Origin of the sequence: Prochlorococcus sp. MIT 0603 (assembly GCF_000760215.1) — a bacterium.
GTDB lineage: Bacteria > Cyanobacteriota > Cyanobacteriia > PCC-6307 > Cyanobiaceae > Prochlorococcus_E.
Map to the genome: position 1 here is coordinate 335,909 of NZ_JNAW01000002.1, position 57,671 is coordinate 393,579.

General features: G+C 35.7%; 58 protein-coding genes and 1 tRNA gene (1 of these 59 cut by a window edge). 37 read left to right on the forward strand and 22 right to left on the reverse strand.

Annotation, left to right across the window (positions count from 1 at the left end):
- Both EV07_RS03615 and EV07_RS03620 read left to right on the forward strand, forming a co-directional pair.
- Positions 1-235 carry the final stretch of a sodium/glutamate symporter gene (locus EV07_RS03615; protein ID WP_036917439.1) on the forward strand. Its footprint begins 1,151 nt before the window's first position, so 235 of the gene's 1,386 nt are visible here — the last part of the coding sequence; the start codon falls outside the window, past its left edge; its stop codon occupies positions 233-235.
- 55 nt (positions 236-290) lie between these two features.
- Positions 291-548 (forward strand): hypothetical protein, encoded by a 258-nt coding sequence (locus EV07_RS03620; RefSeq protein WP_036917440.1) that lies wholly within the window; start codon positions 291-293, stop codon positions 546-548.
- A 9-nt stretch (positions 549-557) separates the two neighbouring features.
- On the opposite strand, the gene EV07_RS03625 is transcribed toward EV07_RS03620, so the two are convergent.
- Positions 558-1,259 carry a glutathione S-transferase gene (locus tag EV07_RS03625; protein ID WP_036918179.1) on the reverse strand — a complete coding sequence of 234 codons (702 nt, stop codon included), beginning with the start codon at positions 1,257-1,259 and terminating at the stop codon, positions 558-560.
- Between the two features lie 155 nt (positions 1,260-1,414).
- Between EV07_RS03625 and EV07_RS03630 the strand changes: the two genes are divergently transcribed.
- Together EV07_RS03630 and EV07_RS09375 are read left to right on the forward strand one after the other, a co-directional pair.
- Positions 1,415-1,963 carry a GIY-YIG nuclease family protein gene (locus EV07_RS03630; RefSeq protein WP_036917441.1) on the forward strand — a complete coding sequence of 183 codons (549 nt, stop codon included), beginning with the start codon at positions 1,415-1,417 and terminating at the stop codon, positions 1,961-1,963.
- Positions 1,964-2,061: 98 nt separating this feature from the next.
- A complete protein-coding gene (locus tag EV07_RS09375) occupies positions 2,062-2,313 on the forward strand; it encodes a hypothetical protein (RefSeq protein ID WP_072013316.1) in 252 nt (83 codons plus the stop codon).
- 19 nt (positions 2,314-2,332) lie between these two features.
- Here the strand turns inward: EV07_RS09375 and EV07_RS03635 are convergent, their stop codons facing one another.
- Positions 2,333-3,052 (reverse strand): SDR family NAD(P)-dependent oxidoreductase, encoded by a 720-nt coding sequence (locus EV07_RS03635; protein ID WP_036917442.1) that lies wholly within the window; start codon positions 3,050-3,052, stop codon positions 2,333-2,335.
- Positions 3,045-4,328, reverse strand: coding sequence for a lycopene beta cyclase (gene crtL, locus EV07_RS03640; protein WP_081936936.1), 1,284 nt, complete (start codon positions 4,326-4,328; stop codon positions 3,045-3,047). Before crtL ends, EV07_RS03635 begins: the two co-directional genes overlap by 8 nt.
- Positions 4,329-4,623: 295 nt before the next feature.
- Here crtL and EV07_RS03645 point away from each other — a divergent pair, with 295 nt between their 5' ends.
- A complete protein-coding gene (locus tag EV07_RS03645) occupies positions 4,624-5,640 on the forward strand; it encodes an SDR family NAD(P)-dependent oxidoreductase (protein WP_036917443.1) in 1,017 nt (338 codons plus the stop codon).
- 25 nt (positions 5,641-5,665) lie between these two features.
- Here the strand turns inward: EV07_RS03645 and EV07_RS03650 are convergent, their stop codons facing one another.
- Together EV07_RS03650 and EV07_RS03655 are read right to left on the reverse strand one after the other, a co-directional pair.
- Positions 5,666-6,682: a mechanosensitive ion channel family protein gene (locus EV07_RS03650; RefSeq protein ID WP_036917444.1), complete on the reverse strand. Its 1,017-nt coding sequence runs from the start codon at positions 6,680-6,682 to the stop codon at positions 5,666-5,668.
- 116 nt (positions 6,683-6,798) lie between these two features.
- Positions 6,799-7,356 carry an isochorismatase family protein gene (locus tag EV07_RS03655; RefSeq protein WP_052043912.1) on the reverse strand — a complete coding sequence of 186 codons (558 nt, stop codon included), beginning with the start codon at positions 7,354-7,356 and terminating at the stop codon, positions 6,799-6,801.
- Positions 7,357-7,552: 196 nt separating this feature from the next.
- On the opposite strand from EV07_RS03655, the gene EV07_RS03660 reads away from it, so the two are divergent.
- The gene (locus EV07_RS03660) at positions 7,553-8,005 is read left to right on the forward strand and encodes a Fur family transcriptional regulator (RefSeq protein WP_036917446.1); all 453 of its coding nucleotides are present in this window, start codon (positions 7,553-7,555) and stop codon (positions 8,003-8,005) included.
- A gap of 17 nt (positions 8,006-8,022) precedes the next feature.
- On the opposite strand, the gene arsS is transcribed toward EV07_RS03660, so the two are convergent.
- Positions 8,023-8,952 (reverse strand): arsenosugar biosynthesis radical SAM (seleno)protein ArsS, encoded by a 930-nt coding sequence (arsS, locus tag EV07_RS03665; protein ID WP_036917447.1) that lies wholly within the window; start codon positions 8,950-8,952, stop codon positions 8,023-8,025.
- Between the two features lie 37 nt (positions 8,953-8,989).
- Positions 8,990-10,219: a glucosylglycerol 3-phosphatase gene (stpA, locus tag EV07_RS03670; RefSeq protein WP_036917448.1), complete on the reverse strand. Its 1,230-nt coding sequence runs from the start codon at positions 10,217-10,219 to the stop codon at positions 8,990-8,992.
- A gap of 177 nt (positions 10,220-10,396) precedes the next feature.
- On the opposite strand from stpA, the gene EV07_RS03675 reads away from it, so the two are divergent.
- The 6 genes from EV07_RS03675 to EV07_RS03700 all read left to right on the forward strand — a co-directional run bounded on the left by EV07_RS03675 (position 10,397) and on the right by EV07_RS03700 (position 16,809).
- A complete protein-coding gene (locus EV07_RS03675) occupies positions 10,397-11,917 on the forward strand; it encodes a hypothetical protein (RefSeq protein ID WP_036918181.1) in 1,521 nt (506 codons plus the stop codon).
- Between the two features lie 73 nt (positions 11,918-11,990).
- Positions 11,991-13,130 (forward strand): phosphotransferase enzyme family protein, encoded by a 1,140-nt coding sequence (locus tag EV07_RS03680; RefSeq protein ID WP_036917449.1) that lies wholly within the window; start codon positions 11,991-11,993, stop codon positions 13,128-13,130.
- A 100-nt stretch (positions 13,131-13,230) separates the two neighbouring features.
- Positions 13,231-13,935 carry a hypothetical protein gene (locus EV07_RS03685; RefSeq protein ID WP_036917451.1) on the forward strand — a complete coding sequence of 235 codons (705 nt, stop codon included), beginning with the start codon at positions 13,231-13,233 and terminating at the stop codon, positions 13,933-13,935.
- Between the two features lie 33 nt (positions 13,936-13,968).
- Entirely contained in the window at positions 13,969-15,294 is a 1,326-nt protein-coding gene (locus tag EV07_RS03690) for an O-acetylhomoserine aminocarboxypropyltransferase/cysteine synthase family protein (RefSeq protein WP_036917452.1), read from the forward strand.
- Positions 15,295-15,313: 19 nt separating this feature from the next.
- Positions 15,314-16,207 (forward strand): homoserine O-succinyltransferase, encoded by an 894-nt coding sequence (locus tag EV07_RS03695; RefSeq protein ID WP_036917453.1) that lies wholly within the window; start codon positions 15,314-15,316, stop codon positions 16,205-16,207.
- 32 nt (positions 16,208-16,239) lie between these two features.
- Entirely contained in the window at positions 16,240-16,809 is a 570-nt protein-coding gene (locus EV07_RS03700; protein ID WP_052043858.1) for an alpha-ketoglutarate-dependent dioxygenase AlkB family protein, read from the forward strand.
- 39 nt (positions 16,810-16,848) lie between these two features.
- Here EV07_RS03700 and EV07_RS03705 read toward each other — a convergent pair whose 3' ends face one another.
- From EV07_RS03705 to EV07_RS03715, 3 genes are all read right to left on the reverse strand, one after another.
- Positions 16,849-17,106, reverse strand: a complete 258-nt coding sequence (locus EV07_RS03705) for a hypothetical protein (protein WP_052043859.1) — start codon at positions 17,104-17,106, stop codon at positions 16,849-16,851.
- A gap of 147 nt (positions 17,107-17,253) precedes the next feature.
- Positions 17,254-18,831, reverse strand: coding sequence for a SulP family inorganic anion transporter (locus EV07_RS03710; RefSeq protein ID WP_036917455.1), 1,578 nt, complete (start codon positions 18,829-18,831; stop codon positions 17,254-17,256).
- Positions 18,832-18,860: 29 nt separating this feature from the next.
- Positions 18,861-20,138, reverse strand: a complete 1,278-nt coding sequence (locus tag EV07_RS03715) for an FAD-binding protein (protein WP_036917456.1) — start codon at positions 20,136-20,138, stop codon at positions 18,861-18,863.
- 91 nt (positions 20,139-20,229) lie between these two features.
- Between EV07_RS03715 and EV07_RS03720 the strand changes: the two genes are divergently transcribed.
- Positions 20,230-21,285, forward strand: coding sequence for a sirohydrochlorin chelatase (locus EV07_RS03720; protein WP_052043860.1), 1,056 nt, complete (start codon positions 20,230-20,232; stop codon positions 21,283-21,285).
- Positions 21,286-21,670: 385 nt separating this feature from the next.
- Positions 21,671-21,988: a DUF2811 domain-containing protein gene (locus EV07_RS03725; RefSeq protein WP_081936937.1), complete on the forward strand. Its 318-nt coding sequence runs from the start codon at positions 21,671-21,673 to the stop codon at positions 21,986-21,988.
- On the opposite strand, the gene EV07_RS03730 is transcribed toward EV07_RS03725, so the two are convergent.
- Complete coding sequence (locus tag EV07_RS03730; RefSeq protein WP_036917457.1) at positions 21,969-23,609, reverse strand: GMC oxidoreductase; 1,641 nt, start codon at positions 23,607-23,609, stop codon at positions 21,969-21,971. The two genes, EV07_RS03725 and EV07_RS03730, sit on opposite strands and share 20 nt — an antisense overlap.
- Before the next feature lie 152 nt (positions 23,610-23,761).
- Positions 23,762-24,064 (reverse strand): hypothetical protein, encoded by a 303-nt coding sequence (locus EV07_RS03735; protein ID WP_036917458.1) that lies wholly within the window; start codon positions 24,062-24,064, stop codon positions 23,762-23,764.
- A 175-nt stretch (positions 24,065-24,239) separates the two neighbouring features.
- On the opposite strand from EV07_RS03735, the gene EV07_RS03740 reads away from it, so the two are divergent.
- Positions 24,240-24,716 (forward strand): pentapeptide repeat-containing protein, encoded by a 477-nt coding sequence (locus EV07_RS03740; RefSeq protein ID WP_052043861.1) that lies wholly within the window; start codon positions 24,240-24,242, stop codon positions 24,714-24,716.
- Positions 24,717-24,750: 34 nt separating this feature from the next.
- Here the strand turns inward: EV07_RS03740 and EV07_RS03745 are convergent, their stop codons facing one another.
- Both EV07_RS03745 and EV07_RS03750 read right to left on the reverse strand, forming a co-directional pair.
- A complete protein-coding gene (locus EV07_RS03745) occupies positions 24,751-25,131 on the reverse strand; it encodes a hypothetical protein (protein WP_036917459.1) in 381 nt (126 codons plus the stop codon).
- A 3-nt stretch (positions 25,132-25,134) separates the two neighbouring features.
- Positions 25,135-25,644, reverse strand: a complete 510-nt coding sequence (locus tag EV07_RS03750; RefSeq protein WP_036917460.1) for a VHS domain-containing protein — start codon at positions 25,642-25,644, stop codon at positions 25,135-25,137.
- A 267-nt stretch (positions 25,645-25,911) separates the two neighbouring features.
- On the opposite strand from EV07_RS03750, the gene EV07_RS03755 reads away from it, so the two are divergent.
- Positions 25,912-26,118 carry a hypothetical protein gene (locus EV07_RS03755; protein ID WP_036917461.1) on the forward strand — a complete coding sequence of 69 codons (207 nt, stop codon included), beginning with the start codon at positions 25,912-25,914 and terminating at the stop codon, positions 26,116-26,118.
- Between the two features lie 308 nt (positions 26,119-26,426).
- Here EV07_RS03755 and EV07_RS03760 read toward each other — a convergent pair.
- Positions 26,427-26,511: transfer RNA gene (locus tag EV07_RS03760), tRNA-Ser, on the reverse strand.
- 261 nt (positions 26,512-26,772) lie between these two features.
- Between EV07_RS03760 and EV07_RS03765 the strand changes: the two genes are divergently transcribed.
- The gene (locus EV07_RS03765) at positions 26,773-26,967 is read left to right on the forward strand and encodes a hypothetical protein (RefSeq protein ID WP_036917463.1); all 195 of its coding nucleotides are present in this window, start codon (positions 26,773-26,775) and stop codon (positions 26,965-26,967) included.
- Between the two features lie 57 nt (positions 26,968-27,024).
- On the opposite strand, the gene EV07_RS03770 is transcribed toward EV07_RS03765, so the two are convergent.
- Together EV07_RS03770 and nrdJ are read right to left on the reverse strand one after the other, a co-directional pair.
- Complete coding sequence (locus tag EV07_RS03770) at positions 27,025-27,279, reverse strand: RNA recognition motif-containing protein (RefSeq protein WP_036917464.1); 255 nt, start codon at positions 27,277-27,279, stop codon at positions 27,025-27,027.
- A gap of 142 nt (positions 27,280-27,421) precedes the next feature.
- Complete coding sequence (gene nrdJ, locus EV07_RS03775; protein ID WP_413293888.1) at positions 27,422-29,800, reverse strand: ribonucleoside-triphosphate reductase, adenosylcobalamin-dependent; 2,379 nt, start codon at positions 29,798-29,800, stop codon at positions 27,422-27,424.
- Between the two features lie 74 nt (positions 29,801-29,874).
- On the opposite strand from nrdJ, the gene EV07_RS03780 reads away from it, so the two are divergent.
- The gene (locus EV07_RS03780; RefSeq protein ID WP_036917465.1) at positions 29,875-30,582 is read left to right on the forward strand and encodes a class I SAM-dependent methyltransferase; all 708 of its coding nucleotides are present in this window, start codon (positions 29,875-29,877) and stop codon (positions 30,580-30,582) included.
- A 41-nt stretch (positions 30,583-30,623) separates the two neighbouring features.
- Here the strand turns inward: EV07_RS03780 and EV07_RS03785 are convergent, their stop codons facing one another.
- Together EV07_RS03785 and EV07_RS03790 are read right to left on the reverse strand one after the other, a co-directional pair.
- On the reverse strand, positions 30,624-31,874 hold the full coding sequence (locus EV07_RS03785) for a M16 family metallopeptidase (protein ID WP_036917466.1): 1,251 nt from the start codon (positions 31,872-31,874) through the stop codon (positions 30,624-30,626).
- A gap of 3 nt (positions 31,875-31,877) precedes the next feature.
- A complete protein-coding gene (locus tag EV07_RS03790) occupies positions 31,878-33,152 on the reverse strand; it encodes a M16 family metallopeptidase (RefSeq protein WP_036917467.1) in 1,275 nt (424 codons plus the stop codon).
- Positions 33,153-33,278: 126 nt separating this feature from the next.
- On the opposite strand from EV07_RS03790, the gene EV07_RS03795 reads away from it, so the two are divergent.
- The 11 genes from EV07_RS03795 (at position 33,279) to EV07_RS03840 (ending at position 44,042) form a co-directional block, all read left to right on the forward strand.
- The gene (locus EV07_RS03795; protein ID WP_241434007.1) at positions 33,279-33,938 is read left to right on the forward strand and encodes a phycocyanobilin:ferredoxin oxidoreductase; all 660 of its coding nucleotides are present in this window, start codon (positions 33,279-33,281) and stop codon (positions 33,936-33,938) included.
- 59 nt (positions 33,939-33,997) lie between these two features.
- The gene (locus tag EV07_RS03800; protein WP_413293962.1) at positions 33,998-34,837 is read left to right on the forward strand and encodes an efflux RND transporter periplasmic adaptor subunit; all 840 of its coding nucleotides are present in this window, start codon (positions 33,998-34,000) and stop codon (positions 34,835-34,837) included.
- On the forward strand, positions 34,834-36,006 hold the full coding sequence (gene devC, locus EV07_RS03805; RefSeq protein WP_036917471.1) for an ABC transporter permease DevC: 1,173 nt from the start codon (positions 34,834-34,836) through the stop codon (positions 36,004-36,006). The genes EV07_RS03800 and devC overlap by 4 nt, the downstream gene beginning before the upstream one ends.
- Positions 36,007-36,036: 30 nt before the next feature.
- Positions 36,037-36,729 (forward strand): DevA family ABC transporter ATP-binding protein, encoded by a 693-nt coding sequence (locus tag EV07_RS03810; RefSeq protein ID WP_036917474.1) that lies wholly within the window; start codon positions 36,037-36,039, stop codon positions 36,727-36,729.
- 28 nt (positions 36,730-36,757) lie between these two features.
- Positions 36,758-36,907, forward strand: coding sequence for a hypothetical protein (locus EV07_RS09615; protein WP_152557534.1), 150 nt, complete (start codon positions 36,758-36,760; stop codon positions 36,905-36,907).
- Between the two features lie 95 nt (positions 36,908-37,002).
- Positions 37,003-37,929 (forward strand): glycosyltransferase family 2 protein, encoded by a 927-nt coding sequence (locus tag EV07_RS03815; protein WP_036917475.1) that lies wholly within the window; start codon positions 37,003-37,005, stop codon positions 37,927-37,929.
- A gap of 129 nt (positions 37,930-38,058) precedes the next feature.
- Complete coding sequence (gene rpsB, locus EV07_RS03820; RefSeq protein WP_036917477.1) at positions 38,059-38,772, forward strand: 30S ribosomal protein S2; 714 nt, start codon at positions 38,059-38,061, stop codon at positions 38,770-38,772.
- A 23-nt stretch (positions 38,773-38,795) separates the two neighbouring features.
- Positions 38,796-39,509 carry a translation elongation factor Ts gene (gene tsf / locus EV07_RS03825; RefSeq protein ID WP_275040931.1) on the forward strand — a complete coding sequence of 238 codons (714 nt, stop codon included), beginning with the start codon at positions 38,796-38,798 and terminating at the stop codon, positions 39,507-39,509.
- Between the two features lie 137 nt (positions 39,510-39,646).
- The gene (locus EV07_RS03830) at positions 39,647-40,732 is read left to right on the forward strand and encodes a hypothetical protein (RefSeq protein ID WP_193742707.1); all 1,086 of its coding nucleotides are present in this window, start codon (positions 39,647-39,649) and stop codon (positions 40,730-40,732) included.
- A complete protein-coding gene (gene recG, locus EV07_RS03835) occupies positions 40,687-43,218 on the forward strand; it encodes an ATP-dependent DNA helicase RecG (RefSeq protein ID WP_036917482.1) in 2,532 nt (843 codons plus the stop codon). The genes EV07_RS03830 and recG overlap by 46 nt, the downstream gene beginning before the upstream one ends.
- A gap of 170 nt (positions 43,219-43,388) precedes the next feature.
- The gene (locus EV07_RS03840; protein WP_081936957.1) at positions 43,389-44,042 is read left to right on the forward strand and encodes a M15 family metallopeptidase; all 654 of its coding nucleotides are present in this window, start codon (positions 43,389-43,391) and stop codon (positions 44,040-44,042) included.
- Here EV07_RS03840 and EV07_RS03845 read toward each other — a convergent pair.
- Positions 44,021-45,817, reverse strand: coding sequence for an NADPH-dependent assimilatory sulfite reductase hemoprotein subunit (locus EV07_RS03845; RefSeq protein WP_036917486.1), 1,797 nt, complete (start codon positions 45,815-45,817; stop codon positions 44,021-44,023). The two genes, EV07_RS03840 and EV07_RS03845, sit on opposite strands and share 22 nt — an antisense overlap.
- 88 nt (positions 45,818-45,905) lie before the next feature.
- Between EV07_RS03845 and glyS the strand changes: the two genes are divergently transcribed.
- Complete coding sequence (gene glyS / locus EV07_RS03850) at positions 45,906-48,077, forward strand: glycine--tRNA ligase subunit beta (protein ID WP_036917487.1); 2,172 nt, start codon at positions 45,906-45,908, stop codon at positions 48,075-48,077.
- 29 nt (positions 48,078-48,106) lie between these two features.
- Here glyS and chlP read toward each other — a convergent pair whose 3' ends face one another.
- Complete coding sequence (gene chlP, locus EV07_RS03855) at positions 48,107-49,450, reverse strand: geranylgeranyl reductase (protein ID WP_036917489.1); 1,344 nt, start codon at positions 49,448-49,450, stop codon at positions 48,107-48,109.
- Positions 49,451-49,684: 234 nt separating this feature from the next.
- On the opposite strand from chlP, the gene EV07_RS03860 reads away from it, so the two are divergent.
- The 6 genes from EV07_RS03860 to ccsB all read left to right on the forward strand — a co-directional run bounded on the left by EV07_RS03860 (position 49,685) and on the right by ccsB (position 55,675).
- Entirely contained in the window at positions 49,685-50,320 is a 636-nt protein-coding gene (locus EV07_RS03860; protein WP_446727369.1) for a M15 family metallopeptidase, read from the forward strand.
- Positions 50,321-50,404: 84 nt separating this feature from the next.
- Positions 50,405-52,207 (forward strand): translational GTPase TypA, encoded by a 1,803-nt coding sequence (gene typA, locus EV07_RS03865; protein WP_036917492.1) that lies wholly within the window; start codon positions 50,405-50,407, stop codon positions 52,205-52,207.
- Between the two features lie 7 nt (positions 52,208-52,214).
- Positions 52,215-52,583: a DUF309 domain-containing protein gene (locus EV07_RS03870; RefSeq protein ID WP_036917494.1), complete on the forward strand. Its 369-nt coding sequence runs from the start codon at positions 52,215-52,217 to the stop codon at positions 52,581-52,583.
- A gap of 183 nt (positions 52,584-52,766) precedes the next feature.
- Entirely contained in the window at positions 52,767-53,495 is a 729-nt protein-coding gene (lptB, locus tag EV07_RS03875) for an LPS export ABC transporter ATP-binding protein (RefSeq protein WP_036917497.1), read from the forward strand.
- Positions 53,496-53,560: 65 nt separating this feature from the next.
- Positions 53,561-54,703, forward strand: a complete 1,143-nt coding sequence (locus EV07_RS03880; RefSeq protein WP_241433991.1) for an LptF/LptG family permease — start codon at positions 53,561-53,563, stop codon at positions 54,701-54,703.
- A 36-nt stretch (positions 54,704-54,739) separates the two neighbouring features.
- A complete protein-coding gene (ccsB, locus tag EV07_RS03885; RefSeq protein ID WP_036917500.1) occupies positions 54,740-55,675 on the forward strand; it encodes a c-type cytochrome biogenesis protein CcsB in 936 nt (311 codons plus the stop codon).
- A gap of 14 nt (positions 55,676-55,689) precedes the next feature.
- On the opposite strand, the gene rpe is transcribed toward ccsB, so the two are convergent.
- On the reverse strand, positions 55,690-56,433 hold the full coding sequence (gene rpe / locus EV07_RS03890) for a ribulose-phosphate 3-epimerase (RefSeq protein ID WP_036918189.1): 744 nt from the start codon (positions 56,431-56,433) through the stop codon (positions 55,690-55,692).
- Positions 56,434-56,636: 203 nt separating this feature from the next.
- Here rpe and glpX point away from each other — a divergent pair, with 203 nt between their 5' ends.
- The gene (gene glpX, locus EV07_RS03895) at positions 56,637-57,641 is read left to right on the forward strand and encodes a class II fructose-bisphosphatase (protein WP_036917502.1); all 1,005 of its coding nucleotides are present in this window, start codon (positions 56,637-56,639) and stop codon (positions 57,639-57,641) included.
- Positions 57,642-57,671: the final 30 nt, after the last annotated feature.

Below are 57,671 nucleotides of genomic sequence, written 5' to 3' on the forward strand. Positions count from 1 at the left end.
TCTTCGTCTTGCTGACCCTAGAGATAAGACTAATACGCTTCCAATATTCTCTATCAAACAGCTATTTCTTCAGCCTTTACTGTCAGGAGGATTGATAACGGTTTTAGCACCTTTGGCAATCATCAAATTTGGCTTAATAGGATGGACAGAAGTTTGTGGGATCCTTACGATATCACTGATTGTCTTGGCATTATCACTACAAAATGGAATAGATAAAAGAGAATTTAAAAACTAAAGTCTAATAGGATTAAATTTATAGTAAGTTTTTAGTATTAATCCAATGGAGAATAATGAGAGGTGAAAATTATAAGGAGGTTCCTCATCAGGAATCTAGAGAAAAATGGTTTAAAAGCCACCTTTTATCAAGGGAGATTGAACTTAAAGAGCTTTATGAAATGCCTCAAGAAGATTTAGATCTAATAATGGCTGAAACCGCAGAGTTGAGAAGTGATTTAGGTAATAGGGAAAGGAACATCGGTAAATTTTGTACAGCAGGATATTTCCTAGAACTGGCTAGAATTATAGATAAGAGAAGACTTGAAAGTTAGCTCCATAATTTAATTGTTGATAGGATTTTGTCTGGTTAGAACATCTGGGAAGAAGATTGGCTGATCATGCTTCGTCCAGAAAATATTTTTTTTCATTAAAATTGAGAATAGATCATGATTTAAATAATAATTCAACCAATCTTTTAGAAATGATAAATCGTTATTACAGTCAAAACTTCTTGGGTCTATTGATCGGTATTGCCTAACAAAAGGCCATATGGCCCAATCCGCAACACTTTCTTTATTCCCTATTAGCCAAGGCCTCTTGGATCTGTTGGGAAAACAACTTAGCTTATCATTCCACTTCTTAAGAATAATGTTTAGCTTAAGATGATGTTCATTTACATTTATATTGTTGTATCTACTAGGATATTTATATCTATCTAAATGATATTTAAAAGAATTATCATTCTCATTAATTATCTTCTCAATAGAGCTATCTTTAAGATTAAAATTGAAATCTGGGTTTAGCATTTGATTGCAATTTTTAATTGCCCATTGAATAATATTTAAACTTTCATCAATCACCTTACCTTCTTTTGTTATTAGCACTGGCACAGTGGATTTTTTTGAGACCATAGTTAGTTCCTGAGGTTTATCTTTAAGACTTACTTCCCTTAGAATTACTTGCTTGCCACAATTTAATATTGCCCATCTTGCTCTAATTGCATATGGACATCTTCTGAATGAATATAAAGTATCGATACTCATTCTTCTTTAACAGTAAATGAATGCTTCTCTTTTAGGTTCTATTCTAATTAATATTCGTTTGACTTTGAGGAAGTTCCAATTATAGTTAAATAAATATATGGACTATTGACTGAACTTAGAAGCTTTCTTTAGGGCCTTTCTTATTTGCAATATTCATGTCGGGACATGTTTTCTTAATCAGGAAAGGGAGCTTCTTTATGATTGGCAAGTGTGGAGATGTTACAAGACAAATGAAGAAATTACGACCAGATGAAGTTTTATCCACTCTTGAAATCGAAGAACCAGAGGCTTTTGAGGCTAGGCTTTTGAGAAGGTACCAAAATGTCAGGCTGCCAGAATCCGGATATTTTCAGTTATCCGAAAAACAGCTTAAGGATTGCAAAAGACAGTTTGGAGTTAAAAGCAAAATACCAAAAAGGTTGAGTGAGGAATTTTCTATAGCTTTTACTTGCTCAGTTCTCTTTTTTATCCTTGCTGGAGCTTTATTTTTAAAGACAACTCTTTCTCCTAGCCTAGAGCTTGCTTTCGCGTTTGCGTTTTCTGCACTCCCAATGTGGCTTTTATTCTTCCTTGGTAACTTTGGGGGTTACTATGTCGGCGATCTGAAACTGTTTTCTTCTTGGCTAAATAGATTAAGAGCTCTAAGCTTGGCTTTGATTTTGTCAGCATTATCTTATTTGTTATTTATCAAGACAATTATCTGATTCATACTATTAATAACAACTATTAACATAGGCTTGCATATATACTTAAGAATATGAGTATTGATATAACCACTAATAAGAGAGAATTTTTAATCTAAATGAATTACACTTCTTATCTTAGGTTGTTTGAACCTATACAAGATCAACTTTCCGGAGTCTATTCAACAGCAACTCTCATAATTAGCATCCTTCTGATTTTATGGGTGTTAAACTTTGTAGTTGGCTTGATAATGAAAATATTCTCATTGGGCAAGACAATTGGAGGCTTTTACCGTGGCTTCCTTCATAGATATGTTCGTATATTTATATATAGTTTTTTAAACCTTTTCCCAAAAAAGAAAGTGAGTTAAAAATCCTTATTTATAGATTTTAAATCTCAAGATTGCAGTTGACCGAAATCTCGAAAGGAATACAGGTATTGGGAAGTTCCAAAATTCGAGAAACAATTAAACCTATATCATCTGGTTGAGTCATTTGTTTCTTCTCTATGCTTTTTACATTTCTCGCCATTTTAGTATTCACCCATCCTGGACATATTGTAGTGACTCTAATCCCATCACCCCATCCTTCATTCCTTATTGTTTGAGATAGCCCCATCAATGCAAACTTTGAGGCTGTATAACCAGCAAGCTTTCCTTTTGATCTTTTTCCACTCATTGATATAAGGATTATTATTCTTGAATTATTGTTTTGTTTTAAATATTTCCATGATTCTCTTGTGAGGATCCATGGACCCATTAAGTTAACCCTCCATAGATCCTCAATTTCTTTCTCTCTATTGTCTTCATAATTTAATCCAACATTACTAAATATTCCTGCACAGTGGATTAAGGTATCTATTTTATTAAAGATAGTTTTTGTGTTATTTACAAATGAAATAGCACTTTTTTGGTCTTTGGCATCATACTTATTTACTATAATCTTTTTATCTTTGTTAAAATTAGGATCTAGAATTGAACCTTTGATATCTTCAGGATTCCTTATACCAATACTTATATTATGCCCATCTTCTAATGCTTTTTCGGCAATACTTCTTCCAATGCCTCTAGAAGCTCCAGTAATTATTATATTTCTTAAATTTTCAGACACTTGGTTTTAGGAATTTCCATAATAGTTTTATTTCCCGCCCTTTCATTTCAATTAGTCCCCATTTAACATTTATAGGTGCTTTTTTGAACATTATCCACATAGCTCTGACAAGTTCTTTTAGTGTTAATGTATTAGTCAAGAACCTATACCATTGATTATTAGATAAACCAAAGAAACTTTTAAAGAAATATCTTAATTGGCTTTCTTTAAATCTCATTAACTTTTCCAACCCAAATTGATATAATGCTTGTTTTCTTCTTAGTTCTCTAGGCCAAAGTGATTGCCAACCTTTACGTGCTATTTCATGCGGAGTATTTGTATCGTTTTTGATTTCTTTAGCTAATACTTTGGCTAAGGAAGGTGCTCTTCTAAGTAGTCCACCAACTAGATATCCAGAAGCCGGATGAACCATCCCTGCAGAACCTCCAAAACCTAATATTGCTTGATTTAAATTTGGTATTGGTATATTCATTGGTAGAAATACACCATGCTCTTCATGATCTATTTTTGTGATCTCTATATTCCTCTTCTTAAGTCTTAATTTCAGCCTTGCTTTAAGGGTTTCTAATTCTACTGGAGGAGCAAGCCCTAGAGATGTTTCTTCAAGAAAATATTTTCCATTCCCCATATCCATTGCATATAAGAATGTTGGAGGTTCTTTTTTTTCAATCTGACTTAGATGATTGCTTCTATAATCCATTAAGACGAATTGATCTTTCTCTACTGGCGGTTCACTGAATTCACCTACTATTCCATAACATGTTTGTACTGCTATGTCACCATTGTTTGGAATATCAATAAATACAGGGTTGTAGCCTGTTGCGTCTATAATTAGCCTTGCTACCAATTCCTCTTCCTGTGTTGTTATAACAGTACTATTTATAGAATTAATCTTGAAATCATAAGCTTTACCTCTATACCATTCGACAGAAGCTTCCTTGCACTGATTTAACCAGTGTTCTTGCAGCTTTTTTTTATCAAACAGTCCGTAATCACGATTATGATTAGTTGCAAGATTGAGAGGGGAGTTTTCATCTGTTGAGCCTTCGCCTAAATAGCTGACTGTATTAGACCATCGATGCTTTAGTAATTTTTCAAAACCTAGTTCGTCAACCTCTTCTCCCCAGATGCCATAAGTATAGGGCCATGGTTCTGATGGCTCATTTAAAGAGAGCACTCCTACGTGAAGCTTTTCTTGCCCAAGTGCTGCGGCAATTGATAGGGCACCAGGCCCAGCTCCAATTACCAATACATCTAAAGGTTCTTTGCTAATCATGCTTATGCCAGCAGCATGCTCTGAAATTGCATGTTGTCTAAATTAAAAAAGTTATTTTTCACCCTAGACACTTTAGAGACCTCCAAGTCTTTTGTAAGTCGACAATAGCTTGATTAAGTCTGAACAATGAAGGGAATAAGAAATTTATTTACTAGATGTAGCTATTATCTTGTTAAGAATTTAGAAAACAACTTTTGAGTAGAAACTTTTCTTTTAGGATATGATTTTATTATTAACTATAAGCTATTAGTATATTACTTTAAATAAAATCTCATTCCTAAACTTACATTTTTTAATGAATTCTCATATTAGCAAAAGAATACTTATCACAGGAGGTACTTCCGGTATAGGATATCAAGCTGTACTTAAATTTATTGAAGCTAAACATAATCTCATTATTCCATGTAGGAATAATTCTAGTCTTAACTTTCTCTTGAACTCTTTGAAAAAGGATAACATTTCAATTGATTTAATTGAGAGTAAAGTGGAATTCCCAATAGTTGATTTGGCTGACTTATCAAGTATAGAGACATTTTCGTCCAAATATATCGCAGGAAATAAAGCAATTGATACCTTAATACTTAATGCTGGAATCCAGTATACTGGAGCTAAATCGATAAGAAGATCTAACCAAGGATTAGAGTTGACTATTGCTATTAATCATATTGCTCATCAATATTTATCACAAAGGATGATTCCATTACTCATAAAATCTAAAACCCCTCGAGTAGTTGTAACCTCTTCAGAAGTTCATGACCCTGATTCTCCTGGAGGGAAGGTTGGAGCAAAAGCTGGTCTGGGTAATCTGGATGGAATGGAAAGGTCCAATGAATTTGAGATGATAGATGGATCATCATCTTTTAATCCAGATAAAGCCTATAAAGATAGTAAGCTATGTAATATTCTTTTTGCTAAAGAATTATATTATAGATTGTCAATTAAGCATACAAAAATACCTGTTTTATGCTGGGCCCCAGGTTTAGTTATTCCACGGAGTAAAGAAGGCTTTTTTAGGTATAGTAGAAAATATAATGAAATAGGGCAAATTATATTTGCTTTTATTGCTAGAGACTTATTACGAATTACAGAGACTCCGATGAAAGCTGGACAAATACTCAATGAATTAGCAACATCAGAAAAATATCAAAAAAATATATTTCTCTATCTATCTAATAATATCCAAAGACCAGGTAAAATGGAATTAAATGAAAAAGCTTTTAGTGAAGAGGCCACAGATACTTTTAAATCAAAAAAACTATGGGATTTAACAAATAGTGTTATTGGAAGTTTTGTGGCTTTAGATCCTTTATAGAATTCTATAAAATATATTCTTAATTTTATTTTGACATATGTATAGTTTGAGTAGGGAAAGCAAATTCAATCCCTTCATTTTCAAATAATCTCATGATTTCTAGGTTTATTTGTTGTTGAGCATTCATTGCTGATAGATAGTCATTAGTCGGTATGAAGTAAACTAATTCAAAGTCAAGACTACTTTCGCCAAAACCTGTAAAATGGCATCTATCAAATATAGCATTAGTTGTATTATCAATAATATTACGAATTAGCTCTGGTATTGATTTCATTTTTGAGTACTTAGTATCATATACAACTCCAATTTTGTGGACTAACCTTCTTCTTTCCATTTCTGCATAGTTAGAGATAACACCATTGGTTAAACTACTATTGCTCATGACAATTATCTCTCCATTAATACTTCTCATTCTTGTAGATCTAACCCCTACTCTTTCTACTTTCGCTAAAACACCATCTATATGAATGAATTGACCACTTTGAAATGGCTTATCAAGAAGAATTGTTATATATTCGAAAAATTCTTGAACAGGTTCTTTAAGTGCTAGACCTGCACCAATACCACCAGCACTTAGAAGAGCCCATATTGCAGCCATTTGAACCCCCATGTTATTCAGATAAAAGACAACGCCAATACACCAAATAATTGCTCTGACCATTGGGGTTAGAGATTTAAGCATTGTACTTACAGCAGAATCGTTTATTTTTAGAGCCCAACTGTTTAGCAATTTAAGTAATACTCTGTTGAATAATCTAACTATTAGGATGAGTAATATTAGCTTGAAAGCACCTGTTATTCCTTCATTAAGTCCATAAACAGTTCTTTGAATAGCTAACACCTTCCATGCAGCAAAAGCACTTATAGATAAACCCAAGGGTTTAATTGTTTCTAGCAAAACTTGAAGTATATAATCATCTGTCTTGCTTTTTGTTCGCAAAGTTATTCTCTTGAAAATGCTCTTTAAAAATCTCGAACCTATAAGTGTAAAGATGTAACCGATTATAAAAACACATACTGAGCTAATTAGTCTCGTGTACATTTTTAACAAATAAAGTTTCTATTTTGATTATGACATCAGTAAGCTGCTTTTGCTAATGATTTTTTAAAACAATTATCTAGCTTAGATTTATTAGTTTCAAAAAATATCTCATTTAGCTATATTTCCCTCTTTATCACCGCACTTATCCTCTTGAACTCTTTATGATTAGCTGTCTTGCACATTTCAAATATTGCCATCTCAGTAGAAGTAATTGTTATGCCTAAACTTCTTAATCTTTCTATTGCAATATTATGATCAAACTCTTTTCTGCTTCCAGATGCATCAGCTACAACATGAACATTAATGCCCTTTGAATTTAGCATTATAGCACTTTGAAAAATGCATACATGTGTTTCAACTCCACATAGTAATAGATTTATGATTTTATTTTCTTTTAATTCTCTTATAAGTTCATCAGATTGGGTGCAGGAAAATCCCATTTTGGAATACTTTCTAAACTTATCTACACCTAGAACTTCTGAAACTGTCTTTCCTAACTTATCGGGATTTTGCTCTGTAATAAATATCTCTAAATCAATAATTTTAAATATATCAATTAGTCTATTTATGTTAAAGAGTACCTTATCTTTATTATTTACGCCTTGTATTAGCTTCTCCTGGAAATCAATTAAGACTAAAGCTGTTTTATTGGAGTCTAGTAATTTGGAACTCATTTGATTTAGCTCTTTTGCAGAAAGCCTTTTTAAGCTAGCCATTTTTTACATATAATGTGTGATCAAATTTTGTAAGTTATATATAAATGCAGGGCATTTATATATTCAAATTGCCAAGACTAGATCATATTTAGATAATAAGGGATTTACTGCGCTCGCATTAGCTGTTATTATTGAGAATATCTAAAGTGTAGATGTGAAAACTGATCTTGGTTATTCATCTTTATCTTCACCCTTAGAACTAGGGCTGCATAAAACTGGCCGCCGATTGACTCCTCAAAGGAAAAAGGTACTTGATTTGTTTCAAAGAATAGGTAGTGGCAATCATTTAAGCGCCGAAGAAGTACATGGGCATTTGCTTCAAATTAAGTCACGAGTTTCACTGGCCACTATTTATAGAACGCTTAGATTATTAGTAAGGATGGGTTTTTTACATGAACTTGAATTGAGTGAAGGTGGACATAGGTTTGAACTCTTAAGCAAAGACCATCCTGATCACCACCACTTGGTTTGCATAAATTGTGGGAGAACAGAAGAATTTGAAAGTGAAGAAGTCGTTTTTGCGGGTCGCAAAGCTTCTGAGTCCAAAGGATTCAAGTTGATCGAATCAACCTTAAATGTAAGAGGCCTTTGCCCCCAATGCATATGAGCCAGCCTGAACATCAATTATGTTAGTGCCCCGCCACAGCTTGACCCATTGCCTGCGGTGCAACCAAAGCAGTGATCCCCAACTTTAATTTCTTGTTCTTTTGAATTAATAGTGCCTTTAGAGAGACCCTTAAGAGTATTAGGGCTAAACTGACTCTTTATACCTAGCTGTTGGTTGAAATCACAATCATATAAATTACCTTTCCAATCAACACTTATTGTACTCTTACACATAACAGATTTTAAATTTGCTTCATTGTGATTTTCTTTTAAAAGCGATTTATAACTTTCAAGTTTACCCTCTTTCTCTAAAGCCAAGGAGAATCTATTAATAGGCATATTTGCCAAAACAAGTAGTTTACTAAACTCTATACTGTACCTTCTTTTTAGCTCATCTCTATATCTTTTTTCAAGATCAACTTGTGAAGGAGGAAGTATTGGACCTATGGGATTGTATACAAGATCTAAAGTTAATCTATCTTTCTGTTTGCCATAGCCCAATCTGTTTAACATTTGCAAGGCATATATGCTTTTCTGAAATACATTTTTACCTCTTTGAGCATCTACATTTGATTCTTCATAACATGGTAATGAAGCTATTATAGAGACATTATTTTCAGCAAGGGTTTGGGCAGTATTTTCATGTCCAGACTCTAAAAGAATTGTAAGGTTACATCTATCAATTATCTTTATATCTAAACCAGATACTTTTTGTATTAAATCTATAAAAAGTGGGTGCATTTCAGGAGCACCACCTGTTATATCTAAGACCTTAATATTGTAAAGCCTAATAACTTCCGGTATTAACGAAATATTGTATTCATCCATCATCTCTGTTCTCAAAGGGCTTGCATTAACATGACAGTGAAGACATGCTTGATTACATTTATAACCTAGATTTACCTGTAGTGTTTCAAGTGTATCTCTTTGAATTTTAGGAAAATTCATCTTTAAACTTATACCTATTATAGTTTAACCTATCCATTTATAAAAGACTATCTTTAGGAGTGTGTTTTCCCGTTCTTGCTTGGCTAAATTTTATAAACCACTCTTTGTATTCATCAGGGCCATTACTCATGACTAAGTTGAATTTTAAATCATCAGCAGAATCTGTAATTCCTTCGAAACCACTTTTATTTACAGATGGTCTGTCTACTTCACCAGAACTACTATCAACAAATATGATTTGGTTGTTCTTCTGATACTCTTCTCCTAATCTTTGAATAAGAGTTAAAAACCCTCTATCACTTCCTCCTCTTAACCATGATTTTGTATTAATATCTTTTGTTGATGTAATAGTGTCACCTACTCCTATTAATGTTGGCATTTCATCATTCCCGATATTTTTCTTGCAAAGCTCTATCAGACCTTCAATACTTTTAGGTGCTTCCCTTACATTGAAATTCATTCCTAAGGGGCTTTTACCTGTTTTTGAAAATATATATTTATTGATAAGTACTAACAATCCAGCTTCTTTTAAAGCTCCATTTATAATTAACTGTATGTCAGTTGAACCTATGTCTTGCTTTGTTGCGAACTTTATAATTTCCCTTCCATTCTTTGAACCTAAATTGGGAGAGATGTGTAAATAGAATGACCTTTTTAACCCTGCATTCTTTGAAATAATTATTATCTTATCCATAACAGTTTGCATTATTTCTTGTAATCTAATCTTTTTGGTTATATCTTGTTCAAAAAACTTAAAAAGATTATTTAAATTAATTGCAGGTGAAAATCTTGTATCACAAATTGCTATTTCAACTTGTCTTTCAATTTCCTTTTCTTCTATGTCTGGCATAAAAGTAAGCAATTCTTCTTTTAATAAACTTCTCATCTTAACTGGAACACCCTTAAGGAATAATTCCTCTCTTTCGTCTAACCCAAGTAATTCTATATTTCCAAATCTATCTTGATATTCTATTCCACATGCGGCAAGACCAGGCAAATATAGACCATTTTCCCTTGGGATCCTTTTGGATTGTAATGATCTTTCTACTATTCTATTCACTCCTCTTCTTCCCTCGTGTTCACCGCATGTTAGAACAGAAAAAGAATTACCGAGTTTTGAGGCTGCTTTTACATAATCTCCATTAATCTCTCTTTTAAGGGGATTCTCTACTAGTGGTATACAAACTCCATCTATATCTTGAACAATTAAGAGCCTTTCACAATTTAAAATTTTATTTATTAAATTAATATTATTAGCACCTACCATCGATTTTCGATTAAAAATATACTTGCCTTACCATTTTAACACTCATCGCATTCTATCACTGATAATTATAATTTTTCCTGTATAAATTATAATCACTATAGACCAAATCAAACAGCACCCTATAATCAAATAGATAATAATTTATTTTAACCCTGAATTCTATTGTCTCCACTTCCGATGAAAAATAATTTTTTTGAAAAATCATATGATAAGCAATCTATTGAATTAAGGCTTAAGCAACTTAATTCTGGGAAAGTAGGTTTTTATAGTGTTGGGTTATACCCAGCATCCTTGGCCTATAACTGTGCAATGCAAACAAATCAGAATAACCTTCTTCTGGCACCTAGGCCTGGAAGGGATTTGCTTGGAGCATTTTCTTCTGAATTAAAGGAAACACTTGATAGTCATTTTGTTCAAAAGATGGAAAAAATGGCTTGTCATTTTGAAGGCTCAAGAAAAATAACGTATACATTAAAAGATCTATTGTTAAATTGCGAATTGGTTGTTTTAAGTTCTAATAGTAAACATATTGAGAATGATTTAAAAGAAGCATGTTCTCTTAGGGAAGAGCTAAATAGAGAGTCAGTTTTGATAGCCTGCCTGGTTGGTTCTTTTACTTACGATAAGAATAGCAAGTCACCTACTCTTTTATGTCAACAATATATTAATCTAGCTTTTTTCTCTGGTTTTCATAGACATGGAGCATTGCGGAATCCTTTGGATAGTTTTACCGCAAACTTTTGCCATCCAGACCCTTTAAATGCTCTATTGGGCGCCAGATTATTAGATACTTTATCACCTAATATTCAAGTTTCTGCGGGAGTGCATAATGTTGAAGGTCAATATATAAAAGCTTCAAAGAATATTTCATCTATATTTGCTGGATTTGGCCATACATTCCATAGTAATAACCCAGGATTATTGCCAACGCTACTGACTTTGCTATTACATCAATGCTTAGATCAAGCCGCTATTGTCTCTATGAGTAGGTCGGATCGAGACGAAATATATTCTAAAAACAGACTTCCACTTACAGAGATTGGATATGGAGTTCAGATGATAGAAGCTGCCCTTTCTAGAGAAGGAACTATGCATAAGGTAAGAGATCATACCTTTAGTCAATTGACAGCAATGATTGCAGATGTAAAAGGCAGTATGATGTTGCCAATATCAGGCAAGCCAACAAGAAATTTTCAAGTTGGTCAAATACTTGCGCGTAAAATGAAAGAGTATGAGCGTTGCCCAATTAGCCTTGATGAACTTATCAATTGGTGTGAATTAGAGAATTTGTCACTTGGAGCATTGGAAGGGATAAATTCACTTAAATACTGGCCAGAGATTATTAAGAAGTATTCAATATCTTATCAAGATTCATCAATGATAAATCTGCTTTATATGGCAATATTTTCAACTGAGATTATAAAGGATAAGATATATAATATAATGACAAATAGCAGAGAGCTCACAAAATTCTGCCAAGAATCTGTGAGGCCTATTACTTCTTTAAGATTAAACAATGTTTTGTCAAGGTTTAATGATAGGGAAGTGGTTGATTTTATTTCTGAAATTGTGCTTCATAAAAGATTTGATTCTATGAGCCTTGATGGCTTAATTAAAAACACTAAAGATAAAGAAGCCTCTTCTGAAGATTATTCATATAATGAATTTAGGAATATTTTCTATAATCTTGTAAAATGACTTTTATTAGAAATTATTCAGTATACGAATATACTCCTGTTGTTGTATCTAGTTTTTCTTAGACACTAATCTTTTGACTATAGATATTGATCATCTACGAAGAATAGCATTTACTTTTGTAAATGTTGATTGTAATCTTGATATTAAAGAAATAACTAATGGTTTGATTAACAAGACTTATTTAGTGTCTCAATCAGGGGAATCGGAGTTTAGCTCTTTTATACTTCAACGGGTTAACCAAAGAATATTTTCAAGACCATTAGATGTTATTTCTAATTATTTAATTATAGAGGAATCTATACTATTAAACACTATTGAGAAAAAAGCGGAAGTCAAATGTCCTTTGGTTCTACCTAAGTTGCTTTTAAATTATCAAACAAATAATAAATACCTGAAGAAAGATAATTGTTTTTGGAGAGCATTTGAATATGTCCCATCTTCAATTAGCTTCAATAATGTTAACAACTCTACTCAAGTCTCCCAGTGTTTAGAATCCTTATGGCAATTTCATTGTCTTACATCTAGTGTTAAGCTAGAAAACCTAAAAGTAGCTATACCTAATTTCCATGATACGCCCTATTATTTAAATCAATTTAATATTATATTAAAAAATTTCTTACTAGATAAAAAACTTACTTTTAAAACCAATAGGTCTTTATTAGATGTAATTAATTATGCAAAAGAAAATCACAATGAGGCTAATCTTATACAGAAATACTTCCCAAATGCTAAGCTTAAATTTGGTGTTACTCATGGCGACCCAAAATTTAATAATTTTCTTTTTAACACCAACACTTGTAATATAGTCTCATTGATAGATCTAGATACATGCCAGCCTGGTTATATTATATATGACCTCGCGGATTGCATTAGATCATTATGTAACCCAGCAGGAGAAGAATCTCATTCGATTGGTAAAGTTGAATTTAATTTAGACTTTTATTATCATGCTATTAATGCATATTTTATTCAAGATTCTCTATCTTCTTCTAGGCAAGATCTTATATGTCTTCCTTATGCAATTAGGACTATTACGTTTGAACTTGCAATTCGATTTTTAACTGATTACTTACAAGGAAATCCTTATTTTGATATTACTTATCCAAATCAGAACTTAAATAGGTCTGAAATTCAGTTTAATTTATTAGAGAGTATCAAGTCTAAATGGGCTAATATCATCATGATTACCAATGATTTAGCCAAGAAGCTATAAGCAATAAGACTACTTTAAATGTTCTAAAATCACTATTACATAAAATATTAGTTGCTTTCTTGCTTATTATTCTTTATATGTAAAAATCCTGTTTTTCAAAGTGGCAAAGGAATTAACTCATCGTGGAGATGATCTTAAGCAGCTTGGTTGGTCTCAGCAGGATGTTCTGCGATATATCGACCTTTGGGATTACCGTCAACGCTGGGGTGCTATTAACTTAGAGAGAGAGGACCGCAGGTTCTTAAGAAAAGCGGAGGCTGCTCTTCCTGAAATCAAAACTTATAAAACTAGTGTTAAAAAGCCAATAAGACAAAAATCATATTACTGCAGGTTGCTTTTTTTCCTTGATCAAATGAGGAGAGCAGAGGAATCTTTTCAAACTTCTTCTTCCTCTACTGGTTTATGGCCAATCGTTTTGGAGGAGGAATTAAGAGCTCTTGATTATTTTCAGCCTGTTTTGGGTTTACCAGACACTCTTAAGGCAAAACTCCTTATCCCTTTTAGAGAGGAACTCCTCTCTTCTCTCCAAACTAAATTTAAGGTTAATATTCAAAATTTCGAGTTTGACTTCAATGTTTCACTTGATGCCTACAATGCTTCAGAAAAGAAAAATTGGAAGCCTTTACGAGACGGTGTGGAAAAAGACTTAAATCTATATCCTGTAATATCTTCTGAAGTTATTTCAGAATGTCGATCTTTTATCAGAAAAGAGTTAGTGCAGATGATTAGAAAGACTTTTCCTTCTTTGGCGGAATTTGACAAACCAGATCCATCTGACGAATGGATTCCAGAATCGAATTCTTGAGCTAAAAGTAAATGTATATAAAATAAAAGTTCATTGACTTCACATCACTTCGAAACTCTTCAGTTACACGCTGGTCAGGAAGCTGATCCAGCAACCAATTCAAGAGCAGTTCCTATTTATCAGACAAGCTCATATGTTTTTAATGATGCAGAACATGGAGCTAATTTATTTGGCCTAAAAGAATTTGGAAATATTTATACCAGATTGATGAATCCTACAACTGACGTTTTTGAAAAAAGGATTGCAGCTCTTGAAGGAGGTGTGGCAGCACTAGCTACGGCCTCTGGCCAATCAGCTCAGTTTTTAGCTATAGCTAATTGTATGCAAGCTGGAGATAATTTTGTTTCTACTTCATTCCTCTATGGAGGCACATATAATCAATTTAAAGTGCAATTTCCTCGTTTAGGAATTAATGTTAAATTTGCAAGTGGTGATGAGATTGATAGCTTTGCTTCTCAAATAGATTCAAAAACCAAAGCCATTTATGTTGAATCTATGGGTAATCCTAGATTTAATATCCCGGATTTTGTTGCTCTTTCTGATTTAGCTAAGTCCAAAAACATACCTTTAATTGTTGATAATACCCTTGGTGGTGCAGGTGCCTTGATTAGACCATTTGATCATGGTGCAGATGTAATAGTTGAAAGCGCTACTAAGTGGATAGGGGGGCATGGAACAAGCCTAGGAGGCGTCATTGTTGATGGTGGGACATTTGATTGGGGCAATGGGAAATTCCCATTGATGTCTCAGCCAAGTGCTGCTTACCATGGTTTAATCCATTGGGAAGCATTTGGCTTTGGTAGTGATATTTGTAAAATGCTAGGGGTACCAGAAGAAAGAAATATAGCTTTTGCTTTAAGAGCCAGGCTCGAATGTTTAAGGGATTGGGGCCCTGCTTTAAGTCCTTTTAACTCTTTCTTATTGCTTCAAGGCTTAGAAACTCTGAGCTTACGAATAGAAAGACATTCTTCTAATGCAATGAATTTAGCTAAATGGCTAAATGACCACCCCAAGGTTTCAAGCGTTAATTTCCCTGGCTTGCCCTCTGATCCTTATCACCAAAGAGCAAAGCAATATCTTACTGGCAGAGGTATGGGATGCATGTTGATGTTCTCTTTAAAAGGAGGATATGATGATGCGGTTTTATTCATAAATTCATTAGAACTTGCAAGTCACCTTGCAAATGTTGGTGACGCAAAGACATTAGTAATTCATCCAGCATCTACAACTCATCAGCAACTTTCTCCAGAAGAACAAGAGTCTGCAGGGGTGACTCCTACAATGGTGAGGGTATCAGTCGGGTTAGAGCATATTGATGATATTAAGGAAGACTTTTCTAAAGCTCTAGATAAAATTTGATGATCATAGGAGATTTTTAATGGCTCTGATTTTGCCGCGTGGTTATCACAAAATCTCTGCTGTTGAGCGTAATCACATTTCTTGGATTGAGCCAGAGCTAGCGAAGAGACAAGATATAAGACCACTAAGGATTGGAATACTTAATATCATGCCTTTAGGAAAGCAATATGAATTTAATCTTCTTCACCCATTAGGCTTATCACCCTTACAAATTGAACCAATTTGGATTCGTTTAACTACACATAGTTATAAAACATGGGACTTACATCATTTATCAGAACATTATGTTGGATGGGATGAGGCAATGTCACCTTCGCCTTTAGATGGACTAATAATTACTGGTGCTCCAGTTGAACACCTCCCTTTTGAAGATGTTAAATATTGGCCGGAATTAGTTGAACTAATTAAAGAGGCTCGAATGAGATGTGCAAGTACATTAGGTCTATGTTGGGCAGGCTTTGCACTGGCCTATCTTGCTGGTGTTGATAAGAAAGTCTTTGACAGGAAGCTTTTTGGGGTGTATCCCATGAAGAGCCTTATACCTGCTCACCCAATAATGGGTACTCAAGACGATACTTTCTTTTGTCCACAAAGTAGACATGCAGGCTTGCCAGATGATGAAATGGAAAAAGCCCAAGAGAAAGGCTTATTGAGGTTGCTTTCCTATGGTGAAAAAGTTGGATATACAATTTTTGAAACCACTGATCAACGTCAGCTTATGCATTTAGGTCATCCTGAATATAATGTTGGGAGGTTAATTTCTGAGATGGAAAGAGATAAATTGAGAGGTGATGTTCCTCCTCCAGATAACTTCAATGCAAATAAACCCCAAACTCCATGGCGCTCACATCGTAATTTAATGTTTCAACAATGGCTTTGGTTCTGTTATCAAAGAGTAAGTCTAAATAATTAGACTGATTTACATCAATAATCTCGATTTTAAACTTGTCTAATATACCTTTAATATTAATCCATAGTTGGATTAGTACTAAAAACTCAAAAAAGCTAATTAATCAGTTATTAGATGAAATCCAATGGGAGCAAACTAAATTAAGAGTTTTTGGCAAGGAATATTTATCACCTCGTTTAACTTCCTTTTTAGGAACTAAAGGAATTACTTATAGTTATAGTGGAACAAAGCATATTGGTAAAGGATTTCCAGATTGGTTTACCCCATTGTTAAAGGATGTCCAAAATTATTGCAAGACAGAGTTTAATGGATGTTTACTTAATTTATATCGTGATGGTCAAGATTATATGGGCTGGCATGCTGATAATGAATATGAACTAGACAAATCAAAACCTATTGCATCTTTATCATTAGGAGCAAAAAGAGATTTTTTTTTGAAACATAAACATAGTCTAGAAAAACATTGTATAGAAATTAAAAATGGCGATCTTCTAATAATGAAAGTACCTTGCCAAGAAGAATGGATTCACTCAATTCCTAAAAGGATGAGAGTAAATCAGATAAGGATAAATTTAACGTTTAGAAAATATAGATTTACTAATTAAGTAATTAATTAGGTTTGATATTACATTGAAAAGTAAACCCTACTCTGATTCTGGCTCGGCTGCTAATTGGGCAGCGGCTGCTGCTGCTGCTGCTTTTTTCTTAGCGTCTGCTTCTGCTTGTATAGCGGCATCAGCAGCAGCTTTTTCAGCAGCTTTTTGCTCTTTCTCAAGTTGTATAGCTGCCGCTTTTGTTTTATTTAGCTTAAGAGTTTTACTATCTGCAAATTTTAAGGCTGTAATAAGAATAGGAACATGAGCAATTCCACCAGCTAAAACCAATGCTTGACTGTAAGCCATTTGCTTCATACATATAGCTAGTTAAAAGTATTACATTGATAAGTGCTGGATTTCGTGACCTAGTTGTAAATTGTTTTATTAATTTGTATCAAATGCAATAAAGGTCATATTTGCTTTATGTTTTAGGCTTTTATCTATGATCAATTATTATCCATGAGAAGGCTCCTGACCTCCTAATCTATCAAATAAATCAAGACTTTCTTTATTGAGTCCAATTACATCAACGTTTGATCCTCCAATACTAAGCTTTCTTATGATTTGATCTAAGGCTGCTACACCACTTTGATCCCAGATATGTGCTTTGCTCATATCTATAGTTATTTTTTGAGGATGGTTATGTGTGTCAAATCCTTGTAGGAAATATATTTTACTTACAAAAAACAACTGCCCAGTAACTTCATATACTATTTCATTTTCATTAATTATTTTAGAGGAAACTTTAATTACTTTGGCTACTTTCCTGCTAAATAGTATTCCTGCTAATGCAACTCCTGCTATCACTCCTAAAGCAAGATTATGAGGTGTAGTTAGCATTGTCACGGAAAAAGTCATCAGCATCACAGCAGAGTCACTTCTAGGTATTTTGGAAATATTTTTTAAACCTTTAGTGTCAGCAGTGCTTACTGCAATAGTTATCATTACTGCAACTAATGCAGCCATTGGGATTTGTTCAAGCCAAGGTTTGCATAATAAAATCATCGCCAGTAGACTTATTCCAGAAGAGAATGTTGATAGTCTAGATTTGCCTCCATTTTCTGTATTCATTACAGACTGACCTACTAGTGCACAACCTGCCATTCCTCCAAATAATGAAGAGATTATATTTGCAATCCCTTGCCCTCTAGCTTCTCTATTTTTATTTGAATTTGTATCCGTTATATCATCAAGAATATCCTGAGTTAGAAAAGTTTCCATCAACCCTACTAGTGATATTGCAAGGGCAGTTGGAAGGACAATCCCAAATGTTTCCAAGCTAAATGGTATTTTCCCATCTGTAATTGAACCAAATGGAATCTGAAAAGTTGGCAAACCTGTTGGCAATTGACCAAGGTCTTTAACAGTCGGTATATCTATATTAAAAGCTATAGTTATCATTGTTAGAATTAATATTGCAACCAATTGAGAGGGGATTAATCTGGTTATTCTTGGTAGGCCATATATAATAATTAATCCTATAATTACTAATATCCAAACTATCGGTATTTGCATCCCAACAGGAAGAATTTGATGGCCCTCTCCTTTTGTAATTGTCTCTCCATAATGAAAATTCAAACCTAACTGTGGAAGTTGCGCCTGAAAAATCAATAAAGCAAGCGCATTAACGAATCCACTGAGAACTCCAGTTGGGACAAAACGCATTTGGTACGCGAGTCGCAAATATCCCCAGAGAATTTGGAATACACCTGTTAATAGTCCTGCTGCAATTAGATAATAAAGGCCTAGACCATCACCTTTTGCATTCCCTATGGCTACAACGCCTGTCATTAGAAGTGCAGTTGAACCAGTAGCTGAGGTGATCATCCCTAATCGCCCTCCTACTAAGGCAATTGTTATGGATAGACAAAAAGCGCCGTAAAGACCAACTTGAGGATCTACTCCTGCTATTCCAGAAAAGGCAATTGCTTCTGGAATCATTGCAAATGCAACAACAAGACCCGATAGAATATCTCTCCTAGGGCTGGTAAACCATTCTTTATAAATAGTTGAATTTGTTTGACTTAACATCAATAGAATATTTCTTTTGAGACCGTATCTCAAAGTGGTGGCAAATTACCCTTTGGATCATATTTTGATTTTAATTGCTGTAGTTCAGGCAACCAATTTTTAAAGGCAAGATTGATTTCTTTCTTGTGCCAACTTAAATGAGGGTGTATTTGAGCTAAATGAACTCCAGGGAAAAAATCTTCAAGTTTTTCCCAACTCTCTTCAATCCATTGAAGACTCTTTTCTCTTCCAATAGGATCCTCGGCATCCCATGCCCCAGTTATCCAAGGTTTCCACATTGAATCTCTATAGATAAATGATGAGATATTATCTTGGTTTGCAAAAGTTTTTCCTCCTAACTGTTGAGCAGCAATATATGAACTTTTGTTTGGCCTATTATCCATCAACTTCTTAATAACTTCAATTACATCTTTTGCTTTATTCTTTAATGATGGCCCAAGTAATCCTAAAACCTCAGAATATTCCTTTGGACTATCCGATGTTTTTTCTATAGGTAGTTTAAAATTCTTTAATTCATTCATATTTGATACTGTATATCTAGAGAAATCATTTGACTTGGGCAATTTAATTAATAGTTCTTCGAACTCATCTGAACCATTGATTAGATCAACTTCATAAACCCCATAAGCTTTTATTCTATCACCCCAAACCCAGTGTAAGCTTATACTTCTTGGCCACTTTTCTGCTAGTTCAATTGTTTTTAATAATTGCATAGGTGTCAATGATGTTTCCCATAAGACTAGAGGCTTTAATTGATATGTTTTTAGTTTTAAACTTGTTACGATTGCAATAAATGGGGCTGCACCTAAAAGGGCTTTCCATTCTTTAATGTTATTATTAATAGATGAATTTGGTTTAGATAAATGAAATTCATTGCCATTACCCCAAAAGCCACTTATTTCTAAAATCTGATCAATCGCTAAACCATATCGTCTGCTTAAAGGGCTAATCCCACCTGTTAAAATATATCCAACACCGGTCATGCTAGATACTCCTATAGGGAAAGATCGACCAAATGTTGTTACTTCCTCAATGAGCTTTTTCATGCTCACACCAGCTTGAATTAGCAGTTCTTTCTTTTGATGATCAAAGTTAATTCCTTGAAAATTCTCTTTTAGGTCTAAAGTCCAATGCCCTTCTGCGGCACAACTGCTTGAAGTTCCTCCACTGCAAACCATTAGAGGCTTTGGTTTTAGCTGACCTGTTTGAATAAGCTTTAATAAATCAGGTTCAATATCTTGATAGATTCCAGCAATTTGAAGGTCTTGAGCTTGTGGATTAGGAAATATCTTTTTAATATTAGGCATGAATAAAATTGTTGTTATATGAGATTAATTAGCTTTCTTTTTAGATTTTTGGTCGTTCTCACGATATTGTTTTTAAAAAGGAAATAAGATTTTGATTACTGGGCTTTTAGATAAAATCGATGCCAATGTAGGAATACTCATTATTGGCCATGGGAGTAGAAATGTCTATGCATGCAATGAATTTGCGGAATTGGCTCAGTCTATAAAGTCTTTATTGCCTTCAATTCCGGTTGAATATGGATATTTAGAATTTTCTCGTCCAATTATTTCTGATGCCTTAGAAACGCTTAGACGACAATCAGTTAGGAAGGTCATTGCTATACCTGCAATGTTGTTTGCTGCTGGACATGCTAAAAACGACATACCTTCAGTTTTGAACGCTTATGCCGCAAAGACTGGAATAGAAATTCTATATGGAAGAGAGCTTGGTATTGATAATTCTATGATTAGTGCTGCTGGGCAAAGAATTAATCAGGCGATTAGTCCTATTGATGATTTCAATTTAAATGAGAGTCTTTTAGTTGTTGTTGGTAGAGGCTCATCAGATCCAGATGCAAACTCTAATGTTTCTAAGATCACAAGAATGCTTGTTGAATCTCTAGGATTCGCTTGGGGTGAAACCGTTTACTCAGGGGTTACGTTCCCTCTTGTGGAACCTGGGTTGCGTCATCTTGTGAAACTAGGTTTTAGAAGGATAGTTGTATTCCCCTATTTTCTCTTCTCAGGTGTTCTTGTAAGTAGAATCAGGAGATTTGTTGATTTGGTTGCTAAGGATTTTCCTGAGGTTGAATTTGTTCATGCAGGATATTTGGGAAATCATAAAAAAGTCAGAGAAACCTTTTTGGAAAGAATCAGTGAGGCTATTTCAGGTGATAGTGCAATGAACTGCTCTCTTTGCAAATACAGATCGAATTTGTTGGGCTTTGAAAATGATGTAGGGCTGCCTCAGTCAAGCCATCACCACCATGTAGAGGGTTTGCTTAATGGCTGTGATTTATGTGAGGGGGAATGTAGTGGGAAGTGTGAGTCTTTAGGTTTGAGCTTGTCTGATCAAAAGGATCATGTTCACTCTCATAGCAACTACCCTCATGCCAATCACCCCTTTGGCCCTGTCACGCTTCGCACGTTAAATCAAGACCAAATCTAAAAATAATATTTTATCTCGCTGGCTCAACAGTCTCTTTCTTGAGTAAGTCGCATTAGACTCGTTATATATAAGCAGGGCTTATCTTTATTGATTCATTGTTTTTCCCTAGTTTTCTCCACAGGTTTTGATAGGTTTTTCCACCGACTAGGCATGAAAACAGTATAAATACTTACTTTTGTGGAGTTTCTTATTGCTGTGATGCCGACTTTAGGATCTTGATAATTGTTGATTATAACCACAGGCTTTCTTAATGTTCCTCGAACTCCTTTTCAAGCAAATGAGTCTCACGATGTCTCGCTCGTTGGTATCAAATCTTTTGTTCCTTTGACGATTTGACCGATTATGTAGATATTGGTCTGGTAAAGATTTTTGGAATGCTCTCAGGATGGATCAAGCACAATTAAAGGCAATTGATACAAAAGCAAAGCAAAGCTTTCGTTCGGATCAATCTCTAATAAACCTTGATAATGATTTATTAAAAATAGAACAGGCTGGAGATATAGCTTCTTCAGTTAGCATTGAAACTGAGATTCCAGAAGTGCTCTATAGGGGCATGAAGCAATTTATTTCTACAAATTCTAAATGGGACCAATATCGATTAATGAGTTCAGCATTGGCAAACTTTCTTTTTCAAAATGGATGTGATGATAGAGCTATAACCGAGAGGTATCTTGACGACTTGTTTAATATGGCTGATTCTTAATTGCTTGCATACACGCTCTTCTGGTGATAGCCATCATTGTCAATGTAGGACTTTGCCAGGCAGAAGTTGGCCAACAGGCCCCATCAACAATTTGAACATTTTTGCATTTCCAAAGTCTATTCCATTTATCTAATACACTGTTATCTTCTTTACTGCCCATTGGAGCTCCACCTACTTCGTGAATGTAATACCCAGGTGGGGGAGGGCTATTTTGCAATGCAAATGCTTTCTCACTGATTTGGGATAGAAATGGAATTCTTACAAGATCTTTGAAAGGGGTCACCTCACCACCAGAGCATGAGATGCATTTTTCTATGGTTTTATTCATATGATTGACCATTCTCAATTCATTTTCTTTCCATTTACAATTTATATGAGGAATGGGCAAGCCAAATTGATCTGATTTATTAGTTAGGGTTACTTTATTCTCTTCGTATGCCAATACCTCACCGTGCCCTATTAGGAAACCTGTTTTAGTTTTAGGCTTCCTTTTAAGAAGGGCTGGTGGCTCGAAACGATCAATCCCTCCCCAAAGACCATATCCTCTTATGAAGTCTATTGTGTTACTCGAATCCAATTTTGATCCAAATGGTATAAAGAAACTACCTGCGCCTGAGAGTTCATTTTTCCCATTAGCATTTATTTGATTGTCATCATGAAGAGAAAAAAAACGACATGTAGAAATATGATCCATTAAATAGCAACCCAGCTTTCCAGATGGATCAATTAACCCATTATTCCTGACATTTTCAGATGAGTTTAGGAGGATCTTTAAAGTCTGAATTGTAGAAGCGCATAATATTATTAGCTTGCACTTAATTCTTGCTCTCTCTTTATTTAATCTATTAATAATCACTATTTCTTCTGCTAGATTTTGGTTTTTATTCATTACTAAATGCTCTACAATATGATTTGATAGTATTTCTACTTTTCCTGTTGAAAGGGCTTTCTTTAAGCTGCTTCCTACGCTACTTGATGTAGGCCAATCATTATCATTTAATTTCCTTGGTCCAAAACCTCTTGAATGAATCATCTTATAGTTTAATCCTTTAAATATTTTTTCTTTAAATATTTTTTCCGAATTTGTAAAAGGTAAATTTTTTATGAATTCACCATCTGGTAATTGCTCTAAATTATCTTTATTTCCGTGGACTTTAAAAAATCTCTCTAAATAATTATAATGTTTTTCTAGATCTAAATAATTAATTGGCCATTCAGGACCATATCCATCAATAGAAGCGGCTTTAAAATCTTTTTGAGAAAGTCTTAATGTAATACCACCCCAAGTTAAACTTCTGCCACCAACTTGTCTGCCTTGTGTCCATATAAATGGATGATTTTTAGGATATGAATATTGATTTTCTTTTTCATTTATATATAAAGAAGGGTTTGATTTCCAATAGCCAGGATGTTGTGCTTGCTGACTATTCTCTCCATTAATAAGTCCTTTTATTCTTTTAAATGTATTGAGAGGCTCATAACCTAATGCATCTGATGGATTAAGATTAGGACCAGCTTCTATAACGAGAACTCTTATCCCTAGTTCTGCAAGAGTAAGGGCAGCTATTCCTCCAGTTGCACCTGAACCAATTACTACAGCTTCGAACGGATAATTAATCAAATTTTAAATATTACATTTTATTCAATCTATATTTTACTATCTGAAATGACATTAGATGATAAAATATTGTTATTAAAAAAAGGGATTAAACATAGAAATTGGTTCATATCCTAAGCGATTTTTCCAGCTAGATTTTACTAATAGAAAAACTTTTAGCTTCTTGCAACCCATGAAGGTGCACCTGAAAACCAATTGCCTAGCTCTTCAGGAGAAGGCTTATGAATAGGATTTACTTCAGTTGATCCTAGATCTAGTTCATTCAATAATTTACTTATTGCATCATTACATTCATTAGCTTGTTGGAGCCTTTTTGCCTGTTTCAACCAAGAACTAACCTTTTGGTCTTGATCAGCAGCTTTTTGTATATATATTCTTTCATTTAAACTAACCCCATTTCCCTTGGACAATCTACTAAGTATCTCTTGAATATGTTTGATAGTGATTGAAGAAAACACTCTTTTTGAATAGCTTATTTATTTTTAGCTAGCTTTTAGCAAATGAGCTATTATTCAATAGAAACATTTTATTAAATTTTTAGCTAGAACACTTTCGCTTGGACAAAATAAAGAAGAGTGTTTTACTTTTAATTGATATTAAATTATCTCACTCGTATTGATTCAGTAGTAATCTATGCTATCAAGAATTCTCTTTTTCTTCATTTCTTTATTTTTGTTTTTGATTACTGAAATCCCTGGTTTTGCAGCAATTGATTATGGGAAGCAAACTTTAGTAGGCAATGATTTCTCTAAGTTAGATTTAAAAGGAGCTACGTTTTACCTGACAAATCTACAGAATGCAGATTTATCCGATAGTGATTTAGAAGGAGCAAATCTATTTGGGGCCAAATTATTAAATACTAACTTATCAAATACTAATTTAAAAAATGCAACTCTAGATTCTGCTGTTTTTGATGGAGCTAATCTGGAGAATGCAGTTTTAGAGGATGCATTCGCATTTAATGCAAGGTTTAATAATGTAGAAATTAATGGGAGTGACTTTACAAATGTTATTTTGAGAGATGAAGATCTTCGTTATCTATGCTCAATAGCCATTGGTGTAAATCCAGTAACTCAAAGAGATACTAAAGAAACACTGGAATGCATTTAATAATGATTCAATAGCATTAAGTTAAATTTGATGTTTATTTAGAATAATACTCTTTTTTAAACTTCCCAATTGGACTGTTTAGGTATCCAAGAGTATTTAGATTCTTGATTAGATTTTTACTGAAATTATAGTTATTACTTTCGGTTAGATAATTATGACCAAATTCTTTTAATGTAAGCTTTACAAGGTTCAACTCCCTTTCAGAGCCTAGTTTCTTCCCTATTGCTTGATAGGATTCGTTCATTGCAATCTTCGTTCTTTCCTTTTCAAGTACTATTCTTATCTTATTATCTAAATTGCTAAATAAAACATATATAAAACTTTTTGATTGATTATTCCTGATAGATTTATTCGAAATATAATCTCTTATTCTTATTGGATTTGGGTAAATCTTTTTTTTAATTTTGCAATTCATTTTTTATAAGGTGTTATTTTTTGCAGATAGTGTTTCATATTCTTCCCAAATACTATTAACTTCAGCCAGAGCTATTCTTTTCTTGCATGCATCATCATATCTTTGTATTGCAACATTTGGAATTGATCCTTTGCTTTTCATCGCTCTTAACCCAATTTCAAGACATTGCAATGCAACACTTGAAAGGTCTCTGCCTTCAGCGGCAGCCCATACTTTCATTAAGTAATTAAGACTTGAGGGAACTGATACTTGTAATTTTGATGAATTTGCTGCGTTTAAACTTAGGTCGTCAAGGCTATTATCTTTTTCAATTAATCCGGCTTTAATAGTTTTTCTTGTGGCTTTTATTTGCTGGTCCAGTTCACTCGTAGATATTTTGGGATCTAGGCTTTCTAAAGCATAAATAGCCCTTTCATTTTTATTTAGAGACTCAATTGCCCATAGCGATGTCTCCTCGGGGAGAGAGGTGGTCTTAATCCATTGGTCTCTGAAGTCGCTCCAGGTCTTTTTCATGCTGAATATGATCTACATGTATTCTACTAATATCTGTATGCATTGTCTACAGAGTGAGTATAGATTCTAAATAACTCTATAAAGAGTATATGCTGTGTCTATTCCCTCTTTCTAGCTAACCGCTTTTTGGCACCCCACCTCATGTTCAGTCGACTTCTTTTAACTGGCTTTTTGCTTGCCAGGTGAAAGTTTTTTAATATTTAACCTGCCCTTCATTTGTTAGAACTATTGTTATTCATATGGGCTTGCCATCTTTATAGTTTTTAAATGAAAACTTTATTGCTTCTTTCCCCAATTGTATTTTTTGTTTTGCCAACAGCTGTCTTATCAGAGAACTATTATCTGATACTTACAAAAAGGGGGACTGGCTTAGAAAGAATAGAGATGGATAATAAGGAAGATTGTGATCAATTAGGAAAACAATGGAGCGAGGTGTCTGGATCTCATACCTATGCATGCCTTCAAATTGAATAAAGCTATCTCACTTTGAATTCTTTTTATCATAAGTGAATATGTAATACAAACACCAGCAGACCCCAAGAATGAGTAGAGCAACCATTAAGTTAACTGACCATACGAATTCGCTATTCATCACAAAATAATTGTTTTGGAAATAGTTAAACTAAATAGCTCATTACTTGATTGTTTTAGAATTGAATGCAAACACCTGCCATTAACTATTTAGAGCGTTATTTAAGCTAATAACCATTGAACTAAATTATTAATTCAATGAGTAATTAGTACTATCTTCTGGAAAAGCTCTGTGTTTAGAACTATAGAAGCGGAGGGGGTGGGATTCGAACCCACGGATGCTCTCACATCGCTGGTTTTCAAGACCAGAGCCATCAACCACTCGACCACCCCTCCAAGTTGGGCAGTTTGTTATCTGCCATTTTTATTCTACCAACTGCCACTTACTTGGCCTGTTTGAAGTGACCTTATGTCTGAGGCCAACGACTAGCAAAAAATATGACAAATCCAAAGTGTTCTAAAATCCTTTACTTATAGAATATTTGGAGTATTTCTAAGTCTTGCAAGCAAAACTTTTCTTTATGAGTTACAAGCCAAATATTTTCATCTAATTTGCTGTTAGAATGTGCCATAATTTAAAAGATTAACAAACTTTTCATGGCCAGCTCAAAGAGTGATCAATCTCGTTTTTTAGGCGATCTGCCTATGTCAGGTGAAATATCTGAAAAAGAAAAAGTTCGCTATATTTCTCACCTTATGTTTTTCATAGGATGCGCATTGTTCTCTTTTGGGATATGGGCTTTGTCTGGATTTACTCCATCATCAGGAGCTACCGGGCCTTTCCCTTTCTAGCTCTAAAGCTTAAAATTTAATTTTACGTTGATATTTGTAGTTTGATATCTCTAAATTTTATAGATCCTTTAGTTTTTCATCTCTATTTTTCAGTAGGGTTTCAAACCATTTTGAAGCAGTCCCTCTTGAAATAGATCTATTCCTAAGCAAGTCGCATATCACTGAATAAAGAGGCCCTACCTGAACAGTTTTGTTGAACCAATTCTCAAATGCGAGAATTTCAGCAGGTGTATGACAAGCCCTCAATTGATCAACAATTGCATCATGGGTATCTTTATTGAAAACCTCAATTTGTTTTTGTGTTGAAGTCATTTCTATTTCTTGGGAAAAAGGTTTTCGCCTTTCTCTACCATTAGCTATTTATCCACAACCTGCCAGCGCTGCTGCTATATCTTTGTAACAAAAAAGGATATCACTTTTATGATATTTCCATAGATAAGTTGCTTTTCTATAGTCAGTTTTCTGGTTGAGCTAGTGGTAGCAAGCATTTATCAGAGTCGCACCCTGCAGGTCCGGCTTCAGTTAATTCGCCTTGATCATATTTACTAAGTGCTTCAAAAAAGTCACTAGTTACTCTCCTTTCTAGAACTTCTGATTGAAGTTTCTCAAAAGTTTTTTGATCAATAGGTTCAAAAGGCAATCTTGGGAAAGTTGCATTTGAATCAAATCGTGCAAGCAAGGCTGCTGAAATATAGCCTTTGTTTTCCTTTATCGTTTTATATATTGCTTCTGACAAGGGAACTATTTCATTTTTTCTAAATTCAATTGTTGCTGATGTGTTGTGTTCAGTGTAATGACTTTGAACTTGCATATAGAAATCAAATTGAGCTAGGGCCGAAAAATTGTTTATTTCAATCTCGTCTGCTCCAGGAACATTAGCCCAGCTTACCTCTGTAGGTATTTCTACTAGCCATTCAGTGCACCTTGGGTCGAATGGGTTGTCAAGAAGCATGCCGTTTTCGTCCTTGTCAGATTGTGAGGGGACAATCGTGTAGCCATAGTCCATGCAGGCCATTGCTACAGGATCACTTTTTCTAAAGGTTATTCTTCTGATAAATCTTTGTGCTTTAGGTGGATGCCATCCTGGGGCTGCCCCAGTTAATAGGCTTTTAGTTCCAGCAGGTTGAACAGTAGTGCATCTGTTTGGCCTGCGAAGATTGTGCTTATCGCAATATTCCCAAACAGTTTTGTTTACTATGTCTTTCCAGCCTTTTAAGTACTCTGCTTCTTGTGATTTGAAGGCCTTGCCTTCTTCAGATTCGGGTCTACCTGCTTCCCACCATTTGAGCCATGGTGTGCCAAAAGCGTGAACAAAAAAGTCGAATAAGCCTGTGAAGCTAACTCCTACAATCGGATCTAAATCTCTACTATTTCTATAACGGTCTACTTCAAAACGATGGTTTAAGAGACAGGCTACTGATAGACCTGCAGCTTTAAAAGCTTTGTTTTGAGATTCTTTGTCTGAAGGGCTTATTTGGTTTAAATGTACCTCTGCGAGATTGCAATGAAAATCTGCTCCAAGAATCTCACCACATGGATTAAGGCCATATCTACTTAGACGATGCTCAAGCTCAATTGAATTTATCGGCCCATATTGCTTTTGAAGCCATTTGGCTGCTTCCTCTTTCCCTTGGTCGCAGTAGATTTCTATAAATTCTTCCCTAAGTTCTTTAGATGTAAGAATATCTGAATTCGAACGTGCTATAGCTTCTGGAGCAAATTGAATAGCTCCTTCTCCAGAATGGAACTGTTTTAGTACGGCATCGTTTATTTCTTTTAGTGTTGGACGAGTGTGATAGACACGCGTATGGTTAGCCATGCGAAGTGCATCTCTCTCAGGGTCAATTCGCCAATTTCCACTTGAATCTTGTTGCCATAAGTTCTCTTTTGCAGAAGATGCAAGGGAATCATCTGAAGAGAATTGACGCATTCCAGCGCTTCGACGAATATTTCCAGCAACGATAGTTACAGCAGCTTCATCTATAAGTAGACAGCATTCAATAGAAGTAAGTTGCCTCCCTAGCCCTTGCGAAAGAATCTTCGCTACACGTGGGTACAAATCTTTTAGTTTTACTGGGTTCGCCATTCCTCCAAACCCTTTTAGTGATTCACCTGCTGGCCTTACATCGTTTAGATCAATATTGACTTCGACTGTGCTTCCGTTGAAATTAGGATCACTACTCAGTTCAAGAAGAGTTTGGTAACTATCTACCCAGCCTCTGCGGCTATCTCCCACCTTTATCAATGCTTTATTGCCTTTAATATTTAAGGTTGTTATATCGCTACGGTTGGCAGCTGGCGTTACTCCTATCTGAGATACAGAATTTATTTTTATTGGATTAAGAATAACTGGGAGCTTATTTATTAGATGAGGCTCGATAATTGCTCCTGTTCCGCATCCCATCATTGCTAAGTCCATCATTAGACCAAAGGCTTCCCAATCAACAAGATTTGTTGAGGTGCAATTATATGCACCAGAGAAGTTCTTTTCTTTATTTATCCACTCTGTTCCACCTATCCATAGCCAACGGCCTGAAGGTAGTGCTTTCTTTTCGGCTTGCATTTGAGCCATTAGGGCCACTTCGCCTTTGGTCAGGTTCCCTAACTCGAAAAGGCCTTGTAGATTTCTCCCGCTTACTTGATCCCAACTTTCGCGCCCTGAAGGTGTCTTTCGGCTATAAGTCCTATAAAAAACGGGATTTGCAGCAGGGGCTGTTGAAGGGAAGGCCTGCGAATTCTCTTGATCAATTGAAGACTTAGTCTCAATTTCTTGTTTGCTAGCTGCTAGTGACAAAATCATTATTGCTGTAAGTATTAGGAAGGCTAACGCCATCGCTAGCGTTAGCAAGTATTCTTTACCACCATTGACAGTGTCCGTATTAACTTGTTTGAAGAACAGTTAATTATATGAAACGTATAAGAGAACCAGAGCTAATGATTGACCCTGATCAGGCAAAGGCTTACGCCGAATCAGACTTTTCAATTAGTGATAAAATGATGGTATCCACCCTAGTTGATTTTGTTAAAAAATCTGGGGGGAATATCAATGCATCTTCTGTGATACTTGATTTGGGGTGTGGACCTGGGAATATTACTGAGAGAATCGCTTCTCATTGGCCTAATGCAACGGTTACTGGAATTGATGATTCATTTGAGATGCTCAAAGTTGCTAGAAAAAGAAAAATCCTTGATAAAAAACTCTCTAAATTAGAAGGTTTTTCGTATATCAAAACTAATATTTCAGCAATAGGAAGAGGTGCCTCTATGTTTTTTGAAAGCGCTGACTTGGTTGTTAGCAATAGTTTGATGCATCACATTCATGACTTCAGTGATTTCCTTAGAGCGTTGAAAAGTGTTTCCAAAAAAGGAGCGTTACACTTTCATAGGGATTTGCGTAGACCTTCTACAAAACAAGAAGCTTTAGCTATTCAAAAGAAATATATCCCTGATGCATCTCCTCTAATGATGAGAGACTTCATGGCTTCTTTAAATGCTGCCTACACTGCCAAAGAAATAAAAAACAAATTAGAGCACTCTGTTTTTAAGAATTTTGAGGTGCTGGAAATAGATGATAGATATGTAGATGTTTTTGGTATTATTCCTATCTCATGCTAATTAATTAAGGTTTTATGTAGTTAATTGGCTCCTTATACGATTTAGAAGTCCTTAGTCCAGTAATCAGAAAGTTTATTAATAACTTCAATTGGACCACATAAGCTAAGAATGGGATCCTTTAAATATAATTGTGCAACCCGAAGAATCTCTAAGTTGTCGATATGTTCGATCCTTTTTAGATTCTGTAAATCATAATCCTCATTAATTTGCAAGCCAATTAGATGAGCTTTCCTTTCAGCTCTTTGAGAAATTGTTTGTGAATTATGAGCAATATTCCCTTTAAATTTTGCTTTTGCTAACTCCAGTTCGGATTCTGATATTAATTTCGTTTGTGAATTCATCCAACATTCTTTAATGTTGATTAGTGTTTCCATTGCCTTCTCTTTCGTTGAAGATGCATGAATTAAAAAAGGTGCATCAAACTCTCTTACTGGTTGATAAATACCTACATCATAAGCTAAACCCTTCTCCTCTCTTAGCCTTTGAAATAGGACACTTGACATGCCACATCCCAAATGACAATTAAGTATTCTTAATGCTAAGTCGTCGGGATTGGAATGTGATGTTGTAACTTTCCCTAGAAGTAATACAACTTGATTCGTAGTTTGATTAGTTAAAGAGATTAAATTCGATTTATTTCTTGTATTAATACTGCCTTTATAAATAGGATCTTCCTGATTTCTTTTCGAATTTGAGCAAGTTTTCTTAAGATCTTTGAAGTAATCATTAATATTAGCAGGTAATGAGCCTGAAATGATTAATGCTTTTTGCCTATAGAGAATCTTTTTCGATAGATTGAAAACATCATTTGTTGATATATTTTCAAGATCTTCTTTTATACCAAGAGTTTCTTTACTATATGGATGGTTATGATAGGCAAGTCTTTTCCAGCCTTTTAAAGCTATTTGAAAAGGATTCTCGCGCTGTCTTTTAATTGCTTTAATTGATAAACTTCTCTCCAGTTTTACTTGATCATCATTTATAAGAGGTTGCGTAATCATTAAAGATAAAAGAGGTAGTAAATCACTACTTCTTTGCTTTGTGCACTTTAGTGAAAGCATTAGACCATCCTCATATGTCTCACATACCAGGGAAGCACCACTCCTTTCTACTAGATCTGCCATTTCGAGATTATTATATGGACCACAACCTCTAATTAATAATGAACCTAAAAGATTATGAAGGCCCTGCTTTTTATCCGGGTCTGCTCTACTACCTTCTCTAATCCAAAGTTTGGCAGATAATATTCCTGGAGATAAACATGGGCTTAATATAATTTTTAATGATTGCATCGTTTAATTAATACTCCTTGAAGGCTTTGCAATTAATGTGAAACTATTCTCTGGTTGGATATGAGCAAATATTTCTTTTTTGATATTAACTTCTTTCCAGGTATCTAAATATTTTAAAGGTTGTAATAGAGGTTGCTGACGTTCCCAAAGGGCTTGTGAAGCAGAAATTGAAGCGATATTTGAAGGCAACTCTAAACCAAAACAAAAACTGCTTCTAACTAATTCTTTGGCACGTTCCATTTCTTTCTTTGTTGGGGGAACTGTGAGGCAACTTTTTAATACTTGTCTGATTTCTATTTCTACTCTTTCCAAATCTTTCTCCAAGCAATATGCCTCTAAAATCAATATTCCACTTAATTCCAAGGATGTTATATCTATATCTATTGACTCGACAATTCGTAAGTCTTCTTTTAAATGCTTTACTAGACGACTATTTCGACCTTCAGACAGTAATGATGCGGCTATATCAGCCCCGATAAGAGATGACTGGTCTTTAGCAGGAGGTAGACTCCATGCCATCATTATTCGAGCAGATTCTAGTCTTGGAAACTCTATTTCTTTTCTTCCTGAAGAAAAAGTAAGTTGGCTTGATTGTTCTTTAATAGATTTGTTATTACAAAAATTAGAAGTTCTTTTTGCTAAAAGATTTTCATTTAGGTACTCTTGAATATTTTTTGGAATATAGCCAGCTATCCCTATCGACATATTTTCTGGTTGATATTGTCTGGAATGAAATAACCTCATATCCTCAGGTGTTCTGGAAAGTAGTGATTCTTCAAACCCTAAAATAGATCTTCCATAAGGATGATTGAGGAAGCAATTTTCAAGAAGGGCTTGAAAGACCTGTTCCTCAGGTTGGTCTTTATATTGTGCAATTTCTTCTAAGACAACATTTCTTTCTAAAGAATATGACTTCTCATTTAATAAAGGTGTTAATACAAGGTTCGATAAAAGGTCGATTGCAGTAAATAAATGCTTTGGAGGAATTAGGGCATAGTAATGAACGTCATCTAGCCCTGTGGCAGCATTGCTACTACCGCCTAAGGACTCTATCTTCTTGTCAAATTCTCCCTCTTTTAACTTACTGCTTCCTTTAAAGATCATATGTTCTAGGAAATGAGCTAGGCCTTCTTCGCCTTCTTTCTCAAAAGCACTTCCTCCTTTGCACCAGATATCTAGACATGTCAGTGGTGCATTGGGAACATTGGCAACTACACAGTTGGTTTTGTTTGGGAGCTGAAAATGGAGAGATTTTGGAGCTTGGATGGATTTTTCCAGGGTTGAATATCAAAGTTCCATTGTGATCCTTTTTCGCATAGTGTTGGGTAAATGTTTTCATAATCTTTTCCTCTGAATCTCCTTTTAGAGTTAGTTGCAGATCGGATTAGGGATCGAGCTAAAGGCCTGACAAATGTTGCGCCATTAGAGCTTGAGCCTGATTTGAAAAATATTTATGGAAAATCAGAAGGGGATGATTTATTCATTGTCAATGAACTTAATCAAGCAAGAGGGTTTAGAAAGCTTCATTTGGAAACAGCTAAGCTTGGTTCATCTTTAGAAGTCTTGCATGCAGTGTTTTTCCCAGACCCGCTTTTTGATTTGCCAATATTTGGAGTAGATCTTGTTGCTGTCCCAGGCATAATCTCTGCTGCAATAGTTGACTTATCACCTGTTAGCAAATCACTCCCTAGTGCTATTGATTATGACTTGTCAAAATTAAAATTCCCTTCTTTTAAGATAGTTAGAGAATTACCGGAATGGGGAGATATCTTTTCCCCATATGTTCAATTTGTTAGCCCAATGAATTCAAACGAAAATAAGTCTTTTTTGAATTTGGTAGATTCTTATTTAAATATTCTTATTTGTTATTCTGCTTCGATTGATCCTCAGCTCCATGATGATCCACGAGTTAGTGATAGATATAATAGACAAAAATATTATTGCCTTCAGCAAAAACGTAATGACAAGACACGTAACGTCTTGGCTAAAACTTTCGGAATGCCCTGGGCTAATCAATATATTGATAAGGTCCTTTTTGATTTACCAAGTAAATCGGAATTATAAGTAAATTGAAACGTTTTTTATACCCTGCCTTTATTTGTCTTTCGACTATATCTTGGCTTATTTTTGCAAGAATATCACCAATAGAACAAGAGAAGGATTCTTCACCTCTTGTTGTTAGACCCATTGAAGCTGTTGCAGCTTTAGGGCAATTATCTCCTTCAGGAGAAGTTAGATTATTAGCAGCACCAATAACAGGCTTTGGTGGCACCCCTAGGATTTCTAAATTATTTATAACTGAAGGTGATTCCGTTAAGAAGGGTGATGTTCTTGCAATATTTGATAATAAACCTAAAATCCTTGCTGACTTAGATATTAGTAATGCACGTTTAAATATTATTAATAATAAGATAATATCTCAAAAAAGAGAGATTAGTAGATATAAAGAATCGGTTCTTCAAGGTGGATCTCCAAAAGTTATTTTGGATGAGAGAAATGATGATTTATTGGAGTTAATTGGAAACAAAAAAGAGGTGCTGGCCGAAATCAAAGCTCTTGAAATTGATCTTTATGATAGTGAGCTGAAAAGTCCAATTGACGGGATGATCTTAAAAGTTAATTCCCGAGAAGGAGAAAGACCTGATTCAGATGGTGTACTTGAAGTTGGATCCAGCCAATTAATGGAAGCACTTATAGAAGTTTATGAATCAGATATAAACAGAGTAACCATTGGTCAGGCTGTAACTTTGACCAGTGAAAATGGGGGTTTTAATGGAACTCTTAGAGGTCAGGTTAGAGAAATAAGTCCTCAAGTCAGACAGAGAAGAGTATTGGCAACTGACCCTACGGGAGATGCTGACGCAAGAATAGTTGAGGTTCGTGTGTCACTTGAACCCTCTTCAGCATTAAGAGTAGAACGCTTTTCAGGAATGAAAGTAATAGCTCGATTTGTACCATTATGAAACTTGATTTTTGGAAACGTAGAGGGATTCCTTTGGCTTGGCTTTTGCTAACAAGGCAACCTCTTCGTTTACTGGTTGCAATAGCGGGGATCTGTTTTGCTGGGATACTTATGTTTATGCAATTAGGTTTTCGGGATGGCTTGTTTGATGCAAGTGTCACTGTTCACAAATTATTTGATGCCGATTTGGTTTTAATCAGTCCTCGTTCCATGAGTTCAATCAGCATGAGTGGTTTCCCTCGAAGAAGACTTGTTCAGACAATGGCTCATAAAGATGTTGTAGGTACAACCCCTGTGAATTGGAATTTCTTGCTTTGGCGTAATCCAAAAACTCTTTCAACAAGAGCAATTCTTGCTTTGGGATTTGAACCAGGAAATGCTCTTTTGGTTGATAATGACTTTCCTCGCAAAGCGCAAAAATTAAAAAATTCTGGCCGTGTTTTATTTGATGAGCTTTCCAGAGAAGAATTTGGACCTATATCTCAATGGCTTTCTGAAGGTAAAATTGTAGAAACTGAAGTGGCTGGGAAAAGAGTTCGAGTTGCAGACTTGGTAAGCCTTGGGCCTTCTTTCGGAGCAGATGGGAATTTAATTACTAGTCGAGAAACTTTTCTTAAATTAATGCCGAGTACGCCTCCTGGGAGTATTGAAATAGGTTTGGTTCGCTTGAGAAAAGATGCAGATCACCAAAGGGTTCTTCGCTCATTGAATTCAAGCTTGCCAAACGATGTCAAAGTCCTCACCAGGAAAGATTTCATTGATTTTGAGAAGAATTATTGGAGAAACAGCACTTCTATAGGTTTTATATTTACTTTAGGTGCTGGAATGGGGTTCGTTGTGGGCTGTGTAATTGTTTATCAGATTCTCTATAGCGATGTAAGTGACCATTTGGCTGAATATGCAACATTAATGGCAATGGGATATCGGTTGAAAACCTTGTTAGGAGTAGTTGCGAGAGAAGGGTTGTTTTTAGCAGTTATGGGTTATCTGCCTGCATATATTTCAGGGGAGGCTTTATATGCGCTTGTCAGAACATCTACAAAACTTCCAGTAGCTATGGATCCTTATAGAGCTTTACTTGTATTCTTTTTGATCCTTTTTATGTGTATGGTGTCAGCTTCTGCTGCAATGCGAAGGTTGGTGGATGCAGATCCTGCTGATATTTTTTAGTGAAGCTTAGATTCTGCATACTTAAAAACTTTGACAAATAATTTCCCAACTGTTGAGATTGAAGAACTAAGTCATTGGTATGGGAGGGGTTTAACAAGAAAGCAAGTGCTTTATTCTATTTCGATGAAAATTAATCCAGGAGAAGTTGTTCTTTTAACTGGTCCTTCAGGGTGCGGAAAAACTACGTTGCTTACTCTGATAGGCGCATTAAGAAAAGTTGAAAAAGGTAAATTATCTGTTCTTGGTTATCAGCTTAGAAATTCAAAAAGAAAAACCAGGCAAGTTCTTAGAAAGAATATCGGCATGATTTTTCAAGGTCATAATCTTTTAAGGTGTCTTACCGCTGAGCAGAACGTACAGATGGGGACGGATTTATTGAAAGGACTGTCTTATAGGGCCAGAAGAGAATGTGCTAGAAAATGGTTGACAGCAGTTGGGCTTGAGTATGAAATGAATAAACTCCCTCATGATCTATCTGGAGGACAGAAACAAAGAGTTGCTATTGCTAGAGCCCTTTCTGCACAACCAAAATTACTACTTGCAGATGAACCAACTTCCTCACTTGATAGTGTTACAGGAAGAGAAATCGTTTCTTTACTTAAGCGTTTAGCAGTAGAACAGAATTGTTCAGTCCTAATGGTTACTCATGATCCAAGAATTCTTGATGTGGCAGATCGTCTATTAAAAATGGAAGATGGACGGATCCTACCGATTATTCAGTAGGCTATGTTAAGAATAAAATTTTTATCGTATGTCAAAGCGAAGAAATCTCAAGAAAGAAAAGCAAGAAAGAAATCGTGCTTATGCAAGGAAGTTTAAAAAACGTAAACTTCGTGAAAATGGTTCGGGGGCAGGTAATGGAGTTACTGGAACTGCTAATAATGGAGGAGCAGCTGATTAAGACGATTGATTACTCTCTCTACTTAGGATTTTGGTAACTTAACCATAGTGCTCTGATATGAATTAATTGTTTTTCAATCTTGGCTTCTATTTAGCATGTTCATAAGTGTCGTCATACCCACATATAATCGATTGCAAATTCTTGAGAAGTGTCTAACTGCCCTTGAGAGTCAAAAATCATCAAATTCCTTCGATGATTATGAAGTAATTGTTGTAGATGATGGTTCCACAGATGGAACATATCAATGGCTGGAAAGGAATTCAGAATTATTCCCTCATTTAATTTTAACCAAGCAAGATCATGGAGGTCCTGGATTAGGGAGGAATAAGGGTGTCGAGCAATCTAGGGGAGATGTCATAGTTTTTATTGATAGTGATTTGGTTGTTACAGACTCTTTTCTTGCAAACCATGCTTTCTGTCTGCAGAGAGCATGGCGAAGGAGAGGGGATAGGCTTTGTTTTACTTATGGTGCAGTTATAAATACTGCTGATTTTCAAAACCCCACATCAGAAAGAAAAAAAATAAGAGATCTTTCATGGGCTTACTTTGCTACTGGGAACGTAGCTATTGATAAAAACTTATTAGAAGAATCTGGCCTTTTTGACCCTGCATTTAAATTATATGGTTGGGAAGATTTGGAATTAGGGGAACGCCTTCGACAATTTGGTACAGAATTAATCAAATGTCCAAAGGCAGTCGGATATCATTGGCACCCGCCTTTATCACTTGATCAGATCCCTTCGTTAATTCAAGTTGAGATTGAAAGAGCCAAAATGGCTATGGTCTTTTATCGAAAACATCCTAGTAATCGGGTACGTTTTATTATCCAATTCACTTTGTTCCATAGATTTCTTTGGGAGACTTTGTCTTTAGGTGGGATTATAAATGAGGTAACACTTAGGCCGGTATTGAAGTATTTGATTCGGAGAGGTTTCTCAGGATTTGCGATGGAATTATTACGAATCCCCTTAAACCTTATTGGTGTGAGGCAGATTTTCCGGGAAGCCAGATTGAAAAGATAATTTTGTAGATCATTTGCTAAATTACCTAAGTAAATAAATCTCCGCACATCTGACTGTTTCGGGTGATCAGACTTTTATAAAAAGCTTTGATTCCCTGTCAGATGGAGGCAAACCCGAAACCCTTTAAAAATGGCTGTTGTTACTCTTTCAGAGATGATGGAGGCTGGTGCACACTTTGGTCACCAGACTCGAAGATGGAATCCTAAAATGTCACGCTATATATATAGCGCTAGAAATGGAGTTCATATTATAGATCTAGTTAAAACAGCAATATGCATGAATAATGCATATAAATGGACTAGAAATGCAGCCAAAAGTGGAAAGAGGTTTTTATTTGTTGGGACTAAAAAGCAAGCATCAGAAGTTGTAGCTCAAGAAGCTGCAAGATGTGGAGCTTCTTACGTAAATCAACGATGGCTTGGTGGAATGCTCACCAATTGGACAACAATGAAGGCTCGAATAGATCGTCTTAAGGATCTTGAGCGGATGGAATCAAGTGGAGCGATAGCAATGAGACCTAAGAAAGAAGCATCTGTCTTAAGGCATGAGTTAGAAAGACTTCGGAAGTATCTTGGTGGTTTAAAAGGTATGAAGCGCTTGCCAGATGTTGTTGTTTTAGTTGATCAGCGTAGAGAAACAAATGCTGTGTTAGAAGCTAGGAAATTAGACATCCCCCTTATCTCAATGCTAGATACCAATTGTGATCCAGATTTATGTGAGGTGCCTATTCCTTGTAATGATGATGCAGTTAGATCTGTGCAGCTTGTTTTAGGTAGACTCGCTGATGCTATCAATGAAGGTCGACATGGTTCAAATGATCAAAGAGGAAGACAGAGATATTAAGAGAAAAGCTTTAGGGTTTATATCTGTGCTGTTACCCTAATTTCAAAAATAACGACAGATTTTTCACCCTTCACATTAAAAAAATGGCTGATATCACAGCAAAACTTGTTAAAGATCTTAGAGATAAGACAAGTGCAGGAATGATGGATTGTAAAAAGGCATTGGCAGAGTCTGATGGAGATATGTCAAAAGCAATTGAATGGCTTCGTCAAAAAGGCATAGCTAGTGCCGAGAAGAAGTCCGGCCGTGTTGCCGCTGAGGGAGCAATAGGCAGTTATATCCATACAGGTGCAAGAGTGGGAGTTCTTATAGAATTGAATTGTGAAACTGATTTTGTTGCTCGTGGAGATTTATTTCAGGGACTTTTAAGAGATGTTGCTATGCAAGTTGCTGCTTGCCCTAATGTTGAATACGTAAAAGTAGAAGATATCCCAAACGATATAGTTGAAAAGGAAAAAGCTATAGAGATGGGAAGAGATGATTTGGCTGGCAAGCCTGATCAAATTAAAGCAAAGATCGTAGAAGGAAGAATATCTAAAAGATTAAAAGAACTTGCTTTAATAGAACAACCTTTTATTAAGGATAGTTCTATTACTGTTGAACAACTTGTAAAACAAGTTGCAGGAAAGCTAGGTGAGAATTTGAGAGTTCGAAGATTTACACGTTATACACTGGGTGAAGGGATCAATGTAGAAGACTCAGATTTTGCAGCAGAGGTAGCTTCAATGTCTACTTGAATATTTTGGCCTTAAATTCACACAACAAGTCCTCTTTTGATCCCCTAAAGCAGTTAGAGCTTTTGAATACTAAATGTGTATCTTTATCTTCAGATATATATAAAATTAATAGCTTTTACTTGTCATTGATTAGATCAATGCTTCCTGATGTGGTTAAAGAGGCGGTTCTTCATTTGATTTTATCTACACAGAACAATTCAAGATCTTTATCTATTGATAATTCAAATACTTCATTTTTAGAGAAAATAGATGAAACTTTGTCCAAGCATCTATCTTATTTGACTCTCCAGAATTTACTACTCTTCTCTGAAAAATTAGAAAAGCAAAAGCAAAAGCAAAAGCAAAAGGATGTAAAGAGATTGCTTCTTTCTAACAAGGATTTGTTAGAGAAAGATCAATTTGATTCATCATCAAATTCAGAAAATTATAACAGTTCCTTAGATCTTAGCTTGGATTTGCCAACTGAAAATAAAATTGATTTTACAAGATGGAATTTATCCAGTGAAAAATTACATTCGTGTAATTATAATTATGAAAATACATTGGATTTATTTGTAGGTGAGGATGAAGAAATTGTAGAAGTTGAAACGGAGGAAGGAAGCCTAGAATCTAATGATTTATCTTCAAGTGAAAAAGATTTAGACCTTGTAAAGTCTATTTTTCTGGTCGCTAGTAATATGTTTGCATCGAAGACAAATACAACAAAACATATAAATAAAAATGACTCGTTATTAGATCCCAAAGATAAAAATGTCCAGGTGGAGGATTCTTTACCAAGCGAGCCAGAGGAACTTTTCAAATGGATGTCTTGTATTGACTTAGCTCTTAACAGGACATTGAGGGATCTCTCTCATTCAATAAATATTGAGTTGATCAAGATAGGAGTTATTAATAGTTTTATTCCTACGAATCTTTTAGATGCAGTTATTGCAGGGCAAGTGGCATCTGTGCATGCACCTTCTAATATTCTTAGATTACGGTTGCCTATGTCACCTGCGTTAGATAATGAAATAGATATTGAATGCCTCTTAATTCGACCGTCTGAATTAGAATTTGATCATTTAAAGCTTAAGCAATGTAGGCAGCAAATCACAGAACAACGTAATAGCCTGATCAAAATGATGCGCCAACAACGTTATTGGCAAAACAGATCCCTTGCAAACGATGTTAGAGAGCAGTGGTTGAAGAATACTCAGACAAACAAACAGATAAAAAGGTCTTAAGGCTTATAAATGAGCTGAAAGATTGGATTAGGCCTTTGCAACAGGCTTTGACAGTGGAAGCTGAGAATGAATTCAGAAATTTAGATGGAAGAAATGAATGCTTTAATTCTTTCTTGAGTAGAGAAATAAAAGGATTCAAATCATCTCTTTTCTCAGGAGATGTCAATAAAGCTCTTATTGATTTGGCCGCATCGTATGAAGACTATTCTTCATTGGAGTTGTCTAAAAGACGTAGACTTGTAATTGATACAAGGAAATTTCTTCACCTTTTAAGTAATAAGTATGAATCGCCCCCCTCGTTTGCTCCTCCTAAATTAAAAATAGCTAATTCAGTTGACTCAGGACAATTGCAAGATAGTCGAACTCTCAAGGCTCTTTCTCTTAATAGTTCTATAGGACATATAAAGGGCGTTGGAACGAGAATGATTGAATGTTTTAAGGCTTTAGGAATAATTACTGTGAAAGATCTTCTTTTGCATTACCCAAGAGATTACGTGGATTATTCAGCCCTTAAGCGAATTATATCTTTGGAGCCTGGTGAAACAGCTACTGTTGTAGCAACAATAAGACGTACCAGCTCTTTTACAAGTCCACGTAATCCGAATTTGTCTATTCTTGAATTACAATTGGAGGACATCACAGGTCGAGTCAAAGTAACCAAATTCTTTGTTGGAAAGAGGTTTAGTAATAGATCTTTTCTTAAAAGGCAGGAATCTTTGTATCCCAAAGGATCATTGGTGGCAATTAGCGGCTTGGTCAAGTCTTCAAGTAGTTTTGGCAAGTCATTTAGTGATCCGTTAATAGAAATCTTAGAAAGCAATTATTCAGTTGTTAAATCAAGAGGTATTGGTAGGATTTTGCCTATTTATCATTTAACAGAAGGCCTTTCTGCAGAACGAATTCGGGGTTTTGTCTATTCAGTAATTTCATTGTCACGTACATGGGAAGACCCTTTGCCTATAGATAGCATTAATTCACTCTCGTTGTTAAAGAAAAGTGATGCCATTTATCAAATACATAAGCCAATAACTCAACAATCTCTGAAAGAGGCAAAAAGAAGACTTGTCTTTGATGAATTTCTTTTCCTTCAACTTGGTCTTCTCAAACGCAGAAGAGCACTTGAGAGATATAAGGCACCAGTTTTATCAAATCATAATGAAAAAACTGGATTGGCAAAGAAGTTTTTATCTCTTTTACCTTTTTCTTTAACAAGATCACAACAACATGTTCTTAATCAAATTGAGTCAGATCTCGCCTTGTCAAAACCAATGTCTCGTTTAGTCCAAGGAGATGTGGGAAGTGGTAAAACTGTTGTAGCAATTGCTGCACTTTTAAAGGCTGTTGAGTCAGGTTGGCAAGGTGCTTTTATGGCTCCAACTGAGGTCCTTGCTCATCAGCATTATTTAACTCTCTGTAAATGGATGCCGCAATTACATGTCACAGTTGAATTGCTTACGGGGTCAACCTCTTCCTCTGACAGGAAAAGAATTGAGATTGATTTGGCGACGGGTAACTTGAAAATAATTGTAGGGACTCATGCTCTCATTGAAAACAAGGTCTCTTTTGCGCGCTTAGGACTTGTGGTTGTAGATGAGCAACATAGGTTTGGTGTCAATCAAAGGAATCTTTTGCTTAATAAAGGGCTGCACCCTCATCTCCTTACCATGACAGCAACACCAATACCTCGTACATTAGCTCTTTCAATTCATGGCGACTTAGATGTCAGCCAAATCACTGAGCTACCACCAGGTAGAACCCCAATAAAGACTCTTCTCCTTCGAGATTCAGAAAGGAACAAAGCATATGAAATTATTGAGGAAGAAATTAAGTTGGGACGACAAGCATATGTAGTATTACCTTTGGTAGACGAATCAGATAAGTTGAAATTACGTTCAGCTATAGACGTATATCATGATTTATCTACAGATATTTTTTCTAATTATGAGGTCGGCTTATTGCATGGACGTATGAATAGCCTTGATAAGAAGAATGTCATTAATAGATTTTCAAATAATGCAATCCAGGTACTTGTTTCTACTACTGTTATAGAAGTTGGTGTAGATGTTCCATTGGCTACTGTAATGGTTGTTGACCATGCTGATAGATTTGGCCTTTCGCAATTACATCAATTGCGTGGCCGAGTTGGGAGAGGATCTGCGAGCTCTAAATGCATCCTAATTGATACTTCTGCAACAAATGCAACACGAAACAGGTTAGAAGTGCTTGTTCAATCAAATGATGGTTTTGCCATATCAGAAATTGATCTACGCTTACGTGGTCCAGGACAAGTTTTAGGCACACGCCAATCTGGCTTGCCTGATTTTGCATTGGCTAACCTTGTTGACGATGAAGGCATACTTGAATGTGCTCGTGATGAAGCTGCAAGAATTTTAAAAAAAGATCCAAACTTGATTGAAAATAATTTACTTAGAGAGATGTTGGATGAATATTGGGACCGTCTTGTTTCAAGGACACAACTTAATTAATAAAATAATTAAAAAAAATTATTTTTGGTCATTTTACTGATTGTGGATATAACCTGGGTTTAAGCAAAATCTCCTTTTAAGGGATTAACAACTTACCTCTATAGTTTTGTGTAGTGTTAAGAGCATGGAATAAGATCCCTATCCTTTATTCAAAGGAGCCATTAATTAGGTTGCCTGTTGAACTTTATTGCTTGGAGCCACATTCTTATAAATCTTTAGGTGCCCCCTATGGAGACTCTGTTTCTCCATGGATGTTGAGGGGCAATGTGGTTGATCGCTTGTTAGCAGCACAGAAACACCTTAAGGAAATTGATCGCCATTACTCTTTAGCAATTTTTGATGCTTGGCGACCTATAAGAGTTCAACAATTTATGTATGATTATGCAATTAATCAAGAATGTCTAGCGCGTGGAGTTAATAGAAAAGAGAATGCTAATTCACTTGAGTTAAAAGAAGTTTTTGAGACTGTTAGTAAATTCTGGGCGGAGCCTAGCTTGGACCTTGCATCTCCTCCACCCCATAGTACTGGTGGAGCTGTTGACTTGACAATTTCTTGTGCCAAGGGGATCCCTTTAGATATGGGAGGTGAAATAGATTGTATTGGACCAGTCTCAGAGCCAAATTATTATATTAGGCAAAAAGAATTTATAGATCATCCTGACTATTTGTTATGGCATTCTAGGCGTGTGCTTTTATCTGATGCTATGAAGAAATCTGGCTTTGTTCAACATCCCCATGAGTGGTGGCATTTTAGTTATGGAGATCAGCTTTGGGCTTGGGTGAAGAATTTGCAAGCTGCGCATTATGGAGCAGTAGAACCATGATTAAGCAATTGCATTATTGTTTTAGAATCCATGGAAGAAATATAATCTCCAAAACTTTTTGACACTCCAAATTGTTTCCAGTTAACAAATAATGGATTAAGTGTTGATTCTAGGTTGTCTAAATGCATTTTTTGAAGGTAAGGTCTCGCTAATCTTTTAAGATCAGGACTTCCTCCTAGCCAAAGCTGATATTGATTGATACCACTACCAACTAAAGCCAGCTCAGCCATGTAAGGTCGAGCACATCCATTTGGACACCCTGTCATCCTTAGCAGGATCGATCTATTTATCCCTAGACCTTTTAGTTGACTTTCTATTCTTTTGATTATTTTGGGTAAGAATCTCTCTGCTTCTGTAATTGCAAGACCACATAGAGGTAGTGCAGGACAAGCAATAGCTTGTCTTTTAATAGATTCTTTAAAGGGAGCAATATCTATACCTGCTCCTTTTAATTCATGATTTATTGATGAACGTTGAAAATCTCCAATATTACAAAGTAGGAGATCTTGGTTTGGAGTCAATCTAATTTCAAGTTGATATTTTTCAATTAGATGTCTAATTGTTTTCTTTAATGTTCCTGATAAACGACCTGAGTTTAGATGAATACCTAGAAACCAAAGCTGTTTGTTTTGTCTATTCCAGCCAAGGTAGTCTTTAAGCTTGGCTGGTGGCTCTTCTACAAGGTCATGTACACCTTTAAGGAAATATTTGGTAAAGAGTTTTTCTTTAAACCAATCAATTCCTTTGTTGTGAAGAAGATATTTCATGCGTGAATTCTTCCTTAACTTCCTGTTCCCATAATCTCTTTGTAGGGCAAGAATTGATTGGACTAATGGTAAAACATCTTTTCCTTCTATATAGCCAAGTGGATCAGCAATTCTTGCAAAGGTCGTATCGCTATTATGCATTCGTCCCATGCCCCCACCTACGTAGACATTGCACCCTTTTAATGTCCCATTGCTTTTCGTGAAGGCTACTAGGCCAATATCATGAGTCAAGAGATCTACTGAGTTATCGCCAGGGATGGTGACGGCACATTTGAACTTTCTAGGAAGATATGTTTCTCCGTATAAAGGCTCTTTTGACTGTCCACTGAATATGCCCTTGGACATTTGGTGTTTTCTTATTTCATTGACCTTTCTAGAATGTGAAATCTTGTAAGAAAGATCTCCATCTGCCCAAAGTTCCAGATAAGTGTTTTCGGCTGCTACAGGGGTTAGTAAGTTGGCAATTTCATTAGCTAATTTACGGGCAGTAGGATATCCATCATGTTCAAAGGGTGCGGCTGGTGCCATTACATTTCTATTTATGTCTCCACATGCAGCCAGTGTTGACCCCATGGATTTGATAATTGTATTTATTACTTCTTTTAGATTCTCTTTGCGAATGCCATGCATCTGAAAGGCTTGCCTTGTTGTAGCTCTAAGCGTTTGGTTCCCAAGACGCTCTGATAAGTTATCAAGGGCAATAAATAAGGGTGCTTGTATATATCCAGCTGGGCTTCTAAGTCGAAGCATCATTTGCCAATCTTTATCTGAGCCTTTGATTCTGTTTTCACGATTATCTTGTTGGTAGCTACCATGAAATTTCAGGAGTTGAACGGCATCATTTGAAAAGTGTGTTGATTCATTCTTTAGTTCTGAAAAAAGAGGTTCTCTAAGAAAATTGCTATCAGCTTTGAATTGTTCGAATTTGGAACGATCTTGTCCATTGGCAATGCAAGGAGACAGCTCAGTCTCCTTGCTCTCACAGTTTTTTGTACGTTCAGATGTCACGAATTGGCTTTTTTATAAGCTGTATCCAAGTTAATGATACTTTTTAATTGTATTTTCAATAAAGTGTTGTTGATCATCTTTTATTTTTGTGTCTAAGTTCTTACTTGAGATTGGTACTGAGGAGCTTCCTGCTGATTTTGCTAGATTAGTTGTTTCTCAGTTGGAAGAATTAATCTTAAGAGATCTTCAGCAGAATAGACTTGGGTTTAAATCAATTACGTGCTCTAGTACTCCTAGGAGAATTGCCGTAAATATAGACGATTTGGCTAATTGTTCAGATGATTTTGTAGAAGAACGTAAAGGCCCTCCTGCATCAAAAGCTTTTGAAAAAGGCTGCCCTACTGATGCTGCTAAAGGCTTTGCAAAGCGTTATGGGTTGTCTTTGGATGACTTGAAAACAAGGGAGACGCCAAAAGGTGAATTTGTTTTTGGGAACATCCTTAAGAAAGGAGAGCAAGCTGTTGATTTGATGGTTGAACTGATTCCTAAATGGATTAATTGTCTACAGGGAAGACGCTTTATGCGTTGGGGAGTTGGTGATATGAGATTTTCTCGTCCAGTGAGATGGATAGTTGCTCTTATTGATGACAAGGTATTAGATCTAATCATTACTGATGCAGATCCTCAAATCCGTAGTGGACGTTTAAGTAGGGGGCATAGACTTTATGAAAAAGAGATTTCTATTTCTTCTGCCACTTCATATGAGGGAACTCTTCGTAAAGCTGGAGTAATAGTTAATCGAAATGAAAGACATAATTTGATTCAAGACTTGGTAGAGAACTCCTGTGATGAGCTCAGTGCTCGAGCTGGTTTAACAAGTAAATTATTGGATGAGCTTACAGATTTAGTTGAGTTCCCATCTTTAATTATTGGACAATTTGACCAATCTTTTCTAGAGCTTCCTGCTGAAGTGCTTAGTACAGTGATGCAGGTTCATCAGCGATACATACCACTTTTTATTAGTAACCCGTTGATAGACCCACTTGCGTTAGATGCTAAGGGGATTTTGACCTCAAATTTTATTTGTGTAAGTAATAGTTTGCCAGACTCAAAGATACTTGTTAGGGATGGTAATGAAAGAGTGTTAAGGGCTAGATTTTCAGATGCAGAGTTCTTTATAAATATCGATCGATCTATTTCTAGTATTAGTCGAATAGATAAATTGAAGAAAGTAACTTTTGCAGATGGATTAGGCTCATTGTTTAATCGGGTGCAAAGAATCCAATGGCTTGCACAAATCTTTATTGATAATTTAGGAGAACAACTATCAGAGCAAGAATCCAGTGACTTAAAAAGAGCTGCTCATTTATGTAAGCATGATTTAGTTAGTCAGATGGTTGGTGAGTTTCCTGAATTACAAGGAATAATTGGAGCAAAATACCTTCTTGCTGAAGGAGAATCAAGAGATGTTAGCTTAGCTGTTCTTGAACAATATTTACCACGTGGATCTGGGAGTCAATTGCCTACATCATTCGCAGGATCAGCACTTTCGTTAATAGACAGATTTGAATTGTTGTTAAGTATATTTTTAAAAGGGGAAAGACCAAGTGGATCCTCAGATCCATATGCCTTGCGAAGATCTGCAAATGGCCTTCTCCAAATTATTTGGAAACAAGACTGGGATATAAGTTTATGTAATCTGCTTGAATGTTCAATAGATCATTGGCTAAAGCTTTTCCCTGAGATTAAGGTATCTGCTAAGGCCTTGCTTAATGATTTATTTGATTTCTTTCATCAGAGAATTATTAGTCTTCTTGAAGAGTCAGGTGTTGATATTGATATTGTCCATGCCGTGGCAGGAGAGTCGATATCTAAAGAACGCTTGCTTAACGACCCGACAGATGTTCTTAGAAGGGTAACCTTGTTGGAGGAAATGAGAGAGAATAAAATGCTTTCTGCCGTTCAATACGTAGTTAATCGAGCATCAAAACTTGCTGAAAAATCTACATTGGAATCTTCTCTTGTCAGTGCTTCAGAAGTTGTAAACCCTGACTTGTTTGAAAAGGAAAGCGAAAGAGCAATGTTGAATGTTGTTAATTCTCTTGAACCTATTGCTAAAAGTACTTCTATTGATAGGTACAAAAAATTGGCGGATGGGTTGGCTTCTGGCTCAGAAACTTTGTCAGAATTCTTTGATGGTGATCAGAGCGTTATGGTAATGGCGGCAGATGAAAGTGTACGAACTAATAGATTGAATTTATTATGTGTTTTAACTAATCAAGCTAAATTAATCGCGGATTTTGATCAGATCACGCATTAACTATTAAAAAATAACTTTCTTAACTGAACTTACTTTGATTTTTTAGCACCTACTTTGATTCCTCCTTTTATAGTGCTGATCTCAAGCATTTTGTTGACTTCTTTTTCGTCCCTAACTGTGCTAGGAACAGGTTTATAGGTCTTTGGAGCAAGGGCTCTCCCTCTTAAAACAGAGCCTAGAGTCATAAATGTAAGTTTTAACTGTTGTAAGGGTTTCATCGCTACGACAGTTTTATATAAATAGCTATCAAAAGTGAGACGTTGAACATCAAGGTCATCGCACATTTCGACAAATGCTTCTCTAGCCCCATCATTTGAATAAAAGATGTTTTGCAGGATTTCAAGAACCTTATAGGTTGCACCATATTTTTTATCCCATTTTTTTATATATTTCTTCAGGTCGTCTTCAGAGGGGATCTTGTTTCCTCCTTGACTGGCTTCTACTATCTCTTCTGCGCACATTCGGCCACTTTTAGCTGCGAAATAGATGCCTTCCCCAGAGCTTTTTGTAACATATCCTGCTGCATCACCCACTAACGCCATTCTCCCTACAACACGCCTAGGCCTTGGATGTTCTGGGATCGGGTGTGCCTCTACTTTTATAACCTCACCATTGACTAACCTTTTTTTTGCTCTTTCTCTTACACCTTCTTGTAGGTCTTTTATCAGAGATTGGTTTTTTTGCATTGTCCCTGTTCCTACTGCTACGTGATCATATTTAGGGAAGACCCATCCATAAAAGTCAGGGGAGACATCGGTTCCAACATACATTTCAGCTAAATCCTCGTAATAGCCCATCTCTTTTTCAGGTAGCTTGATTCTTTCTTGGAACGCTATAGCTACGTTATAGTCTCCTGCATCCATTGCTTTTGCTACTCGGCTATTTGCGCCATCTGCACCAATAATTAGATCAACTTCTAAAGTTTTGGGTTCTCCTTTAGATCCCCCATTAGAGTAATCAGAGTAACTTAAAGTATAAGGCCCTTGACGTTGAGAGCCGGTTTCTATTTTTGTAACCAGTCCGTTTACTAAGTTTGCCCCTAACTCAGCAGCTCTATCCCTCATAAAAGCATCCATTACTTCCCTTCTACACATACCTATGTATTCGTTGTCAGTTTCTCCATAAACCTTGTCAAGGCTTATATCAACTTCTCTGTTGGAGGGGGAAATCATACGCATATTCCTAACTTTGCGATCAATTATGGAATCAGGAAGATCAAATTCAGAAACCATACATAAGGGTATTGCTCCCCCACATGGTTTTGCATTATCAAGCTTCCTTTCAAAAATCCATGTTTTAATTCCTGCTTTTGCAAGGATTTCAGCTGCGCAGGAACCACTTGGCCCTCCACCGATTACAGCAACACGCAACATTTTTAGATGAAATCTTAATAGTCTTATTTTAAAACCTACATCAATAAGATTTACTGTATGAACTAGTTGACTAAGACCGTTACGATCGAAATAGTAAATTAATTTGTTTTTGTGCGGAGAGAAGAACGATCTCAAATTAATAATGTTGGTGAGATCCCACTTGCAAGAAGGTTTAAGCCGGTTAGAGGACTCTCTTCCACAAGGTTTAGATATCTTTTAGTCGCTCTGGTTTTTGTGACTCTAACTTCAGTTTTTATTACTATTCGCTCTAAATCTCTTCAGAAATTATCTATTTCTGTGCGGCAAAATCAACTCAATTCCTTGATTTCTGAAGACGGACTTTTGTTAGGACATTTCCCATATGCTGAAGCGCCTAAAAGCGATCTCATTTCAGTCTATCCAGGCTTAGAAGTTCATTATGATACTTTTGAAGCCTTGAAGAAAATGCGTGCTGCTGCTGCTGCTGATGGAATTAGCTTGGTTTTTTTAAGTGGGTTTCGTTCTTTAGACCTTCAAGGACAGATTTTTTATGAAAATAAATCCATTAGAAATCAAATTGCTATTGAGCGGGCAAAGGTTTCTGCACCACCGGGATATTCTGAACACAGTACAGGTTATGCAATTGATTTAGGTGATGGAACTATGAGAGGAACCGATTTTGAAGTTACGTTTGAAGATACACCTGCTTTTAAATGGTTGAAAAAATATGCAGCTAAATACCATTTTGTTCTTTCATTTCCTAAGGGTAATTCACAAGGTGTGAGCTACGAGCCTTGGCATTGGAGATTTGAAGGCACAGTTGATGCTTTAAGGGAATTTGAACCTGCTAATAACAGGCAGCGCATGGAAAGAAACTCAAGAAGTTATTAGCTTTTTTGCATAAAGGTGCACATTTTGGGATATTCTTCAATTTCTATGCTTTAAGGTATTTCTTCTTCTTAGAGCTGTTTTTTCATGATTTCTAATCAACAAGCTCTTAGGAATATTGCAATCGTTGCACATGTTGACCATGGAAAAACAACGCTTGTAGATGCTCTTCTTGGTCAATCAGGCATATTTAGAGAAAATGAAGAGGTTCCAACATGTGTAATGGATTCAAATGACTTGGAACGAGAAAGAGGAATTACGATACTTTCTAAAAACACAGCAGTTATTTACAACGATACAAGGATAAATATTGTTGACACCCCAGGGCATGCTGATTTTGGTGGGGAAGTTGAAAGAGTCTTAGGGATGGTGGATGGCTGTTTGTTAATTGTAGATGCTAATGAAGGACCTATGCCTCAAACTAGATTTGTTTTGAAAAAGGCTCTTGAGCAAGGGCTTAGGCCAATAGTATTTGTTAATAAAATCGACAGAGCAAGGGTTGACCCAGAAACTGCTGTAGATAAAGTTTTAGATCTCTTTATTGAACTAGGCGCTGACGATGATCAATGCGACTTTCCTTATTTGTTTGGTAGTGGGATAGGTGGTTATGCGAAACCAGATATGTCAACTCAGAGTGAAAATATGAAACCTCTTTTTGATGCCATTCTTCGCCATGTACCCCCTCCTATTGGCGATGAAACTAAGCCTTTGCAATTACAAATTACTTCGCTAGATTACTCTGATTTTCTTGGAAGAATTATCATCGGAAGAGTTCATAATGGTGTCATTCGAAGTGGAGAAAGAGCTTCTCTAATTAAAGAAAATGGGAAACTAAAGCAAGGAAGGATTTCTAAATTGATGGGATTCGAAGGTTTGCAAAGAATAGAAATCGATCAAGCATACGCTGGCAATATTGTTGCTGTAACTGGCTTTGACGATGTAAATATAGGAGAAACAATAGCTTGCCCTGATGAGCCAAAGGCACTCCCTTTGATTAAAGTTGATGAGCCAACTCTTCAGATGACATTTGTTGTTAATGATTCTCCTTTTGCGGGAAAAGAAGGGAAATTTGTTACAAGTAGGCAGTTAAGAGAGAGATTGTTTAAAGAGTTGCTTACCAATGTGGCTTTACGTGTTGAAGAGACAGATTCCCCTGATCGTTTTGCGGTATGCGGTCGGGGAGAACTTCATTTGGGTATATTAATTGAGACAATGAGAAGGGAAGGATATGAATTCCAGGTTTCTCAACCCCAAGTAATTTTTCGCACTATTGATGAAATTTTATGTGAACCATTGGAAACATTGGTGTTAGATGTGCCTGAAGAATCAGTAGGAACATGTATAGAGAAACTTGGCTCGAGAAAAAGTGAAATGCAAAATATGTTTAATACAAATGATGGGAGAACTCAATTGGAATTCCTTATTCCTTCAAGAGGCTTGATTGGTTTTAGGGGTGAATTTATTAGAGCAACTAGAGGAGAAGGTATTATGAGTCATTCCTTCTTTGAATATCGGCCAATGCTAGGAGATTTTGAAACAAGAAGGAATGGCGTCTTGATTTCTTTTGAAGAGGGTGTTTCTACCTTCTACTCTTTAAAGAATGCTGAAGATCGTGGACAGTTCTTTATAAATCCAGGAACTAATGTTTATAAAGGAATGATAATTGGAGAACATAACCGACCTCAGGATTTAGAAATTAACATATGTAAGTCAAAGCAACTTACTAATATGAGATCAGCTGGTGCAGATGAATTAGATAGTTTACAATCACCTGTTGATATTACTTTAGAACGAGCCCTTGAATACATCGGACCTGGAGAAATGCTTGAAGTTACACCTGAATCAATAAGATTAAGAAAAATGCCAGTAAAGAAACATAGTAAGCGCTAATCTGTAAATGAAGAGATTTTCAGATGATGATCTTGAATTTCAACATGCTGTAGATTTGTTTAATAATCAAGACTGGTATATAGCCCATGATGCATTCGAGGACATATGGCATAATACACTTGGCTTTGAAAGAATAACAGTACAGGCTATTTTACAAATAGCGGTTGCTCAAATTCATCTCTCAAATGAGAATCTTTCTGGAGCAACAATCCTATATGGAGAAGCTTTTGGACGTTTAAAAAATAACAAAGCACATGATTTAGGATTAGATATGAAAAGCCTGATGAATGTTGTTGAGAAAAGACTTAAATTATTGCAAGAGGGTGAGATGCTAGAGAAATGTTCTGAGCCTAAACTTATTAAAAGAATAATTTAATATCTATTAGTTATTTAACTATTCCAATCTATATTAAGTCATTTTTAGTTCTGCTTTAAATAATTAGTTTGATCTAATATATTTTGAACTTTGTTGAATTTATTTCTACTTTGATCTTTACTAGGTTCAAAACTATGGCATTTATATATAGGATCGTAAAAACAATAGTTCCAATCTCCTTTTATGAGCCTTGTTCTTGACCATGTTTCATTAGCTCTGCAAGGAAAGGTGCTCGCTTCAGAAATTTCTTTGCAGGTCAAACCTGGAGAAGTTGTAGGGCTTTTGGGGCCTAACGGAGCTGGTAAGACTACTACCTTTAATTTATCTATTGGCCAATTGTCTCCTGACTCTGGACGTGTGCTTTTGGATGATCGTGAAGTCACAGGATTGTCTATGACTTATAGGGCTCGTTTGGGAATTGGATATCTTCCCCAAGAGGCTAGTGTTTTTAGAAATCTTTCTGTAAAGGAAAACCTTGACATCGCGCTTTCCCAAAGCTTTCCAAATCGCTTGCATCGTCGAATGCGTAGGGAACAAATAATTAATGAATTCAATTTAACCAACTTCATAGATCGATCTGGCTATAAGCTTTCTGGTGGAGAAAGGAGACGTTGTGAAGTCGCAAGAGCTCTAGCCTTAGGACGCAAAGGACCAAAGTTTTTGCTTCTTGACGAACCTTTTGCGGGTGTTGATCCTATGGCAGTCGTTGATTTGCAGAATCTTATACAAAAATTACGTATGGGGGGAATGGGTATTCTTATTACTGATCACAATGTTCGGGAGACATTGGCAATTACAGATCGTTCTTATATTCTTAGTGATGGAAGGATACTTGCTTCTGGTACTTCCTCTCAAATTTCAAATAATCCTTTAGTAAAGACTCATTACTTAGGAGAGGGATTTAAACTTTGATTAAGACTAACACTTATAAATATAATTTTGGCTTTTCTTTTTGGAAAACAATCTCGAATTTTATTTTGTCTAAATGGAGATTAATACCATTGCTTGATAGGTGGCTGATTAAGGAATTGTTGCCACCTTTCTTTTTCGCAATATCTGCTTTTACGGTCGTATCTTTATCAGTAGGCGTAATGCTTGATTTGGTTAGAAAAATAGTAGAATCAGGTCTGTCATTAAAATTTGCTGCCCAAGTCTTTCTTCTCAAGTTGCCTAGCTTTCTTGTAATATCTTTTCCAATGGCAATCCTAATGTCTACTTTACTTACATATAGTAGGCTTTCTTCTAATAGTGAGATTAAGGCGTTAAAAAGTATTGGTATATCAACAAAGAGAATAATTGCTTCTGCATTAGCTCTTGGAATATTGATGACGGGAATAACTTTTCTATTTAATGATTTAATTGTCCCTTCAGCCAATAAAAATGCTCAAGCAACTCTCCGAAAAGGTCTCGGAGTTTCTATTCATTCGGATTTTGTTAATGACATTATGTATTCCCGTTTTGGCAAGATCGTTGACCCTGTTTCTAATAATTCAATTGAAGGAATGACACATTTATTTTATGCAAAGGAGTTTCAGAATGGCCAAATGATTGATGTAACTGTTTTGGATCTTTCTAGGTTGGGTTATAAGCAAATGTTAGTAGCAAGGAAGGCTTTCTGGAATAATTCTGATGGTAATTGGGAATTTGAGGATGGTAAAATACTTACTATGTCTCCTAATGGTGGTTCTACTTCTATTAGTTTTGAGAATTATGTTTATCCTTTGGACTCTGGCCCAAATAAAATAGCGGAAATACCAAAGGATGCTAATTACATGACTTTATCGGATGCTTATAAAGCTGAGGAATTATATAGATTATCAGGAAATGTTAAAGAAGCCAGGCGAATGAAAGTTCGTATTCAGGAGAAATTTACATTACCGATGGCTTGCATAGTCTTTAGTTTAATAGGAGGTTCACTAGCATGTAGGTCAAATGCAAAAGCAAGTCAAAGCCAAGGATTTGCTTTAAGTATAATTTTAATTCTTTTGTATTACATATTAAGTTTTTCTTTTAGCTCTTTAGGTATTGCTGGGACAATAAGCCCTGTTGTAGGGGCTTGGTCTCCAATAGTTATTTCCATATCAGGGGGGCTTTATTTACTAAATAAAGCAAGTGTTTAGTTATAGAGCTATTTCTTATTACACATTCTGAGCTTCATGAGTTTATTGTTTTTTGAATCATATCTTTCGGATCCAGTAATAGCATTGGGTTCCTTAGCTTTTTTATTGCTTTTAATATCTTTACCAATAGCTTTATGGAACATTGGAGAAAAAATAAGCTCTCCTGTTATTCGTTTATTTGTTTCTATAGCCAACTTTGTTTTAACAGCACAGTTAATTCTCAGATGGTGGCAGTCCGGACACTTCCCCATAAGTAATCTTTATGAATCCTTATGCTTTCTAGTATGGGGATTTACACTGACCCAACTTTTGATTGAACGAATACTACCCTCTCCTTTAATTCAGGGCATTCTTACGCCTATTTCTCTATTAACAATTGCTTTCGCTAGTTTTGCTTTGCCTGATGAGCTTCAGGTTGCATCACCTTTAGTACCTGCACTCAAATCAAGTTGGCTGATTATGCATGTAACTGTCATTATGTGTAGTTATGCTGCATTAATTCTAGGTTCTTTACTTTCATTTGCAGTTTTAATTACAAATGATGGGAGGGGTCTTCAGCTAAGAGGCAATTCAATGGGGATAGGTGCTTTACGTGATGGAAATCAAAATAATACTTTAATTGAAAGTGTTGAAAATATTAGCCCAATTGTTTTCTCTCAATCTGAACAAATTGACAATCTAAGTTATAGAGTAATATCTCTTGGTTTTTTGCTTCTGACTTTTGGGTTAATAAGTGGAGCTGTTTGGGCAAATCAGGCATGGGGAAGTTGGTGGAGTTGGGATCCTAAAGAAACATGGGCTTTGATTTCATGGCTTGTTTATGCAGCATATCTTCATACAAGATTAAGCAGAGGTTGGCAGGGTAGAAGACCTGCTGTTATTGCTATTTTTGGTTTTTTTATAATACTTATATGTTATATAGGTGTAAATCTTCTTGGAATTGGTCTGCATAGCTATGGATGGTTTCTATAGCAGAATAAATATATTTAACTCTTTTCTAAAGTATTGCCATTCTGGGCATCTTTAGCAACTTTCCTAAGTGCATCACAGCCTTCTTTTAGGGATGGATATGCAAACATTCCACTACCTGCAATAAAGCAATTGGCACCAGCCGCGCAACATTGAGAAATTGTCCAATCTGCTTTAATTCCCCCATCTACTTCAATGTCAATGTCATAGTTATTCTCAATAATTATTTTTCTAAGATCCTTTATTTTGTTAATCATTGTTGGGATATAAGCTTGACCACCAAAGCCAGGGTTAACCGTCATAACTAGTACATGATCAACCATATCTAATACGTCTTTAACCATTTCCATTGGGGTATGGGGGTTTAGTGCAACAGATGGAGACCCCCCTAGTTGACGGATTCTTCCTAGTATTCGATGTAGGTGAACGTTTGCTTCGACATGAGCAATAACAACACCAGGCTCGTTATTTGGTCCTTTACTTGCATTTACATAAGCCTCAAGCATTGTCTCGCAGTTATATTGACTGACCATGAGTTGTGTCTCAAATGGGACATTGCAGTACTTTCTGCATGCTGAGATCATTTCTGGACCAAAGGTTAAATTTGGTACAAAATTCCCATCCATTACATCGAATTGAATTCGATCAACTCCTGCGCTCTCAAGGTCTTTTACGCATTGCCCCATGTTTGCCCAATCAGCAGGTAAAACAGATGGAATGATCTGTATTTGTCGATGTGCAGCTGTACTTGTTGAACTCATCACTTTTAAGTTGATTGTCATAGATTCTATTGATTGAACATACAACGCTAAAGGTATCTCCTCACACTGATAAACTTCTTTTCTCTTAGACAAAAAAGTAACACGGCATATTTTTGGTCAGAATTTTTCTTTGATCATTTATAGTTCTCCGGTTATGGGTTATTTTTTACCCGTCTTTTATTTCTTCTCAACAAGTTTCAAAAGTGGATCGCACTCTAATTCAGGAAATTCTCGAAGTTGTCGAACAGGCAGCTATAGCTTCTGCCGAACTAACAGGTTTGGGAAAAAAAGATGAAGCTGATGCAGCAGCAGTCGAGGCTATGCGAAAAAGAATGGGGACAATTCAGATGCAGGGGAGGATAGTTATCGGGGAAGGAGAGAGAGATGAGGCCCCAATGCTTTATATCGGTGAAGAGGTTGGAAGTGGTTCGGGCCCTGGTGTTGACTTTGCTGTAGATCCATGTGAGGGCACTAACCTTTGCGCTAATAATCAACGGGGCTCAATGGCTGTTCTGGCTGCTTCAGATAGAGGTGGTTTGTTTAATGCCCCCGACTTTTATATGAAGAAGCTTGCAGCCCCACCTGCTGCTAAAGGGAAAGTAGATATCCGCAAGTCTGCTACTGAAAATATCAATATTCTTAGTCACACTCTAGGTATGGCTATTAGTGAATTAACAATCGTGGTAATGGATAGGGCTAGGCATAAAGATTTAATTGCTGAAATTCGATCTACAGGTGCACGTGTTCAGCCGATTTCAGATGGAGACGTTCAAGCAGCAATTGCATGTGGCTTTGCTGGCACAGGTACACATTGTCTTATGGGCATTGGAGCAGCGCCTGAAGGCGTTATTTCAGCTGCTGCGATGAGAGCACTTGGTGGTCATTTTCAAGGGCAATTGGTCTATGATCCTGCTATTGCAATGACAAGTGAGTGGGCTGATTATACAAAAGAAGGCAATATTTCTAGGCTTAATGAAATGGGAATTACAGATATCGACAGGATCTACGAAGCTAATGAACTTGCTTCAGGTGATAATGTTGTTTTTGCAGGTAGTGGAATTACCGATGGACTTTTATTTAATGGAGTCAAGTTTGAAAAAGACTGTACTAGAACAAGTAGTCTTGTCATAAGTACTCTTGATGATACAGCGAGGTTTACTAATACAGTTCACATTAAAGATGGTGCAAAGAGTATTGCCTTGCATTGAAAATCATTTAATTGTTATTTGCAGAATTGA

What these genes read in the sequence shown, in the direction of transcription:
- EV07_RS03620 (WP_036917440.1), top strand. Translation starts at nt 291, where the DNA reads ATGAGAGGTGAAAATTATAAGGAGGTTCCTCATCAGGAATCTAGAGAA.
- EV07_RS03625 (WP_036918179.1), bottom strand. Translation starts at nt 1,259, where the DNA reads ATGAGTATCGATACTTTATATTCATTCAGAAGATGTCCATATGCAATT.
- EV07_RS03630 (WP_036917441.1), top strand. Translation starts at nt 1,415, where the DNA reads ATGTCGGGACATGTTTTCTTAATCAGGAAAGGGAGCTTCTTTATGATT.
- EV07_RS09375 (WP_072013316.1), top strand. Translation starts at nt 2,062, where the DNA reads ATGAATTACACTTCTTATCTTAGGTTGTTTGAACCTATACAAGATCAA.
- crtL (WP_081936936.1), bottom strand. Translation starts at nt 4,328, where the DNA reads ATGATTAGCAAAGAACCTTTAGATGTATTGGTAATTGGAGCTGGGCCT.
- EV07_RS03645 (WP_036917443.1), top strand. Translation starts at nt 4,624, where the DNA reads ATGAATTCTCATATTAGCAAAAGAATACTTATCACAGGAGGTACTTCC.
- EV07_RS03650 (WP_036917444.1), bottom strand. Translation starts at nt 6,682, where the DNA reads ATGTACACGAGACTAATTAGCTCAGTATGTGTTTTTATAATCGGTTAC.
- EV07_RS03655 (WP_052043912.1), bottom strand. Translation starts at nt 7,356, where the DNA reads ATGAGTTCCAAATTACTAGACTCCAATAAAACAGCTTTAGTCTTAATT.
- arsS (WP_036917447.1), bottom strand. Translation starts at nt 8,952, where the DNA reads ATGAATTTTCCTAAAATTCAAAGAGATACACTTGAAACACTACAGGTA.
- stpA (WP_036917448.1), bottom strand. Translation starts at nt 10,219, where the DNA reads ATGGTAGGTGCTAATAATATTAATTTAATAAATAAAATTTTAAATTGT.
- EV07_RS03675 (WP_036918181.1), top strand. Translation starts at nt 10,397, where the DNA reads ATGAAAAATAATTTTTTTGAAAAATCATATGATAAGCAATCTATTGAA.
- EV07_RS03695 (WP_036917453.1), top strand. Translation starts at nt 15,314, where the DNA reads ATGGCTCTGATTTTGCCGCGTGGTTATCACAAAATCTCTGCTGTTGAG.
- EV07_RS03705 (WP_052043859.1), bottom strand. Translation starts at nt 17,106, where the DNA reads ATGGCTTACAGTCAAGCATTGGTTTTAGCTGGTGGAATTGCTCATGTT.
- EV07_RS03710 (WP_036917455.1), bottom strand. Translation starts at nt 18,831, where the DNA reads ATGTTAAGTCAAACAAATTCAACTATTTATAAAGAATGGTTTACCAGC.
- EV07_RS03715 (WP_036917456.1), bottom strand. Translation starts at nt 20,138, where the DNA reads ATGCCTAATATTAAAAAGATATTTCCTAATCCACAAGCTCAAGACCTT.
- EV07_RS03725 (WP_081936937.1), top strand. Translation starts at nt 21,671, where the DNA reads ATGGATCAAGCACAATTAAAGGCAATTGATACAAAAGCAAAGCAAAGC.
- EV07_RS03740 (WP_052043861.1), top strand. Translation starts at nt 24,240, where the DNA reads ATGCTATCAAGAATTCTCTTTTTCTTCATTTCTTTATTTTTGTTTTTG.
- EV07_RS03745 (WP_036917459.1), bottom strand. Translation starts at nt 25,131, where the DNA reads ATGAATTGCAAAATTAAAAAAAAGATTTACCCAAATCCAATAAGAATA.
- EV07_RS03750 (WP_036917460.1), bottom strand. Translation starts at nt 25,644, where the DNA reads ATGAAAAAGACCTGGAGCGACTTCAGAGACCAATGGATTAAGACCACC.
- EV07_RS03755 (WP_036917461.1), top strand. Translation starts at nt 25,912, where the DNA reads ATGAAAACTTTATTGCTTCTTTCCCCAATTGTATTTTTTGTTTTGCCA.
- EV07_RS03765 (WP_036917463.1), top strand. Translation starts at nt 26,773, where the DNA reads ATGGCCAGCTCAAAGAGTGATCAATCTCGTTTTTTAGGCGATCTGCCT.
- EV07_RS03770 (WP_036917464.1), bottom strand. Translation starts at nt 27,279, where the DNA reads ATGACTTCAACACAAAAACAAATTGAGGTTTTCAATAAAGATACCCAT.
- nrdJ (WP_413293888.1), bottom strand. Translation starts at nt 29,800, where the DNA reads ATGGCGTTAGCCTTCCTAATACTTACAGCAATAATGATTTTGTCACTA.
- EV07_RS03780 (WP_036917465.1), top strand. Translation starts at nt 29,875, where the DNA reads ATGAAACGTATAAGAGAACCAGAGCTAATGATTGACCCTGATCAGGCA.
- EV07_RS03785 (WP_036917466.1), bottom strand. Translation starts at nt 31,874, where the DNA reads ATGCAATCATTAAAAATTATATTAAGCCCATGTTTATCTCCAGGAATA.
- devC (WP_036917471.1), top strand. Translation starts at nt 34,834, where the DNA reads ATGAAACTTGATTTTTGGAAACGTAGAGGGATTCCTTTGGCTTGGCTT.
- EV07_RS09615 (WP_152557534.1), top strand. Translation starts at nt 36,758, where the DNA reads ATGTCAAAGCGAAGAAATCTCAAGAAAGAAAAGCAAGAAAGAAATCGT.
- EV07_RS03815 (WP_036917475.1), top strand. Translation starts at nt 37,003, where the DNA reads ATGTTCATAAGTGTCGTCATACCCACATATAATCGATTGCAAATTCTT.
- rpsB (WP_036917477.1), top strand. Translation starts at nt 38,059, where the DNA reads ATGGCTGTTGTTACTCTTTCAGAGATGATGGAGGCTGGTGCACACTTT.
- EV07_RS03830 (WP_193742707.1), top strand. Translation starts at nt 39,647, where the DNA reads ATGCTTCCTGATGTGGTTAAAGAGGCGGTTCTTCATTTGATTTTATCT.
- chlP (WP_036917489.1), bottom strand. Translation starts at nt 49,450, where the DNA reads ATGTTGCGTGTTGCTGTAATCGGTGGAGGGCCAAGTGGTTCCTGCGCA.
- typA (WP_036917492.1), top strand. Translation starts at nt 50,405, where the DNA reads ATGATTTCTAATCAACAAGCTCTTAGGAATATTGCAATCGTTGCACAT.
- EV07_RS03870 (WP_036917494.1), top strand. Translation starts at nt 52,215, where the DNA reads ATGAAGAGATTTTCAGATGATGATCTTGAATTTCAACATGCTGTAGAT.
- lptB (WP_036917497.1), top strand. Translation starts at nt 52,767, where the DNA reads ATGAGCCTTGTTCTTGACCATGTTTCATTAGCTCTGCAAGGAAAGGTG.
- ccsB (WP_036917500.1), top strand. Translation starts at nt 54,740, where the DNA reads ATGAGTTTATTGTTTTTTGAATCATATCTTTCGGATCCAGTAATAGCA.
- rpe (WP_036918189.1), bottom strand. Translation starts at nt 56,433, where the DNA reads ATGAGTTCAACAAGTACAGCTGCACATCGACAAATACAGATCATTCCA.